Origin of the sequence: Apilactobacillus intestinapis (assembly GCF_049166695.1) — a bacterium.
GTDB classification, from domain to species: domain Bacteria; phylum Bacillota; class Bacilli; order Lactobacillales; family Lactobacillaceae; genus Apilactobacillus; species Apilactobacillus kunkeei_C.
Window position 1 is genome coordinate 1 of sequence record NZ_JBMHFD010000009.1, and the last position, 55,211, is coordinate 55,211.

The following is a 55,211-nucleotide window of genomic DNA, read 5'->3' on the forward strand; positions in this document are numbered from 1 at the left end:
ATATATATCTTATTACAACAATTATCGTATAAAACAAAAACTGGGAGGAATGTCACCGGTTGAATACCGGATCAATTCCTCCCAGAAAATAGCATAACCATCTTCCAATTTTAGGGGTTCAGGTCAGGGTCTTTTTTATTGTTTTAATACTTTTAAGTAAATAAAAAAGCACCCAATTATTGAGTGCTTTTTTCGTATATATAAAGACTAGTTGTTCTTAGTAGTGATATCTGAACCGAAGTACTTCATTGAAAGTTTCTTCATAGTACCATCTTTACGTAGTTCAGCTAGTGCTTGGTTAATCTTCTTAGTTAGAGCTTTTGAGTTCTTGTTTAACATGATTGAAGTTTCAGCTGGAGCTTGTAGCTTAGTTGGAACATCAATTTCTTTTAGACCCTTAGTTGAGTTGTGCTTTGCAAAGTACTTCCATGCAGGAACTGAGTTAACAGTACCATCAGCACGACCTTGTTGAATTAATTGGTAACCAGTTGAGTTGTCAGGAGTTGATGATACGTTAGCACCGAACTTCTTAGCAACAACGGCGTTATCAGTACCAGCACCGTCAACGATGTTCATACCCTTGATGTCTTTGATGCTCATCATCTTGCTGTCACTCTTAGTGATCAATGTGTAGTATGAGTAAGCGTATGGGTCAGAGAATGAGTATAGCTTTTCTCTTTGTGGAGTAACAGTCATGTTGTTCATAACAGCATCGTATCTGTTACTACCTAGACCAGCAATTAAACTGTCCCACTTAGTTTCAACAAAGTTAGCTTTTAGACCTAACTTCTTAGCAACATCCTTAGCTAAATCAACTTCGAAACCTTGTAGCTTACCATCTTTTCTGTATGAGTAAGGTGCGTAAGTACCTTCTAGACCGATGGTTAACTTACCACTATTAGTTAGTTCTGACTTGTAGTTCTTTGAGCTTGAGCTGTTACCACATGAAGCTAAGATAGCACCAGTACCGAATACGGCTAAAGTAACTGCTAGAGACTTGAATAATTTGTTAAATTTCATGATATTGAATCTCCTTAAATGTTTTGTAGGGTCATTGCTGCAAGAAAATCTTTGATTCTTTGATCGTCTGATTCAAAGAAGTCTTTTGTATCACCATCGAAACCAACTTTACCATCTTCAATGAAGACAATCTTGTCGGCAACACGTTGAGCAAAAGTAAGATTATGAGTAACAATAACTAATGATTGTTTTTCTTTGGCTAAATCTAATAACACTTTTAGAACTTCTAGTTCAATTTCAGGATCCAAGGCGCTGGTTGGTTCATCCAATAGGATGTATTCGGGATGCATTGCTAATGATCTAGCAATCGCAACACGTTGAGCTTGTCCACCTGATAGTTGACTTGGGTATGAGTCGGCTTTGTCTAGCATTCCAACCTTATCCAAAAGTTTTTCGGCAACTTCCTTGGCTTCTTCTTTACTCTTGTTTAGAACTTGAACTTGGCCTTCCATAACGTTCTTTAGAACGGTTAGGTGAGGGAATAAGTTAAAACTTTGGAATACCATACTAGTTTTTCTACGAATGTTTAGAATGGTTTTTGAACTTAATTTCTTTGAGAAATCAATCTTTTCATCATTGAATTCGTATTCACCAGCTTCTGGTGTTTCCAAAAGGTTTAAAGATCTAAGTAGAGTTGATTTACCGGAACCAGAAGGTCCGACAATCACTGAGGTCTTGTTCTTAGGAAATTGAAGGGAGATATTATCTAATGCATGTTGTTTGCCAAATGTTTTAGATACGTTTTTTAAATTAATCATTAACGTACTCCTTTCTAGTTGCTTACAGAATAACGAGAAACTCGTTTTTCTAGGTAACTTTGTAAGATTGTAAGAACACTACAGATGACTGCATAGATTGCAGCTACCAGAATGTACATAATTAGTGGTTGATAGTTTTCAGCCGCGATTTGTTGACTGACTTCAAACATTTCAACGATAGTAATTGAAGCAGCTAGTGAAGTATCCTTAACTAAACCAATGAACTCATTGGATAAAGGTGGTAGTGACACACGACTAGCTTGTGGCAAGATAATTCTCCATAGTACCTTGCGTTTGGTCATACCTAATGAGTAGGCAGCTTCCCATTGACCATCTGGAATTGATAGGATGGCACCACGAATGGTTTCTGAAGCGTAAGCACCAGTGTTCAATGAGAAAGTGATAATACCAGCAACAACTGGTGTTAATCTGATCCCATCTGGTAGAATTCCAGCGATTCTTAGGTATGGAAGACCGAAGAATACAATGAATAATTGAACCAATAATGGTGTACTTCTGAATAGCCATACATAGAAGTAAAAGAATGCTTTTACAATATTGAATAGGCCACCACGATGTGAGATTTTAACTAAAGCAGTAATAACGGCGATAGTTAAACCGATGATAAATGATACGATTGCAATTGGAATCGTGTAAGCAATACATGCCGAGACCAATTGAGGAGTCGCATCACGAATGATATCCCATGCGCTCATATCTCTTCTCCTTTATTTTTTAACTATAATTATGGAAATACGTAATTTAATCCAATCACCATTTTACACTATTTACATTTAGTTACAAATAATTAGTACACAAATTAATCTAAAATAGGTATGTTTTATAAAAAATTTAAAAAACATACCTATATAATGACTATTTTTGTGGAATTGGTGTGATTAGTTTGTTGTTTGGAAGGATAATTCCAGCATCTTTAATTGCTTCAAGATATAATTGTAGGAACTTGAATTGAACGTTGAACTTTTCGGTATCGGTACATGGGATCCATTCCTTAACGGCAATTGTTCCATCACCTAAATCGACAGTTCCTAATAGTTGAGGTTCGTCGATAATGCCTTGGGTGTTTGGAATGTTCTTAGCGTTTACGTCCTTAACGATATCGATGATTTGTTGAATTGGACTGTCAGGGTTAACACGAATGTTAATTTCAGCCTTTAGACGATCCTTGGACATGTTACAGATGTTAGTGATGTATCTGTTAGGGACGAAGTTAAGTGAGTCATCGACACCACGAATTTGAGTTGAACGAAGGCCGATTTCAGATACCGTACCTGTGATGGTGTCTAATACGACGAAGTCACCGACATCAATTTGGTGTTCAAATAAAATGAAGAAACCAGTGATGATGTCGTTTGCTAGTCCTTGAGCACCCAAACCTAAGGCAACGGTTACAAGACCAGCACCGGCTAGAAGTGAACCAACTGGAATACCGATGATACTTAGAATTGAGTATAACCAGAAGAAGATTAAGATGTAATTGTATGTGTTGGATGAAATTGATTTCAAAGTACCTTCACGTTTGGGACTAATCTTCTTTTGTTTTTGTAGGTATCGACCAAATAGATGATTGATGATGATTTGACCAATAACCTTAATAATAAGGAAGAAAATAGAAATTAAAAGAATATCAATAACGGCAAAAGTTAGATTATGAAGCATGTCGCTCCATTTAAAACTATCTACATATTGCTTTAGAATACTTGGATTTTTTGCAGCTAAACTAAACATAATAATGACTTCCTTTCGTATTTATATATGATAGTAAAAAACGCCCCAAAACGGGCGTTGAAACTCTATTTTGAAATATCGGCGATTACCTTGTTGTTTGGTAACTTAATACCAGCTGCGGTAATGGCTTCAAGGTATAGTTGTAAGAATTTGAATTGAACATCAAATCTTGCTTCATCCGTAGTTGGGATGAATTCCTTTACGGCAATGGTTCCATCACCCATATCAACAGTACCTAGGATATCTGGATCACCAATGATTCCTTCGGTGCTTGGAATGTTCTTAGCATTAATGTCTTTCATAATGTTAATAACTTCAGTGATAGGGGTATCTGGGTTAACGCGGATGTCGATATCTGCCTTCATGCGTTCCTTAGACATGTTACAGATGTTAGTAATATATCTGTTAGGGATGAAGTTTAAAGCATCGTTGTTACTTCTAATCTTAGTGGTTCTAAGACCGATTTCAGATACTGTACCGGTCACATCACCAATGGTAACGTAGTCTCCAATGCTAATTTGTTTTTCAAATAGAATGAAGAAACCATTGATGATATCACTGGCTAATCCTTGGGCCCCTAAACCAATGGCAACTGAGAATAGACCAGCACCAGCAAGTAGTGTTCCGATTGGTACACCGATAAAAGTTAGCACAGAGTAAATCCAGAAGAATACTAGGATGTACATGTATGAGTTAACTGATAATGAGTGTAGAGTCTTCAATCTGTTTTCAGGAATACCACGTTCTCTTTTAGCGTAGTTCTTAAATAGATGGTTAATGATTTTTTTACCAATTCCCTTTAAGATTAAGAAAAAGATTGAAATCAATACGATATCGATTACAATATTTGTTAAATTATGTAGGATCTCGTCCCAATTAAAACTTTGAAAATATCTGGCTATGAAACTAGGGTTGGTTGCAACCTTTAGCATATAGTTCACTCCTTAAACAATTATCACATATAATATCGTAACATCAGAATTATTAAGATGACAGTTAAACCGTCTAACTTAAGAAAATGTTAACCTATTGCGGCTTACATCGGTGTTAGAATAAAATTAATGAACGATTTATCCATATCGTATGTGGCGATGCTGACCACTAAAGCTAAGATTAAAAATACTATGTTGTTTTTGATTGTTCTGTGCAAATAGACCTTGCGACCGATAACAAATACGAGTGTGATAACAGTCAATACAGCTATCAAGAAGACGATGAGTCCACTCATTAGACCAAATTTATACATATTATGCATCTCTTTTCTATTTAATAAGTTAATCATAACACCAACCATACATATTTAAGTGAACAATAACCTTATGGAGGAATTAAAAGTGAAATACGAACACAAGCGCCAACTTACCAGGGATAAAATTGAGGGCGCGTTAATCAAAGTCGCAAAAAACAAGGGGATTGCTGATGTAACGGTGAGTGATATCATCAAGACCGCAAACATTAATAGAAGTACATTTTATCGTCACTATATTGATAAACCCGATCTGATTGAGAAAATAGAAGATCGCGTTATTAATGATATTAGGGAAGCAAACGTTGATTTAAAGAATAGCAATGTGAAATATATTGATACAGCAGCAGGAAAATTCGTTTATCAATTTTTAACAGTTATCGAGGATAATCAACAAATCTTAGAATTATTACTAAGTGGAAAAGGTGATATTCAATTTACGATGAAATTGATTGTCTTTTTTAACGAATTAGTTGATTCAACTACTGAGGTTTTCACTGATTCAATGGATGAAAAGAAGCGCAAACTATTCGCCGCTTATAATTCATCGACAGCATTAGGGATAGTAGCCTTTTGGGTTCATCATTTTGATGAGTACGATAAGGACTACGTCTATGATTTCTTAATGCATCGACAATACTAAAAAAACACGCTATGAATTTCATAGCGTGTTTTTTTATGGGGAAGGATAATTACTAGCTATTCAGCGCTTAAACTTTCGATTGGATCTAGTTTAGCACCCTTATTTGAAGGAAGAATTGAAGCTAGTAGGTTGATGATAACGGCAACTACGATACCGAAGATGGCATCACCAACTGAGATTTGGATGATTGAGTAGTCAATCAATCCGTGAACAGCTGAGTTAATTCCTAATTGAGTTAGATATGAAATAACGACAGCTGATACTGATGAGAAGATTCCTAGGAATAGTGCTTGGCTGACGAATAGCATTCTGATGTTACCCTTAGTAGCACCTAGGGCACGTAGAATACCAATTTCCTTAGTTCTTTCAGCAACACTAATGTATAGGACAACGATAATCATGATTGCTGATACTAATAGTGAAATACCAGCAATGGCAGCTAATACGTATACAGCAAGGTTAATGTAAGTGTTTAGAGTTGATACAATCGCACCGGCACCTTGAATGCTGTATGCTTTCTTACCATTAACTTCGATGGCCTTGATTCTGTTTTGAACAGGATCAACGTTGTTTACGCCACCTTTGATGTTTACGTTTAAGAAGTTTGGTTCAATCTTGATGCCGTTGTCGGCTAGAGATTCTTTAACAGTAGCGTAGTTAATGATAGTAAGTGGGCTTTGTGAGTCGATAATTCCAGAAATCTTTAATTTCTTAGTTACTGGGTATGGAGTACCGTTCTTCATGGCAGTGAATGAAACTTGAATTTCTTTTCCTACCATTGAGTTAGGGTTCTTCTTGTTTAATGCTTTAGCAGCGGTAGTGTTAATTAGGATTTCGCCATCCTTTGGAGTTGTACCGTGCTTGATGTTGTCCTTGTTGATAGTAGCTAAACTAGTAGTCATGTATGAAGATTGGGCAGTCTTGTTGCCATCCTTCATTTGAATACCAGTTGATGCGTAAGCTTTTTCAACGGATTTAACACCCTTTACGTTTTCTAAACGGTTAACGTCAGCATCCTTAAATGAGGAATGATCGTTAGTGTTTTTATGGGAAACTTGAACACTGTTTGGATTTACTTGAGAGTAAATTTCATGGTTAATGTATCCTCGAACACCGTTTCCAAGTCCTAGCATGAATACAACTGAGAAGATACCAATTAATCCACCAAAGATGATTAGTAAGTTACGTTTTGAGTTGTACTTGATGTTATCCCAAGTCATTTTAACGATTGATTTTAATGATAGAGATTTTGATTCTAGTGCTGGTTCGTCACTTTCTGAGTACTTGTCACGAAGAGTTCTGTCTTCATCGATACGACCGTCAGTCATGTGAACGATACGAGTACCGTAATCAGCAACCTTTTGAGAGTGGGTAACAGTTAGGACTAGTTTTCCTTCCTTAGCAATGTTATCCAAGATTTGTAGGATTTCAGTTGTGTTTTCAGGGTCCAAAGCACCAGTTGGTTCATCGGCGATTAGCATTTCTGGGTCACCAGCTAAAGCACGTGCGATTGAAACACGTTGTTTTTGACCACCAGATAATTGGTTAGGGTACTTGTTGATGTGATCACTTAGACCAACTTTAGCAAGTAATTCTTTGGCGCGGGCTACTTGTTCCTTCTTTGAAAGGGTAGTCATTTCAAGTGGAACTAATACGTTATCTAAAATAGTTAAGTGACTAATTAGATTGAAGCTTTGGAAGATAAAACCGATTGTCTTACGACGGTATTCATCTAGTTGTTTGTCAGTATCATGTTTTAATGAACTGCCGTTTAGTAAAACGTCACCTTCGTATTTACTGTCCAATCCACCAATGATGTTCATTAATGTAGATTTACCACCACCGGATTCCCCAAGGATTGATACCATTTCGCCTTTTTCGAATGATAAATCAATTCCTTTTAAGACTTTGAATTCGTCTTTGCCTAGGTAGTATGATTTTTGAATATTTTTTAATTCTAAGAATGACATTATTTTCACTCCTTGTTGTTATTTAATTTGTAATGACTATTATATGCGGAAATGTATGCAAAACAATCATCAAAATGAAAGGAAGTGTTGCATTTTGAGAGAAAAATTGCAGAAAAATTAAAATTTGTCACATTTTGTAATATTACTATATCATTCCTGCAACATTAGGCGTCTATAATGCAAATCAAAGATTCATTTAGAGAAATAGGAGTGAGTATATTGATTAAGTTCAGTTTTAAATCAATATTGATGACAATGGTCGCTTCTCTTGCTTTAACAACGGGGGTTGGAGCAATTGGAAGCTTTAATACAAATGCAAGTGCAAGTAGTAAAACCGTATATGACTTGTCTGAATGGCAAGGTCGTCTAACTAATAAGAAGGCAAAGAACTTAAGTAAAGAAGTTCCATTCGCAATTCTAAGAGTTCAATACGGATCAAGTTACAGTGATAAAACATTCAAACACAACAAAGCGCTATTAGATAAGTACAAAGTACCATACGGTGTGTATTCATTTAGTAGATATAACTCATCAGCAGCTGCTGCCAGAGAAGCTCGTGACTTATACCACAGAGCACCAAATGCTAAATTTTATGTAAACGATTTTGAAGTTGCTTCAATCAGTCGTCGTCATTCAAACGCTGCGACTGCCAAATGGGTAAACACTTTACGTCCACTTGTTGGATCTAAAAAGATTCTATTCTACTCATACTTAAGTTTCATGAAGACATATGCTTCTCAAGCATTAAGTAAGTATGATGGATACTGGTTAGCTTCATACACTAAGAACGAACCATCAATTGCCCACGTATTATGGCAATACACTGATCGTCACTACTCATCTGCATTACACAAAAAGGTAGATGCAAGTAAGTTACGTGAACAAAAATCTTGGTTCTTAGGAACAGTTGCTAAGAAAGTAGCTAACAATGACGCTAACAAGGGTCAAAAGGTGGAAAACAAGCAAGGTAACACTGAAGTGAAACCTGCCGCCACATCAAATGACAAGACTGCTAAAGTTGTTAACCTAGCTGCTAAGAAAGCAACAGTTAAGAAGACAGACGTCAAGAATGAAACTGCCAAAAAAACAACTGTTAAGAAGGCAGATGCCAAGAAAGAAACTACTAAGAAGGCAAACGCCAAAAAAGCAACTGCTAAGAAGACAACTGCTAAAAAAGCAAAAAAACATGTTAAAAAGGTGACTCATCACAAAAAGAAACATGTAAAAAAGTCAGTTAAGAAACACCACAAGAAAAAGCATGTTAAAAAGGTTCACCACAAGAAGAAACATCATAAGAAACATGTAGCATAAAGAAAAAGGCGATAGTCATTAGACTATCGCCTTTTTTTGATCTGAAAACAAATAAAAAAACCTAGTCAAAGGGCTAAGTCTTTTTATTATGTGGAATTATAGATAATTATGAATAAAAATATGGAAAAGCAATTTGCTTTATTAGTTAACATTGGGATAAAGCTAACTTGGGATTTCTCCCAACTGCTCCGGCTGGACTCGAACCAGCAACCATCGCATTAACAGTGCGCTATTCTACCATTGAACCACGGAGCAAAAATGAGGTGAAAAATTATCTTTTTGATGAGTAGGGTTCCACTCAACTGCTCTAACTGGACTCGAACCAGTAACCTTCGCATTAACAGTGCGCCGTTCTACCATTGAACCATAGAGCAATAATATGTAGTTTGATAAAAGATCTAAGTCTTTTTGATGAGTAGGGATGCTACTCGACTGCTCTAACTGGACTCGAACCAGTAACCTTCGCATTAACAGTGCGCCGTTCTACCATTGAACCATAGAGCAAGAATGAAATATGTGCTTGGAATTTAATCCAACTACTCAAAAGAGTATAAATATGTCTGCATGTGATATTTAAATGAGAGAAAAATGTGAAAGATTTTTCTATTAAATATATCAAATAACAACGATAATTTTTAACCTAAACATCTTACAAACCCAATAAAGACGGTAATCTTATGCTTTGCTTATGTAGTTATCATATCTCTGTCGTTGTTTATAATAATACACCATTATTAAAAGAATGCAACTGTTTTTTCATTAAAAATTAATAAAAAGAAAAAGCCACCAATAAAATGTTGATATAACAACGTTTTTCACCGGTGGCTTTTTTAATTATTCTAACATTTGATCTAATTCTTTGACGAAAATAGGGGTCCAACCGTAACGATATCCGGCACAGGTTGGATGAGTGTCGTCTAGCATAAAACAAGGATTTTCTTCGTTCATTTTCTTCAATGCCTTGTTGTTCCAAATGTCGATGATGGCAAAATGCCATTTTCTTTGTAATTCGAATAGCTTATCACGTAGGAATTCGTACTCAGGTTCTGGCTTTCTTAGACAGGTATAAAAGACCAATGGACAATCCCAAGTATCTTGAACGGTGGCGGCTATGTATTCAATCGCACCGATGGTAGTTTGGGTATCGAAATCTTCAGCATTGTATGACTTACTGATTCTGCCCATTTCGACACCATTTCTTTGATCGTTAGTAGATAGTTGGCAGGCAAACAAATCATAATGAGAATCAAAGTTAAGATTCTTCTTCATTCTACTAATGTAGGATTTTTCATTAATATCTGCCAATGTGGTTCCGCTAATTGCTTCCTTAATGGCGTGGACGCCATGTTCGACTCTTAAGAAGTCGACGAATGAAATCCCCTTAGCAGCAAGACCTGCTGTTACTGAGGAACCAAGGAAGACGATTTTCTTACCGTTTAGGTTGTCATCCACAAAGAAATCTCTAGATGGTTGATATATTTCGCTGTTAGCTCTTCTAATATCAATGCTTTTCTTTGATAACTTCACAAGCGCAGCGCCGGCTGCAGTGAATAGTGCAGTTTTAATCAACCCGTATTTCATTGTAATTAACCCCTCATAGTATTTTTATTATTGTCTTTAATTTTACTAGCATTTAGGGGCCACTACAATTAATAGCGGGAAACTTAATTAATATTTAAACATTTGTACAGATACTTTGTGATGAAAATATCATTTAATTAAAGAAATGATCATCATTTTGCCCATTAATATTAGAGAAAACATTAAAACAAGGGCGTTTTATAGCGATTTTAGTTGCAAATATGACTAATTCTTAATTTTTATCAAAATTATTTCATCTTTTTTTCACTTTTTTGCTAATATTGCTTGCTATATAATCGCACAAAAGGTAAAATAACTCTTGTAAATCAAATGTGATATTTCTCACAAAGTGAAGTTATATAAATATTAATTAAAAATTATTAGGAGGCCACACACTAATGAAAGTTATCGTAGTTGGTTCTTCACACGGTGGATATGAAGCCGTTCGTGGAATGCTTTTAGAAAACCCTGACGCAGAAATTCAATGGTATGAAAGAGGAAACTTCATCTCATTTCTATCATGTGGTATGGAATTATACCTTGAAGGTACTGTTAAGGATGTAAATACAGTTGCTTACGAAACTGTAGACAACGCAGAAAAAGATGGTGTACATGTATTTGTACAACAAGAAATCGCAAGTATTGATGAAAAGAACAAGTCAGTTCATGTTAAGAACTTAGCTGATGGTTCAGAACGTGATGAAAGCTACGATAAGCTAATCTTAGCTATTGGTGCTACTCCTCGTCGTTTAGACGTTCCTGGTAAGGATCTAGAAAACCTATATGCAATGCGTGGCCGTGACTGGGCAATCAAGCTAAAACAAAAAATGGTAGATCCTGACCTAAAACATGTTTTTGTTATCGGTTCAGGTTACATTGGAATCGAAGCTGCTGAAGCATTTGCTAAAGCAGGTAAGGAAGTTACTATCGTAGACCACAACCCTCGTCTATTGGGTAACTACCTAGATTCAGAATTCACTGAAAAACTAACTCAAGAGTTCAAAGAAAACGGCGTTAACTTTGTTGGTAGCGTAAACGTTGCTGAATTCGTTGGAAAAGACGGTAAGGTTTCAGGCGTTAAGACTGACCAAGGTACTTTCGATGCTGAATTAGTTGTTGAAACTGCCGGTGTTATTCCAAACACTTCATTAGTAGATGGTCTATTAGACCTAGACGAACGTGGCCGTATCAAGACTGACGAACACCAAGAAACTAGTGTTAAAGATATTTACGCTGTTGGTGACGCAACAAAGGTTCCATACGCACCAACTGGTGAATTATCATCAATCGCTTTAGCATCAAACGCTCGTCGTCAAGGACGTACTGCTGCTGCTAACGCTGCTGGAAGAGAATTAAAGATGACTGCTGTTTCAGGTTCATCAGCACTTTCAGTATTCAACTACCACTTTGCTTCAACTGGTGTTAAACAAGACACTCAAGAAAAATGTGGTGTTAAGGGTGCTGAATCAGTACTAATCGAAGACTGGGCAGTTCCTCCATTCGTTTCACAAGAAGCTGGAAATGCTAAGGTTTACTTCAAGATTACCTTTGACCCAACTGATGGTCGTATCTTAGGTGGTCAAATCATGTCAACTAGAGATGTTACTGCAAACATCAACACTATCTCATTTGCAATTCAACAACATGCAACTGTATACGACTTAGCTTACGCTGACTTCTTCTTCCAACCAGGATTTGATCGTCCTTGGAACATCATGAACGAAGCTGCACAAGCTGCCGTAAGAAAGATCAACAAGTAAGAACAAAAAAGACGCTGAAATTTTTCAGTGTTTTTTAATACTAATCAGTTGACACGGTGTCACTATAAAAGTAATATATTCAAAAATGACACAATGTCACCATAAAAAAGGAGTAGTTACAAATGCCTACACAAACTTTTTTAAATTTAAATGAAGACAAGCAAAACCAAATTTTCAATGCATTGATTAACGAGTTTTCAAATCATCGTTTAATGGATGCACAAGTAGCGAGAATTATTAAAGATTGTTCAATCGCGCGCGGTTCTTTCTACAAGTACTTCGATGATATTAACGATAGTTATCAATACGCTTTAAAGAGGGTTTTAAGAGAGATTCATTTTGATGTATTCGAACAGTTGAAGGCAGAACCAACTGATTCACTTCATGCTTTTTATGTGGCAACTGAGTCTTTTATCAATGAATTGGAAAATTCTGATTACGAACAGTTTTATCGTCAATACGTCCTATTTAACCAATACGAATTAAAACATGTCGAATATGATTATAATAATCTACCAGATGACAAACTAATTTTGCTGGTTAACGGTCAAAAGATTGCGGATAGAAAAACAATCGTGTTGACCTACAAATGGGCGAGTCGAGCAGCTCATCAAACCATTCGAACTGTATTGAACGGAGGCGACGATAAACAAGCGCTATCAGATTTCTCTGATTTGTTAAAACTAATTAATAAGGGTTTAGTTAACTAGGAGGGACAACCGTGTTTTTATCACTTCGCGAAATTAAGAAGAGCAAATTTAGATACAGTCTAATTTGTTTAGTAATCGTGATGATTGCATACTTGATTTTCATTTTAACCGCATTAGCTAACGGTCTAAGCGAAGCTAATCGTCAAGCAATCGATTCATGGAATGCTGAAAAAATCGTTTTAAATTCTGATGCCAATGGTTCATTGGATCAATCTACCATTACTGCACAACAAGCTAAAAAGGCTAGTAATGACAAACGCGCTGACATCACTCAAATGAGTGCCAGCGTTCAAACTGTTTCTGAAGGCAACAAGGTGGGTTCACAAGTGATTGGTTTGAATAAGAATCAATTCATCTACCGCGACTTAAAAATTGTCAGTGGCCACAAGTTGACCAAGGATAACGAAGTCGTAGTCGACCAAAGCCTATTGGAAACAGACGGCTATCACCTGGGAGAAAAGGTGAAGTTCAGCAGAAACGGTCATGTTTTTAAGATTGTCGGAACCGTAAAGAACAACCAATTAAACGTGGCACCGGTGATTTACGCTACCAACGATGCCGTGCAAACTGAAAAGTTTGGTACTGACGTGAACCATACAATTAGTGCCATGATTTATAGAAACGATGTCAAGAAGGCGGTCGCAGGAACTCAAATCATGAACATTGAAGACTTCATTCAAGACATTCCTGGATACAGTGCGCAAAACAGCACCTTTGAATTCATGATTGCGTTTCTACTATTAATTACCTTAGTGGTAATCTCAATCTTCTTATACGTCTTAACCATGCAAAAGATTCCATACTTTGCCGTGTTAAAGGTACAAGGGGTATCAAACGGATATCTAGCCATGAACGTGGTTTCAAACGCTTTGATCCTAGCAATTGCCGGAGTGGCAATCAGTGGATTATTAACTTTCTTAACTGCCATTTCAATGCCGGCAGCAGTTCCAATGACCTTCGATATGACATTGATGGGTGCGGTTGCTGTGATGGTAATTGTGATGTCAATTATTGGTGGATTAATTCCAATGCGCACCGTCGCAAAGATTGATCCGGCCAAAGCAATGGGAGGTTCATAATGGGAAAAATTGAATTAACTAACGTCAACAAAGTCTTCGGCGACAAGATGGCCGCAACTACTGCTCTTGAAGATATCAATTTCTCCGCCAATTCAGGTGAAGTGATTGCCATTACAGGGCCTTCTGGTTCAGGAAAGAGTACTTTCATGAAGATTTTGGGTGGTATTCTTTCAGCCACATCTGGAGATATTAATATCGATGGTAGTGACTACGGTAATATGAGTAAAAAAGAACAAAGTAAGTTTAGATTGGAACATATCGGTTTCATTCTTCAAGCCTACAATCTATTGCCTTACCTAAAGGTATCTGATCAATTCAGACTAGCCGATAAAGTCAAGAAGAGTGCAAACATTGATCCAGAAACATTCTCAAAGTGGGCGCAAGCGCTAAAAATCGATGATTTAATGAATAACTATCCTGATGAATTATCCGGTGGACAACAACAACGTGTCGCGATTTTGCGAGCACTATACACCAATCCAGATATTATCTTGGCGGACGAACCAACCGCTGCCTTGGATGGAAACATGGCAGTTAAGTCGATGCAAATGCTACAAGACTTAGCACACCGTAAAAACAAGACGGTCATCATCATTACCCATGATGCTAGATTGTTGAAGTATGTTGATAAGAACTATCGCATCGTCGATGGTAATGGTCAATTTATTGATGTAAATAATGCAGAATTAGTATAGAAAAAGCAGCTAAGAATATTTCTTAGCTGCTTTTTTGATTATTTTTGGTGTTTCTTTTCAACGTGGTTGGTGATGTCACTGTAGAAACGTTGTTCTAGTTTGGAAGAACCAGAACTCTTGAATGCTTGCCAACTACCGACTAAGTCGATACTAAACAAGCTAATCTTGTCTTCGATTAAGAATTCTTTTTCAAGGGTTTGCTTTAAGTCTTTTACAATTTCCTTGGTACGATCTAGAACTTCGAATTCCTTTTCGTTAATGAATGATGATTCGAATTCCTTTTGGTACTTGTTCAAGAAGTTACTCATCACTTCTTGTAATTCTTCGTCATATTTGGGAATGAATTTGCGTTTACCATCTTCAAACTTGTGGTAACCGTCATCCACTAGAAATGATAATTTAAACCATTCAGTGTATCCATCTCTGGAATCCTTGTAACTTAAGTCAGGATCGTTAAATTCGTTAAACATTTCATTTACTAGTGCAATTGCCATAATGGTTCAAACTCCTTCGTCCAAATATATTTTCTAACTATATTATATACTAATATTTTCTGTTTTTTACTTCAAATTATTTAGTTTTTTGGATTGCTTGAATTTCTTTGTATTGGTTTTGCATCCATGAAATGTAGTTAGGCTCATTACTTGGCTTAGTTTCAGTCACGTAGACGATTGGTAGGTTGTTTTCCTTAGCTAGTTTTACTAAGTTGTTAACGGTCTTGCTGTTAACTTGTTTGTTAACAACGAAGAATGAAAGCTTGTGGTTCTTGATATCTTCTTGAAGTGAACGAATTGATTTTGGACTTGGATCGTTGTCCTTTTCAGTTGCTTCTTCAAATGAAGTGTCTGATACCTTGTAACCCATGTTTGCTAGTGAGTAATCGAAAACGGGTTCTGAAACTGCGACTGGTTTGCTCATCTTGTTCTTCTTGATGTCATTAAGTTGAGTGTTTAAGACTTTTAGTTTTGCGATGTATGCCTTAGCGTTAGCTTCGAATTGTTTCTTGTGTTTTGGTTGTAGCTTGGCGAACTTGTCAGCTAGGGTGTTAGCTAGTTTTTCCATTGTGGCAACGTTATACCAGATGTGTGGATTGTCACCAGTCTTTTTACCCATTAGACTACCAACGTTGATTGAATCAACATCGTTGTTGCTGCTGGCTAGTTTTTGTGCCCATGAATCGTAACCTAGACCGTTGTAAATCACTAGGTTAGCCTTATAAACGTTCTTGGCATCTGAACTAGAAGGGTTGAAATCATGAGGATCGATGTTTGGGTTGTTGATGATGGATGTTACCTTACCGTATTTACCTAATACATTCTTAGCTACTTCACCGTAGAAGTTCACTGAAGAAGTAACGTTGATGCTTTTCTTGGGGTCGTTTGCCTTGGTAGAAGAACAACCAGCAAGAACAACTAAGAACATGCTGATAAAAGCAATTAGACCGACTACTTTAAATTTTTTCATTGTTTGCCTCCAAATAAAAAATATACCGAATTCTGTTATATAACAAATATAGTTATATATCTAAATTCGGCATATGTCAAGAATGATGTTTCTTAATCATTAATATGGGTTTTTAAAGTTCCTAATAGTTGAGAAACGTGGTTATCACTTAATTGATAGATTCTTTCCTGGCCATCCTTTTCGCTGTAGACTAGGTTAGCATCCGCTAATATCTTCAAATGGCGAGAGATGTTTGGTTGGGAAGTTTCAAAGTAATTCATTAAGTTGGACACATTACTTTGATTGTTGGCTTCTAGATAATACAAAATCTTAATTCGAAGTGAATTATCTAAAGCTTTGGTAATCATATGTAGTTTTTTGTCGTTTATGATCATAATTTCCTCCGCGAGTTGTGATATTTAGATTATAACGTTAAATGGCATAAAAACAAAACGACATCGCGCAATTATTGCTTTTTTAGTCGATTAATTTTGGCCCCGATTTTTTCTTTCCGATCATCGGATACGCGATACATGACCTGAGCATATCCTACGATGATGATAAGTAGTGATAAAAGGATGAAGACTGGAATTGATAGGTGCCATCTAAAGGCGTCGAATAGTGTTTTAATCGAAACAATTGAGTCTAGCATGCAGGCAAATGAGATGTAGGCCCATGCAGTCGATTGGTTGGAAACGTTGTAAAAAGCCCTGAATTTTTTGATATCTGTATCGGATTTAGCGTTTAACAAAATCTTTTTTAAACGATTACGTTCCAGCATGATTTTTAGCGGTGGAATCATCCATAGTCCGGCTCTCATTGGATGGTATTTTTTTGCAGAGTGTTCTGCTTTATGTAGTTCGTTGATTTGACCGGACATGTCTAAAACGCCTTGAAATAGGCAAAAGACAAACATTATGTAACTTGCTGAAAAACTGATAATTGCGTAAATCATGGCACACCTCTTATCTTTGGATAAGTTTATTGTAACATTTAAATAAACTTTGGTTGCAAAATAAAAAAATAGCATTATTATTGATTAGGGAAAAGAAAAATGAGGGGGGCTTTCAAATGAAAACTATAATTTATGGTCATCGTGGTGTACCAGATTTATATCCAGAAAATTCGCTTCAAGGATTTCGTTATGCACTGCATAACCATATTGAAGGGTTAGAATTTGATGTTCATTTAACCAAGGACAACGTCCCCGTCGTGATTCATGATGAACGAATTGATCGCACAACTGATGGTAGAGGATATGTAAAGGATTATACATATGAAGAATTATCACGTTTTTCATTGTCTAATTACGAACCAATTCCAAAGCTACAGGAGGTCTTAGAATTAGTCGAGGGCAGGGATGTCTACGTTAATTTAGAATTCAAGACCAATAAGATTCACTATAAAAACATTGAAGAAATCGTTATTAAAATGGTGGATGAATACGAATTACTTCACCCAATCATTTACTCTTCTTTTAACATGTCCTCGATTAAGATTGCCCAAACCATTACCCATGATGCTCAGTTTGCATTCTTGACTGGTAATCGTATCGACAATCCCAAGGAATTCATGGCTGCTAATCACTTAGATGCATTGCACCTTCGTTTTTACCAACCAGATATTGAAGACGTGGAACGCATCTGGACCGTTAACGGCAATCTTCGATTACGCTTCATTATGAAACGTAATGTCGCTGGTGTGTTCACCAATAATTTTGAACGAGCGATTAAGATTAGAAACGAAGTCGAAAGAAAAAAAGGTAACAAAAAAGACAAATAAGTGTTAGAATACTTTTATTCTACTCATGGAGGCTATATTATGGCACTTACAACTGCTGAAATGTATTTTTTAATTACTAGTAAGTCCAAAGATAGCCGCGTAATGCTAAAAAATGTTCGTCTACGTGCTTATTTAGTAGACAGCTGTTTGTTAGACTTAGCGGCTGCAGGTGTAATTAAATTAGGTGAAGATAACCGAATCGAGATAATCGACAATTTACCACACAAGTTATACTTCTTGAACTCTTTTATGGATTTAATCATCCGTAACAAGAACGAAGACGTGGATACAATCATGGCAAAACTTTTGCAAAACATTGATGTAATGAAACACACTTACATGGCGTTAGGCGAACAGTTCTATGAAGGTGGCCATGTCTTGGAAAAGAAGAAGGGACTAGTGCACAAGGTAAGAACCTTTGTACCAAAGAACCAAACTAACCAAGAAATCATCGATGCTATTTATGATCAAATGATGGGTTCAGCGCCAATGACAGTTAACGTATACTGCTTAGCCAAGATGCTAACAGTTAGCCGTCAACTAAAGCTATGCTTTAAGAGTCGTGAACGTCGCGTGATTTGCACAAGATTAAAACGACTATCTGAACATCCTGAATACAATCATATTCAAGAATTAATAGATACTTTTGGTGAACATATGAGAAACGTTGCTGCTTTGGTAGCCAAAGAACAACCAGCCTCATACATGACTAAAACAAAGACAAGCACAATCTAAAAAAAGACCCAGCAATAATTGCTGAGTCTTTTTTGTTATCCTTTGAAGTCTAAAATGAATTCTTTATCGTTAGTTTGTTTGATTTTGATGTTCCAAAGCGGTGTAAACACGATACCGTCATCGTATTCAACCACTAGTTGGGCATCATCATAGGCCTTGCCACCATCGTTTTCAGCCAAATATTTTACAAATAAGATGGCGTCTCTTTTTTGATCAAAGAAGGGTAGCATATGGTCTTGGTAGAAAATGGTGTAATTGTGAAAAGTTATTTGAGGCATTGTAGTCTCCTATTTTAAAAGTCAGATTTTAGTTCATAGTGGGTAGCATCGATTTCTTCGATTGAAACGTAGTCGCCACCATTGGGATGAAACGTTAATTGGTCGTTATCGACATCAACAACTAGCAATAAGTCGCTTCCAGCATTGAATGCCAGTCTTTCGTTATTTTCGTCGAAATAACCGTCGATTTGATCGTCGTCGTATCTCAAATGATACTGTCTGATTTGAACTTCTCTCATTTAAATCTCCTTGCCCTATACGGGTTGGTATTCGTTGGCGATGATGCGGTAGGTCTTATCATCGACTTTTTTAATGGTAACGCCTGATTGTGGTAGTAATACTAGGCGTTCATTTTTGAATCTGATTTTGATTCTGACTTCACCATCTAAATTAAAAAAGGTTAACCCTTCTTCGTTGTTGGTGTAAGTAGAATGGTCAGGATTAAACATGAAAGTGTAATCCATAAATTGCAATTTATCCATTGTAATTTCCTTTCTATGTATTAGACAGAATGTTAACATTTTATGTCTAATTACTCAACAGCGACTAGGTTAACCTTGTTGGTGCCATCAATTGCACTGATATCTGCGATTAATTCATCGATTGTGCCATCCATTTGACTCAAGTCCAGTGAAATCACTACACTGGCTGAATCATTGATGGGGATGTTTTGGTTGATTGTTAAGATGTTGGCATCACGGTTTGAAATGGAATTTAAAACCTTGGATAAGATACCACTTTTATGACTTAATAAAAATGAAATAACGGCCTTTCGTTGCCATGATGATTGTTGGGCTTCGTAAACGTAGTCCTTGTACTTGTAGTAGCTAGCACGACTGATGCCGACTTTTTTCACGGCTTCACTGACGTTTTTAACTTCCCCGTTATCAATCATTTTTCTTGCTTCAATGACCTTCCCGAATGCTTCTGGTAGAAGCGAGTCATCGACAATATAATACTTACTGATTTTTCTCACCACCGTTAGTTCATAATTTCAACATTTTTGATGCTAAATTTTTCGAATCGTTTTTGCAACGCTTCTATTATTTTATCACGTCTATCTGCTGAATTACTAATGATTATTAGCGTTGATCCACTTCCGCTGATATATACGACAGAATCGTTTTCTTTGACGATTTTTTTGACCTCATCAAAGCCGTTGATTAGTTTTTTACGGTAGGGTTCATGCAAACGGTCATCGATGGCGTCGTTTAGTTGTTTGATATCACCATTTGATAGGGCATTTAACATGGCTAAACAATGAGAGAGCTGATGAGCTACCGTTGTTGTTTTGACTTCCTTTGGAACAATCTTTCTGGCTTCGTTGGTTGAAACCTTAAAGTCGGGGATGACGGCAGTGAAGTAGTAAGAATCATTTACTGGGTAATTGATGACGTCGTAGTGACCGTTGCTATCTTCAAAGGCCATACATAATCCACCGTAGATGGCGGGAGCGACGTTGTCGGGATGTCCTTCCATGGCAGTGGCAATTTGGAGGATGACATCCTTATCGACGTCTTCTTTGAAGTATTCAAACGCACCGATGATTCCAGCGACGATACAAGCGGATGAACTACCGAGACCGCGGGATTCAGGGATTTCACTTTGAACATCGATTGAGATGGTAGGAACTTCTCGTTTTAAATGGTTACATCCTTGGATGAAACCTTGATAGACCAGATTGTCTTCATTTTGGAATGCTTCATCACAACCGGTAATGTTAAATTTATCAGCTTCGTCAATTTTGACCGCTGTAAACAGGTTGACGGCCATACCGAGACAGTCGTACCCCATCGCGATGTTGGCGCTAGTTGCGGGAACTATTACTTTTATCATTTTTAAACACATCCTTTATTGTGTCGACTACCAAGTCTTCCATTTCGTTAGGGTTGATTTTGGCAGGGACAACAGCTTCATCATGCCAGATTTGTCTTAGTTGTTCGGGCATTTCAATACCAGTCTTTTCAACTAATAAATCACTAGTTTCAATTGGGCTTTGACGATGTTCGCCGATGATGGCATCGGCAACCGCATCGACAAACTTGTATGGACTAGCGGTACTTAGCATTACGACAGGAGTATCTGGGTACTTAGCTTGTGTTTCACGTGTAACACGGTATCCGGAAGCGGTATGTGGATCCATTAGGTAATGATATTTTTCAAAGACATCCTTGATGGATGCCTTGATTTCATCGTCATCGCTGTAGCCACAAATGAAGTCTTCTTTGATTGATTCTAGAATTTCAGGAAGGACTTCGTATTTACCATCGTGTTCCAAATCATCCATTAATGATTTGACGTAGTCGACTTTTTCGCCGCTCTTGTAGTACAAAAGACGTTCGAAGTTACTAGAGATTTGGATGTCCATACTTGGTGCGATTGTCTTAAAGAATGGACGGTTTCTGTCATAGACACCATTTTCGAAGAAGTCGGCAAGAACTTTGTTGGAGTTACATGCAATCACTAGCTTCTTTACTGGTAGGCCTAATAGTTTGGCGTAGTAACCGGCTAAAACGTCACCGAAGTTTCCGGTAGGGACAGTGAAGATGATTTCGTCACCGACGTTAATTTTGCCGTTTTTAACCATTTGTTTGTAAGCGTCAAAGTAGTAAACGATTTGTGGAACTAAACGACCGATGTTAATTGAGTTGGCACTAGATAGTGAGTTGTCGTCACCTAGTTTTTCCTTTAGCGCTTGGTTGTTAAAGATTTTTTTGACGTTAGTTTGCGCGTCATCGAAATTACCATTGATAGCAGCAACTTTAGTGTTGTAACCCTTAGTAGTTAGCATTTGTTGTTGTTGGACCATGCTGACTCCGTTTTGAGGGTAGAAGACCATTGCTCCCATCTTGTCGACATCTTTGAAACCAGCAAGGGCAGCAGTACCGGTGTCACCACTGGTAGCGGCTAATACCATCACGTGCTTGTTTTCAGGGAGACATTGTTGCATTAGCTTTGGTAATAATTGAAGACCGACGTCTTTGAATGCACAGGTAGGGCCATGGAATAATTCTAGAACTGAGAAATTATCGACATCTTTGATGGGTGTAACTTCGTAATCGTCAAAGCCATCATCGTATGCTTCATGGATGCTGTTAGCGATTTGGAAATCTGAAAAATCAGGTAGCAATGTTTTAACAACATCGAAAGCAATTTCTTGGTAACTTTGGTCGATAACTTTATCGATATTAATATTATGATTGGCTAAATCTGGTAAAACGAATAATCCGCCGTCGTCTGAAAATCCTTTGATAATCGCATCAAACGAACTAATTTCGACGTTTTTATCTCTTGTGCTAGTATATTTTTCCATAATTTATATCCTCCTGTGTGGTTGAAAAAGATTTGATTACATGATAATCTGTTTATTAATAAAAAACAAGTGTTTATTATACACATACAAAAAGAAAAGATGTGATCGGATTGGATATCGCAATTTTAGGACTTGGAACAGTCGGTGGTGGGGTCAAAGAAATCATTGATGAAAGCCCACGCCTAAAGGAAAAGTTAAACGTAGCAGCCATTTGGGTTAGAAAAGAAAAGGTGGACGCAACACAGAATAAGACCAATGATTATCAATCAATTTTGGATAATGATGACATTAAAGTGATTGTCGAAACTCTGGGTGGCATTCATCCAGCTTATGAGATGATTATGGATGCTTTTAAAGCGGGCAAGAATGTGGTTACTGCCAACAAGGCGGTTGTGGCCAAATATATGGAAGAATTTATCAATGAAGCCAAACAAAATCATGTGTCATTTCGTTTTGAACCCAGCGTTGCCGGTGGAATCCCATGGATTCAAAACCTTAAACGTGTTCTTAGAATTGATGATGTTCAATCAATCGGAGGAATCTTAAACGGTACCAGTAACTTCATTATCGATGCGATTGTGAATCAACACGTCAGTTTTAAGGAGGCACTGAAACAGGCGCAAGACTTGGGCTACGCTGAAGCTGATCCGACAGCCGACATCGATGGTTATGATGTTGAAAATAAGTTATGTATTTCGACTGATTTAGCGTTTAATACACTTGTTAAACCGGGGGATGCGATTAAGAAGGTCGGTATCAGAAACTTATTAAAGGAAGATGTCGATTTCTTCTTGGGTCGTAACATGAATATCAAATTAATTGGACAGGCTAGATTGTACAATCAAGACAAATTAGCAATTTCAATTGAACCAACATTATTACCGGTTGATAACACCATTGCGACCGTCAACGGTAACTTAAACTATGTCCAACTAACTGGAGATACCATCGGACCACTTGGTTTTCTAGGTCAGGGGGCCGGAAGAAAGCCAACTGCCAACGCCTTGTTACAAGATGTCGTCGATATTTTAGAAAATAATCCGTACTACGACATTGATGGTAGTCATCATTTAGCAATTGATAACCATAACTTTTCGGCGGAATACATCCTAAGAACTGACATTGATCTTAGCGATTTAAAAGATGTTAGTAACTTAGAAGGTAAGTATTGGCACCTAGCTAACCAAACAATCGAATCCGCTCACATGCTATACCAAGAAATTCTTCAAAAAGATAATAAAGCAATCATGTTTAGACAATAAAAAAAGCAGCTTAGCGATTAGCTAGGCTGCTTTTTATTTTAGTACCAGTGGTGTCTTTGCCAGAATTTCTTGGCGTTAATCCATGAACCGTAACGACTAGCAACATATCTGTTGGCAGTTAATTCTTGGTTCTTCTTTGATTTGTCACCGTGTAGGTAGCTGATATCTAATTGGAACTTACCGTAACAAACACCGTTTCTTGCGTAGTATCTGTTAGTTGATTCGTGGAATGAAATCCAACGTCTTGCGGCAATGTTCTTCTTGCTTAGGTTCTTTTCAGCAACATGTTGCCAGTTAACTGAAGCATCAGCGTGAACGTCGTTTTTAGCGAAGTTGATTGCAAATAAAATTAATAGTGATGTAAATGCGATTACTGTGAATTTGATAAAAGATTTTGTAACGTTATTCAAGAAACATAACTCCTTTATATAAACCTTAAAAATTTTTTCTTCGATTTCTTATGATGTTTAATACTATATCGGAGTTATATATCAGTAACGTTATTACATGGTTACAGTTATATTATTAATTGTTACAAAATGAAACAAAACTACTAAAAACACCGCTATGACAATAATCATAGCGGTGTTATTTTTATCAATTATTCAGTAATTTCATCCATATTTAGGCCTAAAGCATCAGCAACTCGCTTACCATAGTCATGATCTGCACGGTAGAATAACTTAGTTTGACGTACTTTTGTGTCATGGCTCTTAACGCTACCTAAGTGCTTCTTGATAGCTTGGATTAAGCGGTCCTTTTCATCGTCTGAGTAGACGTGGTATAAGGCACCTGCTTGTGAGTATGGGTCTTCGTCATAGGTCTTGTAGCTGTTGGCTTCGCCTTCAACTGCAAATGGCTTAATCTTTGCATGAGGATCTTCGCGTGGAGAATCTTCATATTGGTTTGGTTCGTAGTTAACGTCACCATTTTGACCTTGTGACATGTAACCGTCACGAGCATAGTTGTGAACTTCAGTCTTTGGACTATTAACAGGAAGGTGTTCGTAGTTGGCACCTAAACGGTATCTAGCGGCATCCTTGTATGCGAACAAACGACCTTGTAATAGTTTATCCATTGAAGGTTCGATTCCTGGAACTAGGTTTGCAGGAGAGAATGATGCTTCTTCAACATCATTGAAGTAGTTTTCAGGATTTTCGTTTAATACGAATTCACCGATTTCTTGTAGTGGGTAGTCCTTGTGAGAAACGGTCTTGGTAACATCAAAGATGTCGTACTTGTAGTTTAATCCTTCTTCGTAAGGAATTAATTGAACGCATACCTTCCACTTTGGATAGTCACCATTCTTAATGCGATCGTATAAATCTTGAATTAAGTAGTCGGTGTTTACAGAAGCAACCTTGGCAGCTTGGTCTTCGGTCATGTTCTTAACACCTTGTTCTGAGATGAAGTGGTACTTAACCCAGTATGCTTCACCCTTGGCATTAACCCACTTGAACGTGTGTGAACCATAACCGTTCATATTAGCGTAACTAGCTGGGTTACCACGGTCACCCATTAAATAGGTAACTTGGTGAAGTGATTCAGGTGAGTGTGACCAGAAGTCCCATTGCATATCTTCTGAACGAAGATGAGTAGCAGGGTCACGTTTTTGTGAGTGAATGAAGTCTGGGAACTTCAAAGGATCGTTAACAAAGAAGATAGGTGTGTTGTTACCAACGATGTCATAGTTTCCTTCATTAGTGTAGAACTTCATTGCGAAACCACGCACATCTCTGATGGTATCAGGGTAACCTAGTTCACCAGCAACTTCTGAGAAACGAATAGTAAGTGGTGTTTGCTTACCCTTACCATTGAATAAGTCGGCTTTGGTGTAGTCGCTCATATCACGGGTAAGAGTGAAGACACCCTTAGCGCCGGCACCCTTAGCGTGAACAACTCTTTCTGGGATACGTTCACGGTTAAAGTGAGCTAATTTTTCAATTAATTGGTAGTCTTGTAATAAAACAGGGCCACGATTTCCAGCAGTTAATGAATGATTATTATCTGCCCATGGTTGACCTTCGTCAGTAGTTAGTTTGGTCATGAATAATTCCCCCTTTACGTTTATACACGAACATTGTAATGCTAAATAAAAACTTATGATAATATATGCTCACGATTTTAACAATTTTTTAAAAATTTTATCGTTCATGGTGGGGTAAAATGGGTTATAATAAGATTGATTATTAGTTTATAATCATTATAAATAACGAAAGAAGGTACTACCATGCCATTCGATCCTACTGACGCACAAGATGTATATAAAGATGCGGGAAAAAATGTACTATTTACAACCCTAACTATTAATAGAAGTAACGCTGACGATGACCGTGAGAAAGTCGCAGAGTTAGTATCTAGAGAACAAGCCATTTTACGCTCAATGAATATCAGATATCCAGAAGAACATTTAAAGGTCGCTTTTGGTTTTTCAAACTCCATTTGGGACTACTTATTCGCTGATGCTAAGAAACCACAAGAATTAGAAGACTTTAAACCAGTGAAGGGACCTAAATACACTTCACCAGCAACCCCAGCCGATTTATTTATCCACATTCGTGCTGATTCAGAAGCTGTTGTGTACGAAGTAGCCAGTCAAATCAGAAACTACTACCGAGACTTTGCTACCGTGGAAGATGAAACTAAGGGATTCAGATACTTCGAAGGACGTGCCATTATCGGTTTCGTTGATGGTACCGAAAACCCTGAAATTCAAAAGGCTTCAGGATACGCCATTATTGGGGATGAAGACCCTGACTTTGAAAATGGTTCATACGCATTCGCACAAAAATATATCCATAATATGGATGCTTGGAATGCACTAAAGACCGAAGACCAAGAAAAGGCAATCGGTAGAAAGAAATACTCCGACTTGGAACTAGAAGATGACGAAAAACTAGAAAACTCACACAACGTCGCATCTCAAGATAACGATGACGGTGTGGAACACAAGATTGTCAGAATGAATGTCCCATTCTCAGACCCTAGTTCAGGCAAGACAGGAACATACTTCATTGGCTATGCTAGACATTGGACAGTTACTAAACGCATGCTTGAAAACATGTTTGGCCAATCCGACCGCTTGCTAGATTTCTCTGATCCAGTGACCGGTAACATGTTCTTTATCCCTTCTATGACAACGTTAGATCAAATCGTGGAAGGCGAACTACCAACTAAATAACTACCAGCTATTTATGAGAGCGTTGATTAAATTCAACGCTTTTTTTATATAAAATTTTACGAACGATTACTTAATTTTGTATAATAATCTTTGTGAAATTTTAATCCAAAACTTTTCACAAAGAAAAAAACATACATTCGGTGTATAACTAGAAAAAAGAAAATTTTTTAGATCTATATATATGCCCGAAAAATCAACAATTATCGCTATTTTTTAGTTTTCCACCTCATGTGGATAACTATGTGGATAACATTGTGGAAAAGAAAGTTACACGGAAAATGCACTATTGTGAAACGCCTGTGTGACAGTATTTCTTGAGTGTTACACGGGTCAAAATGACATATGCACAGATGTGGATAACTCGTGAAAAACCTTGACAATCTGTGGACAATATTAGTAGTAGTTAACAACATTTCCACATACTAAATATAGTGGTTCAAAATTTCAAAAAGGAGATTTCACAAATGAATATTAAGCTAGTTGTGGTCGGAAAATTAAAAGAAAAATATTTTAAGGCCGGAATTGATGAGTATAGCAAGCGTTTATCACGTTTTTGTAAGTTTCGGATTATCGAAGTTCCAGATGAGAAAGCGCCTGAAACCCTTAGTGAATCAGAGATGCAAGACGTTATGGATAAGGAAGGAACTAGAATCTTAGACAAAATTGCCGACAAGGAATATGTATATGCATTAGCCATTCTTGGTAAAGAACGTGCATCCGAAGAATTCGCCAAAGAAATCGATAAGTTGGCCACATATGGTCATTCAGATATCACTTTTGTGATTGGTGGATCTCTTGGTTTATCACCAAAGGTATTGAAACGTGCTGACACCCAAATTTCCTTTGGTCGCTTTACCTTGCCGCATCAATTGATGCGCTTGGTACTAACTGAACAAATTTATCGTGCTTTCATGATTAATGAAGGTAGTCCATATCATAAATAAGATACGCAAAAAGACGCCAGAAATTGGCGTCTTTTTTATTTGAAATAATTACTTGTTTTTTAATCCTATGTAATATATAGTTTACATATGGAATATATATATTACCTAAATTAATATAAAAATCACATGATAATCAGAGGAGCAACATTTTGGAAAATCGTGTTAGAGAAATACGCACAAAGGAAAATGTGCAGCAAAAGGATCTGGCGAAGTCTGTTGGTATCTCCCGTCAAACGTTAAGTTTGATTGAAAAGGGAGAATACAATCCGAGCTTGAAGCTATGTTTTAACATTGCCAAAGCACTAAAAACAGATTTAAATACTTTATTTTGGAATGAAGGAGTGGAATAGCCGATGAAAGAATCATTGTTTATAAAACTAGTTAAATATTTTTATGGAATTGGCAAACCGTTTGATGAGTTTGCCAGGGACGTCATTAACGACGCTGGAAATAAAATCGCGATTTGGTTAATGATATACCTAGTAGTTTCTCCATATGCGTTGATGCTACTAACAAACTGGTACAGTCCTATGGATGTAATAAGTGGTGTGATTTTTGCTGATCTCATTGTTTTTATGATCGCAAACGCATATATGGGTAGAATAGTTAGCAAAAATAAATTGGAACGTTATGAATTTGATAGTGAAGAAGAACGAAAATTTTATGGTAAGAGATTTATTATCAGCAGATTTTTCACGTGGGAAATTGAAGTGGCAATTCTTTTTTATCCAATTTCGATTTGGCTTAGACATATGGGAATGGCCGAAAGTATTTTGCCAGCCTTTATTGGCTGTTTTATTGGTGCGTTGGTGTCAATTTATATGCAGTATTGTAATTGTTTTAAAAGATGAGGTGAATGAATATGAAGGAATCTTTATTTATAAAACTAGTTAAATATTTATATGGAATTAATAAGCCATTTGATGAATTCACCAAGAAGGTAATATATGAAGCAGCAAATAAGGTGGCATTTGGTCTTATTATTTTTCTTTTTGTTTCGTCTGGGGCATCTATTGGAATATTCAATTTCTATGCTACTCCCCTTGTTGCAATTGGTATGTTTTTTGCAGATGTAATAGCTGTTTTAATTGCATTAACATATATGGATATCGTCGTGAAACGATATGGCTTAGATGAATATGATTATGGTAACGAAAGTGAACGAAAAAAAGCTATCAGAAGTTACATCGTTAGAAATATAATTACATTACTACTTATAGTTATTTTAATTATTTATATAGACATATGTTTACACGGAAACAGCGGTATTATTGTTTTTATTGTATATGCAATATTATTTGTTATTTCAAGATATTTAGATTATCGTCGTAAATTTAAATAATAAAAAGGCTTAGAGCAATCGCTCTAAGCTTTTTTAGTCTTATCCACAATGTAATTAAATAGGTTAATCAATTGACCAACGAAAAGAACCGCTAAAACAGTTCCAATCCCAATTGAAGTAATGTGATGTAGGAATACTAATCCTAAAATGATTGTGATGACGATCATTGATGCATCGAAACAAAACTTCATTTGGCCAAAAGGTTTATGTAGTTTTTCACTGATGACGTTAACGAATCCATCTGCGGGAATTAAAACGAATGAGGCCTTTACCATCATAAAGATACCAAGTGCGGTACATAAAATGGCTAATAAGGTGACCGGAATTCTTTCTGCGTATCCGTTTAATGGGATGCGTTTCAAACCAACAGTTAAACCGTAGAAATCAACCAGCCAACCGAACACAAATGCTAGGACCAATTGTAGGACGATTTTTAATTCAAATCTTCTAACAATAATCAGTTGGATTAATACCAAGACGATGAAGAACATGGTCGTGGCATGACCCAGTGTGGTGTGAATAATAAATGACAATGTTTGTGGAACAGAGACTAATGAACTGACCCCAAGTTTTCCGCAAGCAAATAGTGTTGTACCAAGGGCTAAAACGTTTAGTCCAATTATGTACAAGATGATTCTAAACAACATTTTTGCTTTCAATATAAACATCTCCTAAAATAAAACAATATTAACTAATATTTCATGAATAAGATGAAGAGGCAAGAAAAAAGCTCTTTTGTGGTAAAATTAACATCATAATATGAAACTGGGAGTGCTTATAATGAAAAAAGGACAGCTGAGTTTCTTACGTAAAAAATTACTACTGTCGATTGCGACATGCGCGGTTGTAGTAGCGACTTTATTTGGAATTGGATTGATTCTATCTATTTCTAATTCCAGGGCGGAAACTTCAGGGATTGTAAAACCGGCGTATAATCCTAACAACGATTATGCTGCTAAAAATGCGTTTTACAAGATTGATAAACAAAACATCTCCACTGTAGATGGATATTTAACGTTTAACACCTGGTATCGACCAAAGATGATTCTAAGAAACGGTCAAAAGTGGGAAAAATCCACAGAACATGATCGTCGACCAATCTTGATGGCATGGTGGCCAAGCAAACGTTTAGAAACCCAATACATCAATTTTATGAACGAATATTTTGATTATGGTGATGATACATACGATATCACTAGTTCACAAAGTGATTTAAATGACGCGACTCAGGTTATTCAAAAAGAAATCGAAATGCGCATTACCCAAACTAAGAGTACTAAATGGTTAAAAGCAATTATTCAAGAATTTATTCAAGATCAATCTCAATATAGTTTGGTAAAACGTGACGAAAAGAGTAATAAGCTAGTCGACAGTCAACATAATCACTTTAAGATTGACGATGTTAAACGTCTAAATAAAATATTCTAAACAAAAAGACCTCGAAATGATTTCGAGGTCTTTTTTTATTATTGCTTATTTATTTTTACGACGTAGTACGAATGCAATCATGGTTGCGCTAATAGCTACTAGTACTGATCCTAATGCTACAAGAGCATTTTGATTTGTACTATCACCAGTTTGAGGTAATGACTTAGCGTTTTTATGTTCTGAAGAACTTGGAGTTTCAACCTTTTTAGCAGTTACCTGCTTAGATTGAACATTATCCGTCTTTGGAGTCCCATTGTTGTTTGAATGCTTTGGAGTTCTGCTCTTTGAGTGCTTTGGCGCAACTACAGCGGATTTTGATGGTGTAGTTGGAGTAGCTGAACTTTCATTAGTGCTTGATGATGAAGAAGATACAGATGAACTTGATGAAGCAGTTGATTGATTTGAGGCAGGGATGCTTTGAGCTGAACTGCTTGCTTCTTTAGTAGCACTTGAGCTTTGAGATTCACTAGAAGAGCTGCTTACTTCCTTAGCAACGCTTGAACTTTGAGGTTCACTAGAAGAACTGTTTGTTTCTTTAGCGGCGCTTGATCTTTGAGATTGACTAGAAGAACTGTTTGCTTCTTTAGCGGCGCTTGAGCTTTGAGTTTCACTAGAAGCTTTAGCAGCGCTTGAGGTTTGAGGTTCACTAGAAGAATTGTTTGCTTCTTTAGCAGCACTTGAACTTTGAGGTTCACTAGAAGAGCTGTTTGCTTCTTTAGCGGCACTTGATGAACTAGCTTGTTGGCTTGAAGCACTTGAACTTTGAGCAGCACTTGAAGTGCTTGAGCTAGCTGAACTTTGTGATTGGCTATCTGCGCTTGAAGCACTTTGTGAGTCACTTGAACTAGATGAAGCAGAACTTGAAACAGGAATAGTCTTGTATGTCACTGTTTTGACGATGTCTGTTGAATCATGATCAACAGTTCCGCTTACTTGAACTTCTGATGGATCTTCATATCCATTAATATTTGGACTGGTGAATGAGTAAGAAGTACCATCGACGTCCTTCCAATCATTGTTCCAAGTGATTTGTTGAGCAGTGTCATCTGGTTTGAAACCAGTTTCAGTGAAGCTGATTTTCTTAGTTTGTGGTGTGCTTATTTCCTTACCGTTTTGGTCAACGTATTTAACTGTTACATTAACATCTTTGCTTTGGGTAGTGTTTTCGCCCCAGTTAACTGTTAGGTTGTAAGCACCATAGAAGTATCCAGTGTAACCTTGACCCAAGGTTGATGTGAAACCGAATGTGTATTTAGTTGAGCCGGTACCGCTATTCAAATTAATGCCAGCCAAACCATTTGATGTTTGTTTACCATTATCGTTGTTGATGGTATATGCTTTACCATCATTACCAACAAGCTGATCTGTATTAACAAGTGTTCCATTTTCATTGTAGTTCACACCATTGTTTACATAATTGTTATCTACAATGATATTTTGCCCATTTGAATCAGGTGAGGCTAGAAGGCTATTATCTAATGAAATGTCGTTAATTGAGATTGGAAGCTTAATGGTTACTGGTTTGCCATCAGTTGTCTTCACGACATTAGCGGTTGCATTAATAATTTCTTGTTTCGCGTTTGAACTAGAGTCGAAGTTATATCCGCTCATCCATGAAATATCATTGATGTTGTTGTTGCTTACATAGAATTTAGTTAAATTAGGGAACTGAGCTTTTTTGTCTTTTAGTGAAGCAACATTGCTAATATGGTTTCCGTTTGCTGAGATGGTACTTAATTTGTGCCAGTTGGTATTAGCGAATGAGTTAATATCAGAAATGTTATTGTTGTCAGCATATAATTGATCTAGGTTTGGCCAGTTTGCGGATGAAATAGGTGAAATATCAGAAATTTGATTATTTTTTACGCTTAAAACCGTTAGATTAGGCCAATTAACATCTGCAATTGGAGAAATATCTGAAATATTATTAAAGTCAGCTTTTAATGTTGCTAATTGAAGCCATTTTTGACTTTTAACTGGTGTAAAATCACTAACTTTGTTGTGACTAATATTAATGTTTTCAACATTTGGAATAGAGATGTCTTTTAGGAAGTCTAGGCTACTAATATTGTTATTTGATAGGTCTAGGTTATTTAGTGATGAGTCAGACCATTGACCTAAAGTGCTAAGTTGATCACTGGTGATGTTAGCACCAGTTAAATTAATTGTATTTAGGTTCGTTAATTGAGCTAATGGTGAGAGATCCTTAACTGAACTCATATCTACATTACTAATACTGATGGAAGTTAGTGATGGAAAAATATCAGGGTTAATGTTATCTAATGTTTTAATGCTTTCTGAACCAGAAGCAGTGTAGTTAATTGATTGTAGGTTTGCTAAGTCACCATTTGTAATTTGATCTGCACTACCGTAATTTTTAAATTCGTTTTGATTTACGTTTTGCAACAAAATTTGTTGAATTTCTGGATCAAGCTTTTTAATATTTGATGTACTGCTGTTATCAACAGTACTGTCGGCATGGGCCACAAATTGAGCTGAACCAGAAGTTTGGTTAATGACGTTTGGAGTTTCAACGGCTCCAATAATCAGCGTAGAAAATAAAAGCGCTGTTTTAATAGATTTTTTCATGGGCAATCCCTCCGTTGCTTTGATTTCTTCTTTATATATAAAATGTTATATCTAGGTTTCTAATCTGTCTATAATCAAAATCTTAAAATTATGTAAAGAAAAAAGGCTTCGAATGAAATCGAAGTCTTTTTTTGATTGTATTAATTATTTGTTTTTACGACGTAGTGAGTACGCAGCAAGTCCTAATGCAGTAACAATTGCTACGGCACCAAGAGAAATTAATACATTTTGTTCAGTTTCGTCACCGGTTTGAGGTAACTTATTTTTATTTTCAGTATCAGGATGAGAAGTGTTGTTCTTGTGACCAGGAACAGCAGGATCTACATGCTTGATAGTAACTTCCTTGTTTGGCTTACCAGCATTGTTATGAGTTACTGGTTTAGTGGTTGTTGTAGTTGTAGTAGAAGAGCTCTTGTCTGAAGTAGGGGTACCGGCATTGTTACCGTTCTTGCTTACTGCAGAAGATTGAGCACTTGAACTTTCAACGCTAGAACTTTGTGTTGGAGTGCTTGCATTGTTGCTGTGTTCATCTGTTACAGAGGATTGAGCACTAGAGCTTTGAGCTTCAGAGCTTTGAGCAGAAGATTGAGCGCTAGAACTTTGAGCTTCAGAACTTGAAGCGGAGGATTGAGCGCTAGAGCTTTGAGCTTCAGAACTTTGAGCAGAAGATTGGGCACTAGAACTTTGAGCTTCAGAGCTTTGAGCAGAAGATTGGGCGCTAGAACTTTGAGCTTCAGAACTTGAAGCAGAAGATTGGGCACTAGAACTTTGAGCTTCAGAGCTTTGAGCAGAAGATTGGGCGCTAGAACTTTGAGCTTCAGAACTTGAAGCAGAAGATTGGGCACTAGAACTTTGAGCTTCAGAACTTGAAGCAGAAGATTGGGCACTAGAGCTTTGAGCTTCAGAGCTTTGAGCAGAAGATTGGGCACTAGAACTTTGAGCTTCAGAGCTTTGAGCAGAAGATTGGGCACTAGAACTTTGAGCTTCAGAACTTGAAGCAGAGGATTGAGCACTAGAACTGTTAGCTTGTGAACTTGCAGAAGATTGAGCGCTTGATGCACTAGATGATGCATTGCTTGTTGTATCGTCTGACTTGTAGTTTAAGGCAACATTGTAAATACCAGTGTAGTAAGGTTGTTCTGAATTTTGTCCTAGTGTACTTCTGAAGGCAAGGGTAGCCATGGTAGGAAGATCTCCGCCGTTGTATTTGTAAGCTAGGTAACTGATACCGTTAGATGAGTAACCATCTGGAGAGCTGTATACATTTCCATCTGTACCGTACGCAGTGAATCCAACAGATTGTAAAGTAATCACAAGTTGATTTCTGTTAGTATCTGCAGTTGCGTATTCAGGAGAGGTATTAATGTCATCAAGGTTAATTGGGATCTTAATAACGTCACCAACTTTTGGCTTGTTAAGGGTATAAGTTTCGTTAACGGCTTGATTTAAAGCAGAGCCTCCACCAATTTGGTATCCAGCCATGAATGAAAGATCTGATAGCTGGTTATTATCCACCATGAATGTTTGCAAGTTAGGGTAAAGTGTTGATAGTCCCTTCATTGCAGAGATATCTTTAATGTGGTTTCCGTTAACGGAAATTTGATTTAATTGTTTCCAGTTGGTGTGAGCAAAACTATTGATGTCAGAAATTTCGTTATTATCGGCTGTGATTTGTATGATGTTTGGGAAGTCAGCGCTTGAGATAACGTTGATATCCTTGATGTGGTTGTTTGAAACGTTAATTTCTTGAATGTTATCCCATTTAACCTTTGCAATTGAGCTGATATCAGAGATGTTGTTGAAAGAAGCATCAAGGCTTTGTAAGTTAGGCCAAGTGATGCTTGCAATTGGTGAAATATCGGAGATTTGGTTATGAGAAGCACTTAGAGTTTTTAGTTGTTCCCAATCTTTACCCGCAAGTGGGCTAAAGTCACTGATTTTGTTGGAATCAACAATAATACTTTGGATGTTTGGAATGTCAATGTGTTTCATAAAATCAATGCTATCGATTTGGTTGTTTGACAAATTGATACTAGTTAATTTGGTATTGTTCCATCCATCCAAATTGTTAATCATTTGACTGTTAATATTTGAAGATTGAACAGAAAGAGATGTCAAATTAGGTAGATTTTTTAATGGTGAAAAGTTAATTTGAGGATCGAACTTAACATTGTTTAACTTAACGGTTGTTAGGTTAGTAAGGTTTTCGATACCTGTTAATGATGCAATTGGAGTTTGCTCATTACTTCCATCTAATGTTGTTAGTTTATTGATATCACTTTGGGTTACATCATTGATGCTTTTTACAGCACCATATGAATTTCTTACGTATCTATTGACAGATTGTACAATAATGTCCTGTAATGTCTTATCAGGAAACATAGTAGAAGCATCAAAATGATCTTGAGTTTCCGCAGCATAAGCGATTACATTATCATTTGGATTAAAGTTTTTGTTAGCGATGCTTGTTACTTCTAAAGCACCGAAAGTCAATGTAGAAAGAATAATAGCTTTTTTTGCTAATTTTTTCATTGAATTCACTTCCTAATAATTAGTATAGACAAACTATATATTTATTCTATGCAATTTTTTATAAATATAAGTTTAAATTTTTTCAAAATATATAAAGCTTTTATAAAGAAGATTACATAAATATTAAAGTGTGCATAAAAGCGTTTTAACTACTACAATATATATGTGGCATTTTATTTTTAGATAGCGTACAATTAAAAAATAATGAGAAAATGATGATAAAGAAGGAGTGTTATTGATGGCTGAATTAGTTAGATTATTTAATCGATTTCAACCTGACCACTACGACATCTATTTAGATGTTAGCCGTAGTGAAAAGAAATTTAGTGGAAAGACCACAATTTACGGTAATGCAAGTGAACCAGAAATCGGTATTCACGAAAAAGACTTTGATGTTACTAGCGTTTCAGTAGATGGAACCCCCGTTGGATTTAACGTTGATAATGACAACGAAGTAATTAACGTATCTTTAGGTAAGACCGGTGAAGTGGCTGTAACTATTGAATACTCCGCCAAGTTAACTGATACTATGATGGGAATTTATCCATCTTATTACCAAGTTAATGGTGAACAAAAACAATTAGTAGGAACTCAATTTGAAACCAACTTTGCTAGACAAGCATTCCCATGTATTGATGAACCAGAAGCAAAAGCTAAATTTAAACTAGCACTTAAGTTTGACGAACAACCTGGTGAAACTGCTTTAGCAAACATGCCAGAAGTAAAAGTTGAAAATGGTGTTCATTATTTCGACGAAACTGTTAAAATGTCTACTTACTTAGTTGCATTTGCCTTTGGTGACATGCAAAGTAAGATGACTGAAACTAAGAGTGGTGTAAAAGTCGGTGTCTTCGGTACTAAAGCCCACGACGCCAAAGAACTAGATTTTGCCTTAGATATTGCTAAGCGCTCAATCGAATTTTTCGAAGACTTCTACCAAACTCCATACCCACTTCCACATTCATGGCAATTAGCGCTACCTGACTTCTCAGCAGGTGCGATGGAAAACTGGGGACTAGTAACTTATCGTGAAGCATACCTATTACTAGATCCTGACAACACTTCATTTGAAGTAAAACAACGTGTTGCAACAGTTATTGCCCATGAATTAGCTCACCAATGGTTCGGTGACTTAGTAACCATGAGATGGTGGGATGACCTATGGTTGAACGAAAGTTTTGCCAACATGATGGAATACGTTGCAATCGATGCAATCGAACCTTCATGGAACATTTGGGAAGTATTCCAAACTACTGATGTTCCAGCAGCACTAAAACGTGATGCCGTTGACGGTGTTCAATCAGTTCACGTTGAAGTTCATCACCCAGCTGAAATTGATGCTTTATTTGATGGAGCTATCGTTTACGCCAAGGGTGCCAGAATGTTAGTAATGGTTCGTGCCTTAATCGGTGACGACGCACTTCGTGAAGGACTAAAGAACTACTTTGCTGCTCACAAGTACGGTAACGCCGCTGGGGCTGACTTATGGGATGCACTTGGTAAGGCTGCCGGTATGGATCTAGGCAAGATTATGGAATCATGGCTAGAACAACCTGGTTACCCAGTTGTGAACGCATATGTTGAAGACAACCGCTTGAAGTTAGCTCAAAAGCAATTCTTCACCGGTGAAGGTAAGGATGAGGGCCGCCGTTGGCAAATTCCTTTAAACGCAAACTATGACCAAGCACCTGACATCTTCAGTGAAGAAACTGTTGATTTAGGTGACTACCAAGAATTACGCAAACTAAATGGCAAACCATTTAGAGTAAATGTTGGTAACAACTCACACTTTATCGTTAAATACGATGACACATTACAAGAAGATATCTTAAACGATGCAGATAACCTATCTCCAATCGATAAGATGCAACTACTACAAGACCTTCGTTTACTAGCTGAAGCAAAACAAGTGTCATACGCTGACGTTGTTCCGGTATTAAAACAATTTGCTGATAGTGAATCTAATGTGATTAACGACTCCGTTTACACACTAGCCAACAACTTGAAGAAGTTCGTGGAACCAGGAACTGAAGACGAAGACAACTTGAAGAGCCTATTCAGACAACTAAGCGACAAGCAACTAGAACGTCTAGGACTAGTAAGTGTCGATGGCGAAAGCAACAACGATAAGTTGACTCGTCCATACATCTTAGGTGCTGCACTATACGATGATAACAAGGATTTCGCCGAAGCTGCTCACGCAATCTTCCAAGATCACCAATCAAACTTGTTATCATTACCTGCTGATACCCGTGTATACATCTTAGCTAATGAAATGAAGAACTATTCAAACGCTGAAGAATTCGATTCATTGGTTGAAGAATACAAACAATCAACTGACCCAAGTTACAAGCAAGATATCTGCGCTGCGGTAACTTTAACAAAGGATGCTAAGTTACTAGGTAAGTTAGTTGCTAACTTTGAAGACAGTAGCGTTGTAAAACCTCAAGACTTACGTGCTTGGTTCTCAGGTGTATTGAGAAACCCAGCCGGTCAACAATTCGCATGGGACTGGATCAGAAACGAATGGCAATGGCTAGAAGATACTGTTGGTGGTGACATGGAATTCGCCACATTTATCACAGTTATCGCAAACATCTTCCATACCAGAACTCGTCTAGATGAATTCAAAGCATTTTTTGAACCAAAACTAGACACTCCAGGTTTAACCCGTGAAATCAAGATGGATACTAGAGCAATCACAAGTACCGTTGAATTGGTTGAATCAGAAAAAGACGCTGTTAGATCAGCAATTAAATAACAATAAAGAAAAGAGACCTAATTATTAGGCCTCTTTTTTAATATTCATAATATAAATGTAATAATTTGTAAACTAAAATCCCGCCAAAACGTTGTAATATATAGCTATTGATTTCGTTAAGGGGGATAAAATTTAAATGAGCAAAATTAAAAACATGATGGTAGCTTTTCTAGCTATCTTTATGCTTGGATCATCATTTGTTGCTGTGAGTGTAAGTGCCGATGCCAACAGTAATTACACCAAATCCATGGATAAGTACAACAAGACAAGCAGTGCTACTTATGTCATGAACATGGATACTAACCAGGTTTATTACCAAAAAAATGCCACATCCAAACGTGCCGTTGCTTCGACTGCTAAGATTATGACATTATACTTAGCGATTCAAAAGGCGCAAACTACCAAAAATGGATGGAACCAAAAGGTTAAAATCTCACCTAGTTTAGCAAGAATGAGTAGACATCATTCTCTAGGTAGTTACGTATTAAAGGCTAACAAGAAATACACCGTAAGAAACCTATACAAAGCTTCGTTGATTGCATCATCTAACAGTGCAACCATCGCGCTTGGTCAATGGGTATCTGGAACTAACAACAAGTTCATCAAGAAGATGAACAGCCAAGTGAAGGCATGGGGCATTGCTTCTCAAGCACGTTTCGTTTCTTCATCTGGTTTGGAAAATGCCGACTTATATCCATACTACATTCGTTATGGTTCACGTTACGACTATAACCGCGTCTCCGCAAAGGCCTTAGCCGTAATTGCATCACATCTATTGAAACTATATCCATCGATTGTAAATGACGCCAAAATCTATCGTTACCACCAAAATGGTCAAACATTAAAGAACGCCAATGAATTATTGGCTGGTGGGTTAAGATATGATGCAGCGTTACACGTTGATGGTCTAAAGACTGGATACACTCCATTGGCAGGTAACTGTCTGGTAAGTACTAGTCAATTACCGAACAAGAACCGTGTGATTATCGTGTCATTGAACGACAGATTTAACGCCTACGATCAATATCGTATGTACAAAATGATTTACAAGACATTTCCTGAATTTAAATAGTTAAAAATGGCCAACTTTTGCTAAGTTGGTCTTTTTTTGTGCAAATATTCGTGTTTTTCACGAACTATAATATATTATTTTTAAATATTGTTCGCTTTTTAGTTGACGAATGTTAAATCGATTGTTATGATGAATTTAACCATTTAGAGGGGAGACTTTAAAAAATGGATGTAGCAGTTGTAATGGGTTCTATCTCTGACTTCCCTAAAATACAGGGAACTATTGATACTTTAGATAGTTTAGGAATTAGTTATAACACTAAAATAATCTCAGCTCATCGGATGCCAAACGAATTACAGGCTTTTGGCAGTTCAGCAAAATACGAACAATATAAGGTGATTATTGCTGCGGCGGGTGGTGCAGCACATTTGCCAGGGATGTTAGCGGCAAATACAACCTTACCGGTCATCGGAATTCCGGTTAAGACCAGCACCTTAAATGGAGTCGATTCACTACTATCAATCGTTCAAATGCCTTCAGGAGTACCAGTTGCGACCGTCGCGATTGGTGATGCTGGAGCAAAGAACGCTGCATTGTTAGCAGCTCAGATTCTAGCAATCAGCGATGAAAAAATCGCCCAAAACCTAGATGACTTCCGTGAAAGACAAACAAAGGAGGCAATTGATAGTAATGAACAATTACACTAAGCCAATTTTGCCACCAGCTACCATCGGCATCTTAGGTGGTGGTCAACTAGGTCAGATGATGGCGTTAGTTGCTAAAGAAATGGGCTACAAGGTTGGGGTCTTAGATCCAACCCCTGATGCTCCAGCAGCACAAGTTACTGATTTTCAAATTATCGCTGACTACGATGACGAATTAGCCATGAAACGGTTAGCTGAAAAATCAGATGTTTTAACTTACGAGTTTGAAAACGTCGACCAAAAAGCAATTAAAAAGGTTTCGGATACTACATATATCCCGCAGCCAATTAGTGAACTAGAAATCACTAGCAACCGAAACAAGGAAAAGGGCTTTTTACAAAGCATTGGAGCACCTGTTACTGACTACTCGCCAGTAAATAACGCCGATGATTTATTAAAGGCGTACCAAAAATTTTCTACTCCTGCGATTTTAAAAACCGCTGAGGGTGGCTATGATGGCCACGGTCAATTCGATATAAATAACGAAGACGACCTAAAGGAAGCCATTAAACACTTGGACGGCATTGAGTGGATCTACGAAAGAAAGCAACCTTTTGTACAGGAAGTTTCCATAATGGTAGACCGAGATGTTTCCGGCAAGGTGATTGTCTTCCCACTTAGCGAAAATATTCATAAGGATCACATCTTACACACTAGTATCGTGCCAGCAAGAACTGTCGACAGCGTTCATAAGGATGCTGAAAAGATTGCTGAAAACATCGCTTCAGAAATGAAACTAGTCGGTGTCTTAGGAATCGAATTCTTCCTAATGGAAGATGGCAGATTACTTGTTAACGAGCTAGCACCAAGACCACATAATTCGGGCCACTACACCATTGAGGCCTGCAACGTTTCTCAATTTAAAGCACATATTTTAAGTATTTGTAATCTATCCTTACCAGATATCAAGTTAATTGATAACGCCGTTATGGTGAACCTATTGGGTGACAATTTAACACTCGGTCGAAACGAGTTGTTTAATCATCCAAACTGGAATTTACATGATTATGGTAAGGCTGAAATTAAGCATCAAAGAAAAATGGGTCACATCACCGTGACCGGTTCATCAATCGATCAATTATTGCAAGACGTTAAATTATTTAGATGAGGAGAATTAAAATGACTACATTAGTTGCATCAGGTAAGACTAAGGAACTATACACCACCGATGACTCAAGTGTATTGCGTGTGCACTACACAGACCACACCACTGCGGGGGATGGTTTGCGTAATGAATTAATCGAAAACAAGGGTGCGGTTAACAACGAAATTTCAAGTATGATTTTCACATACCTAAACGAAAATGGCGTTGCTACGCACTTTATTGAACGTGTTAACGAAACAGATCAATTAAATAAAAAAGTTGAAATGATTCCGCTGGAAGTTGTAATTAGAAACTTTGCGGCCGGACATTTCCAAAAAAGATTCGGCACTGATTATCTTCAAACATTGAAAGAACCAGTTGTCGAATTTTTTTATAAAGACAATGATTTACACGATCCTATCGTTACTAAGTCTGATGCAATTGGTTTGGATTTAATCCAAGCAGACAAGTTAGCTCAATTAGAAGAAGACGGTCTAAAGGTGAACCAAATCCTAAAGAAATTATTCGACAAGATGAACGTTACATTAGTTGATTTCAAACTTGAATTTGGGATTAACGAAGACGGTGAAATCATCCTAGCTGATGAAATCTCACCTGATTCATGTCGTTTATTAGATAAAGACACTAATGAATCACTAGACAAGGATGTCTTTAGAAAAGAAGCCGGAGACATGATGCCAGGTTACCTAGAAATTCTAAATCGTTTACGAGCAGCCATTTAGGGAGGAAGAAAACATGTATTTAGCACAAATTTATGTCCATCACAAAGCATCAATTTTAGATCCTCAAGGTGATGCAGTATTGAACGCCTTACAACGTTTGGGTTACGACAAGGTCGACTCAATCAAACAAGGTAAGTACTTTGAAGTCAACATCAAAGCCAACAGCGAAGATGAAGCATCAAAGGTAGTTAACGACATTGCCAAAGATTTATTAGTGAACCACAACATGGAATCATACGAATTTGAACTAAAGGAAGTGGCGAAATGAAATTTGCAGTAATTAGTTTTCCCGGCTCCAACTGTGATATGGATATGTATTATGCAGTACGCGATTCACTAAATGAAGACGTTGACCTAGTTACTTCAGATGCTACTAACTTAGATGGATACGATGGTGTCCTAATCCCCGGTGGTTTCTCATACGGTGATTACCTAAGAAGTGGTGCTGTTGCCCGTTTTGCACCGGTTATGGAATCAGTTAAGGAAATGGCCGCTGAAGGCAAACCAGTATTGGGTGTATGCAATGGTTTCCAAATCCTAACGGAAGCTAACCTGCTACCGGGTTCACTTCAACACAACACCAGCATGGAATTCATTTCAGATTGGTCCAAGCTACGCGTGCAAAATAACGACACAATGTTTACCGACCAATACGAAGAATCAGAAGTCATAGATATTCCAATCGCTCACGGTGAAGGTAACTACTACTGTGACGACGAAACTTTAGCCCAATTAAAGGATAACAATCAAATCGTCTTCACTTACGAAGATAATCCCAACGGTAGTTGCGACAACATCGCCGGTGTCGTGAACGAGCAAGGGAATGTTTTAGGGATGATGCCTCATCCAGAACGTGCCGTTGAAAGCATTTTAGGTGGAACCGACGGCTTGAAGCTATTCAAGTCATTATTAAATCACGTTAGGAGCTAACAAGATGGAAAAGCCAAAGACAATTACACCCCAAGATATTAAAGATCAAAAGATTTACCAAGACTGGGGTCTAACTGATTTTGAATATAACTTAATCTCAAATGACATTTTGCACCGCTTACCTAACTACACCGAAACCGGTTTGTACTCAGGAATGTGGAGCGAACACTGTTCATACAAGAACTCAAAGCCAGTGCTTAGAAAGTTCTGGTCAGATGGTTCTCGTGTCCTACAAGGACCTGGTGAAGGTGCCGGGGTTCTAGACATCGGTGATGGCCAAGCGGTCGTATTTAAAGCCGAAAGTCATAACCATCCAAGTTACGTTGAACCATACGAAGGTGCAGCTACCGGTGTCGGTGGAATCATCAGAGACATCTTCTCAATGGGAGCCAAACCAGTGGCTTCACTTGATAGCCTTCGTTTTGGTGAACTAACTAATGACAAGAATCGTTTCCTATTAGACAAGGTCGTTGCCGGAATCGCTGGTTACGGTAACTGTATCGGGGTTCCAACAGTCGGTGGTGAAATTAGTTTTGACCCATGCTACGACGGGAACCCATTGGTCAACGTTATGTGTGTCGGTTTGATGGATCAAGCAGACATCGAAGCCGGACGTGCTTCAGGTGCCGGTAACTCAATCATCTACGTCGGTGCCAAGACCGGACGTGATGGAATAAACGGTGCTACTTTCGCATCAAGTCAATTCAGTACCGAAGAAGAATCAGACCGTTCAGCCGTTCAAGTTGGTGATCCGTTCATGGAAAAACTACTTGTTGACGCCTGTCTAGAAGTGACTCATAACCACAAGGACATCCTAGTCGGAATTCAAGACATGGGTGCCGCTGGATTAGTATCATCATCAGCTGAAATGGCCGACAAGGCTAACAGTGGGGTCGACTTAGACTTAGACCTAGTTCCACAAAGAGAAATTGGCATGACTCCATATGAAATCATGCTTTCAGAATCTCAAGAAAGAATGTTGCTATGTGTTAAGGCTGGCCACGAAGACGAAGTCCTAGAAGTATTTGAAAAACACCATCTAGACGCTGTCGTAATTGGTCACGTTAACGACGACAAACAATACCGTTTATACCAACACGGTGAACTTGTTTGTAACATTCCAACTTCAAGTTTGGTTAACGATGTTCCTGAATACCAACACGATGTTGTTGAACCTGACCGTTTGAAAAACGTCGACGAAGCTAAAACACCCGTTATCAGCGATGTTAACGACATGGTAAAGACAATTATCGGACAACCTACCATTGCTTCTAAAGAATCTGTTTATCGCCAATACGACTGCCGTGTTCAAGCTAACACCGTTGTTCAACCTGGTAGTGACTCAGGAGTAATTCGTGTGCGTGGTACTAACAAATCACTTGCCATGACTACTGATGCCAACGGTCGATACATTTACCTAGATCCAAAACTAGGTGGCCAAATTGCCGTATCAGAAGCTGCAAGAAACATCGTCGCAAGCGGTGCGGTGCCAATCGGAATTACCGACTGTTTGAACTTCGGTAACCCTGACGATTCAGAAAGTTACTTCGAAATGGATCAATCAGTTGAAGGGATTTCAAAGGCCTGCGAAAAATTCGATACACCGGTAATCGCCGGAAACGTTTCGCTATACAACGAAACAGACAACAAGGCGATTTATCCAACTCCAATGATTGGGATGGTTGGTCTAATCGAAGATAACCAATACATTACCCGATCAGATATCAAGGAAGTTGGCGAATTGGTTTACGTTATCGGAGACACTAATGATGACTTTGCCGGTTCAGAAATTCAAAAACACCTAGAAGGACAAATCTCAGGAAAAATCCACTTTGACCTAGAAGAAGAATTTAGCAACCAACGCTTAATCCTAGATTTAATTCACAACCACCTAATCGAATCAGCTCATGATGTTAGTGAAGGTGGAATTGTCGTTTCCATCCTTGAATCACTATTCGAACATAATCTTGGTTTGAAGGGTGAAATCGATATTACTAAAGCACAACTATTCTCAGAAACTCAATCAAGATACGTTGTATCAGTTAGCCAAGAAGATCAAGCAGCCTTCGAAAAACTAGCTGGTAAGAAAGCACACTTGATTGGTGTTACTGACGACAGCCAACAAATCAACTTACAACTACAAGATGGTCAATACGTTGATGACGTGACTGCTCTAAAAACCATCTGGAAGGAAAGTTTATCATGCCAAATGAAGTCAAAAGCTTAAACGATGAATGTGGTGTCTTTGGTGTCTGGGGCGTTGAAGGTCCAGCTGCTAAGGTCGCTTACAGTGGTCTCCACGCTTTACAACATCGTGGTCAAGAAGGTGCTGGAATTCTTGCCATTGATGCCAACAAACGACTAAACCGATATCGCGGACAAGGTTTACTTGGAGCCATTTTTGATGACCCGCATGCCTTTGATCGACTACATGGGAATGCAGCACTAGGTCACATTCGTTACGCAACAGCTGGAAGCCACACCATCAACAATGTGCAACCATTTATGTTTGAAAACACCGAAACTCATTTCGCACTATCACACAACGGAAACCTAACTAATGCCGACACTCTAAAAGAAATGCTTAGAAAGACTGGAACCATCTTCCAATCCGATTCTGATAGTGAAATTTTCGGTGACTTAATCGAAATCAGTAACCAAGACACCTTCCTAGGTCGTATCAAGGAAGCCGCCAACCAAATGCACGGTGGTTTTGCCTACGTATTACTTAGTCCTGACGCAATGTATGCGGTATGTGATCCCAACGGATTACGTCCATTGGTAATCGGTAGAAGAAAAGACGGTGCCGTGGTTATTTGTAGTGAAACCTGTGCCTTGGATCAAGTCCAAGCTGAATATGTTAGGGATGTTCAACCAGGAGAAGTTGTCATTGTCGATGACTCCGGTATCAAGATTGACCACTTCACCGAAGATACTGAACTAACCATCTGTTCAATGGAATACGTCTACTTCGCTCGTCCCGACTCAGTCATTCATGGGGTTTCAGTCCATGAAGCTAGAAAACGCATGGGTGCTTTGGTCGCTCGTGAAAATCCAACTAAGGCGGACGTCGTAATCGGGGTGCCTAACTCATCACTATCTGCAGCAATGGGATATGCGATTGAAAGTGGCATTCCTTATGAAATGGGCTTGATCAAGAATCAATACGTTGCCAGAACATTTATCGAACCAACTCAAGAACGACGTGAACGTGGGGTTTCAATGAAACTTTCCGTGGTTAAATCAGTCATTAAGGACAAGGATGTCATCCTAGTTGATGACTCAATCGTCCGTGGAACCACCAGTCGTTTTATCGTCAAAATGCTAAAGGATGCTGGTGCTAAATCAGTCCACGTTAGAATTGCTTCACCTGATTTGAAGTACCCATGTTTTTACGGAATTGATATTCAAAAACCAAGTGAACTAATTGGTGCTAACCACAGTGTTGAAGAAATCAAGGACATCATCGAAGCGGACTCATTGAAGTACCTAAGTGTTGAAGGTTTAATCGAAGCAATTGACTTAGATTGTGACAACCAATACCACGGTCTATGTACAGCATACTTCGATGGTAAGTATCCAACACCTTTGTATGACTACCAAGAAACATACGATGCAGAAGCAAAGAGATTACACATATACGAGGAGGATGAAGTGAATGGCTAACCAATATAAAGAAGCTGGTGTCGATGTTGAAAGCGGCGAAAAAGCGGTAAATTCAATCAAAGATATGGTCGCTTCTACTTATGACCAAAGCGTAGTCGACGGTCTGGGTGGATTCGGCGCAATGTATTCACTTCAATCTCATTTTGCAAAATACGATGATCCGGTTCTAATTTCTGGAACCGATGGTGTCGGAACTAAATTGATGTTGGCCATTCAGGCTAAACGTCATACCACAATCGGAATCGACTTAGTTGCAATGTGTGCCAATGACATCCTAGCGCAAGGAGCTAAACCGTTATTCTTTTTAGACTACATCGGAATCGGTAAGTTGCTTCCAGAAGAAGTAAAAGAAATCGTTTCAGGTGTTGTGATGGGATGTAAGCAAGCTGGTCTTTCATTAATTGGTGGTGAAATGGCTGAAATGCCTGGCATCTACAAGCAAGACGACTACGACTTAAGTGGTTTTGCGGTTGGAATTGCCGACAAAAAACGTTTACTAGGGGCACAAAACGTTAAGGAGGGTGACAAACTAATTGGTTTGAAATCATCCGGAATTCATTCCAACGGGTACTCACTAGTTCGTAAGATTATCAAGGATGCTGAACTTGATTTAAACGCCACATACCAAGGATTATCACAACCATTGATTGACGAACTACTAACCCCAACACGTTTGTATTACCACTACGTTAAGGGCATCGTCGAATCTGGTGCGATTCATGCGATTGCCAACATCACCGGTGGTGGAATTGCCGATAACCTATCAAGGGTAATTCCAAACGACTTAACCGCTAAGATTGACCGTTCATCATGGACGGTACCAAACATTTTCAAGTGCCTACAAGACTGGGGTAACTTGGATCAAAGCGACATGGATCTTGTGTTTAACCAGGGAATCGGCATGGTGTTAGTCGCTCCAGAAGAATACGTTCAAGCAGTGACAAATTACCTTTCCGATAATGGCCTAGAATATTTTGAGATTGGTAAGGTGGTAAAACGTGAGCAAGAAGCAGTTGAAATCAGATAAACTCCCCGTTGCAATTTTTGCATCTGGAAATGGAACTAACTTCGACGCGATTGCTGAAGCTGACCTACCAATTGATATCAAATTGTTGGTATGTGATCACCATGATGCGTTTGTGGTGCAACGAGCCGAAAAAAAGAACGTTGAAGTCTTGATTGCGGAACTGCATAAGGGTGAAAAAAGAGCGATTCGTGAGGGTCGCATTCTAGAAGAACTCAAGAAAAAAGGCGTCCAAGTCATTATCTTGGCCGGCTACATGAGAATTGTTGGGGAAACGTTACTGAACGCCTACCCCAACAAGATTATCAACATTCATCCAGCGCTCTTGCCGAGTTTTCCCGGCAAACAGGGCATCTTAGATGCCTACAACGCTGGAGTTGATAAGACGGGAGTCACAATTCACTTTGTAGATTCGGGAATCGACTCCGGTCAGATTATTGCTCAAGAGGTAGTTTATAGAAAAGAAGGTGATTCGTTAGCGGATTTGGAAAATCGAATTCATGATGTTGAACATCAGTTGTACCCACGCACGATTTTACAATTAATTGAAAAGGGAGTTATTTAAATTGAAAAAGTTAGCATTGTTAAGTGTCTCAGATAAGAATGGAATTGTTGAATTTGCCAAGCAACTAGAACAACGTGATTACGATATTGTCTCAACCGGTGGAACATTGAAGACTTTATTAGACAACGGTGTAGACGCGATTGCCGTTGAAGAAATTACTAATTTCTCTGAAATGTTAGACGGTCGTGTGAAGACACTACATCCACGCATTCATGCTGGAATTCTTGCTCGTCGCGACAATGAAGAACACATGCAACAACTAAAGGAACAAAACATTGGTCTAATCGATCTAGTTTGTGTCAACCTATACCCATTTAAAGAAACCATTGAAAAGCCGGACGTTACATATGCCGATGCGATTGAAAACATTGATATCGGTGGTCCTTCAATGCTAAGAGCCGCTGCTAAAAACAGCCAAGACGTTATCGTAATTACCGACGTAGCAGACTACGACGACTACATCGCTAGATACGACGCTAACGAAATCGACGCTGAATACAGAAGCGGTTTGGCAGCGAAGGTCTTTAGACATACTGCAGCTTACGACGCATTAATCGCCAACTACCTAACCAAAGAAGAATTCCCAGAAAAGCTAACTTACACATATGAAAAGGTAGAAGCAATGCGTTACGGTGAAAACAGTCACCAAAAGGCTGCATACTACAAGGAACCAATTCCTGAAACATACTCACTAGCTAATGCCAAACAACTACATGGTAAGAAGCTATCGTACAACAACGTAAGGGATGCCGACGCCGCACTTCGTATCGTCGCAGAATTCCCAGACCAAGCTACTGTCGTGGCATTAAAACACATGAACCCATGTGGTATCGGTACTGCCGACGACCTACTAACCGCTTGGAACCTAGCTTACGAATCAGATTCAACTTCAATCTTTGGTGGAATCATTGCTCTAAACCGTGAAGTTGATTTAGCCACTGCCGAAAAGATGCATGCCATCTTCTTGGAAATCGTAATCGCTCCATCATTCACCGACGAAGCTTACGACGTATTGGCTAAGAAGAAAAACATCCGTTTACTAACTGTTGATTTCGACAAGATTAACCCAGATAAGAAGGATCTAGTTTCTGTTCTAGGTGGGATGCTAGTTCAAGAACGTGACTTACTTCATGAAGAACCAACTGAATACAAGGTTGTATCAAAGAAGCAACCAACTGAAAAGCAAATGAAGGCTTTAGCATTTGCCCAAAACGCCGTTAAACACGTTAAGAGTAATGCGATTGTTGTTACCACAGACCATCAAACTTTAGGTGTTGGTTCTGGTCAACCAAACCGTATTGACTCAACTAAGATTGCTATCAAGAAGGCTGAAACTAAGTCAGATTACGCAAACGCAGTATTAGGTTCAGATGCTTACTTCCCAATGGATGACTGTGTGGAATTCGCTGCTAAACACGGTATTACAGCAATTGTTGAACCTGGTGGAAGTATCCGTGATCAAGATTCAATTGATAAAGCAGATGAATTAGGCATTGCCCTTGTATTTAGTGGCAACCGTCATTTCAAACACTAGAGTGAGGTTATGAAGAAGATGGAAAAATGGTTATTGATTGGTTCAGGCGGTCGCGAATATGCGATGGCACAAAGTCTAGCTAAAAACGACAATCGAGAAGTTTTTGTAGCACCCGGTAATCCAATGATGAACTTCATCGACAGGGTTCAAACTGTTGATATCGAAGAATTAGATTTCGATGGTCTAATCGAATTTGCCTTGGATAATCAGATTGATTGGACAGTGGTTGGTCCCGAAAAACCACTTAGTGACGGCATTGTTGACCGTTTTACTGATGCTGGCTTGAAAGTCTTTGGACCTAATAAAGAAGCTGCTCAATTGGAAAGCTCCAAAGAGTTTGCTAAAGAGGTCATGCAATCAGCAGATGTTCCAACCGCTGCTTATGCGACCTTTAGTAATCATGATGACGCTCTTTCGTACATGGAAGAACACGATTTCCCAATCGTTGTGAAACTAAACGGTTTGGCTGCCGGAAAAGGGGTTTTCATAATTAAAGATTTAGATGAAGCTAAGGAAACTTTGGCTAAAATCTTTGATAATGATGCCAACCAGGAAATTCTGATTGAAGAATACTTAGATGGTCAAGAATTCTCGATGATTGTGATGGTAAACGGATTGGATGTCATAACCATGCCATTAGCGCAAGATCACAAACGTATCTATGACGGTGATAAGGGGCCCAATACCGGTGGGATGGGCGCTTACAGTCCACTTCCTCAATTCGGTGACGACGTCTTAAACGAGGGGTTAGTGAAGGTGATTAGACCCGTGTTGGCTGAAATGCACAAGCGAGGCATTTTGTTCCAAGGTTTTCTATACGCTGGATTAATCCTGACTAAAGACGGTGTCAAAGTCATCGAATTCAACGTTCGAATGGGTGATCCGGAAACTCAAGTTATCTTGCCACAGTTGCAAGGTGATTTGGGGGATGTGATTGTCAAACTAATGAACCATCAAGAACAAACCGTTGATTGGCAAACCGACCGATACTTCCTTGGCAACGTCCTAGCTGCTAAGGGCTATCCTGGTAACCATAAAAACGGGCTTACACTTCCTCAATTTAGCGATGAAAAACTTTCATTGGCTTACGCGGGAGTCGAAGAACAAGACGAAAAATTAGTCAGCTCTGGCGGACGCATCATGATGGTAATTTCCTCAGACAAAGATTTAAAGGCTGCTCAAGCAAACGTTAATCAAGCAATTAAGGATAACGTTGATTCAAACAACTACGCTTATCGAACCGACATCGGTGATAAGGCGTTTAGATAAAACAAAAAAGCTATGGTTGATGCCATAGCTTTTTTTGCTGCAAGTTTTTATCTTTGTATATTAGGTTAATAAAGTATAGACTTTTGGTTATACATATTTTAGGGAGTTGAAACAATGGAAAATTACGCACAACAATACGCTGATATTAAAAAAGCGATGCGAAAAGACGAGGCGGCTTTCAACAAGATTGACCGTCGTTTAACCCAAAAAATTAACAACGAAGATTTTAAAGTAATCGATGCCGATAAGGCCCTACAAGAAAACTACACATTTGGTAAACGCTTAGCTGACAAGGTTGCTAAGGTCGGTGGATCATGGGGATTTGTTATCTCATTTGTTGTCTTTTTAGTTGGCTGGATGTTCATTAACGTCATGCAACTATTCGGCTGGCATTTTGATCCATACCCATTCATTCTTTTGAACTTGGCACTTTCGTGTATTTCCGCCATTCAAGCACCCATCATCATGATGAGTCAAAACCGTGCTGGTGAAAAAGACGATTTAGACCGTCGAAATGACTACCACGTTAACCTACGTTCTGAAGAAGAATTGAAGCTATTGCACGCCAAGGTTGATTTACAAACCAAGTATAACAAACACCAAAGCCAATTGAACCAACTACAAATGGAAATGCTAATTCGTATCGAAGCTTCCCAACGTGAGAAAAATATCGAAGATAATTTACAAAACAAAAAGGATGATTAATTATTTAATCATCCTTTTTTATTCACCTTTTTATGTAAAAAGGGGTTGTTTTAATCGTAAATAGTGGTAATATACGTATAATATATTAAATATAGATAATATAGTTCGTATTTTGAAAGGATGAATAAAATGGATATTGTCAAAGAGTCAAAGGGATTTAGTACTAACCAAAAAAGGACGTTAGCATCTACATCCACCGGGTTTGCTTTGGAGAACATGGATAGCATGTTTTTATCGTTTGCGTTATCTTCAATGATTTTAACTTTACATATTAGCCCCGCAGCAGCCGGATTAACCTCATCAATTACAAACATTGGGAAGTTTGTTGGAGCTTTATTATTCGGGATTTTAGCTGATAAGTTTGGTCGTGTTAAGGTTTTCTCATACACCATCTTCTTGTTCGCGATTGCGACTGGATTATTATTCTTTGTACATAACATTTACGAAATCTACGCACTTCGTTTCATCGCCGGAATTGGTGCCGGTGGGGAATTCGGTGCCGGAGTTGCCTTGATTGCTGAAAACTTCAGGGGTCACAAAATTGGTAAACTTGTTTCATGGTCAGCGACCGGTGGTCAATTGGGGGCCATCGTTGCCGCCGTCATTGCCTCAATCGTCTTACCACTATACGGTTGGAACACATTATTCTTATTTGGTTTAATTCCAGTAATCTTGGCATTCTTTATTCGTCGTCACTTAAAGGAAAGCCCAGCCTTTGAAGAAGAAAAGGCTAAACACGATGACAAAACGCCTAAAGTGTCTGTATTAGAGTTATTCAAGACTCCCGCAATTGCGTGGCAAACATTTGGTTTGATGGTCATGATCATCGTTGAAAAGGCCGGATACTACGGTATCATGAGCTGGCTACCAACCATTATGCAAAAACAATTACACACATCAATTTCAAAGTCATCACTATGGATGGTGGTTACCATCATCGGTATCTGCGTTGGAATGGCTACCTTTGGTTACATTCTAGACTGGTTAGGACCTCGTCTAGCATTTGGTCTATACATGATTGTCGCTGCGGTTTCAATCTATGGAATCGCGATTGCTCATAGCCCAATCACATTGTTACTATCTAGTGCATTCGCTGGTTTCTTTGCTTCCGGATTCTATGGTGGATTCGGTGCTGTGATCAGTCGCCTATACCCAACTAGAATCAGAAGTACTGCCAACAACACAATCATGGCCTGTGGTCAGTTAATTGGTGGTTTATCACCATTTGTGATGGGATTCTTGATGGTTAAGTACTCACTATTTGAAATCATGATGATGTTATCTTCAATGTACATCGTCGCAGTTCTAGTGATGCTATCAATTAGAAATATCGGTAAGTTTAATAAAGAATACGCTAAATAAGAAGTTGGCAGAAGACTGCCGGCTTTTTTATTTTCCGAACATTACTAAGGAGAAATGGTGATTTTTATCGCAAATATCGATTAGAAATAGAAAAATGTTGCCATTTTCATAACAAAGTAGCATAATATACGTATATTATAAAAACAAATCAGATTAATGTTCGTGATTAGACAGAAAGAGGAATTTATAGATGGATGTCATTAACGAATCAAAGCACTTTAGTTTTGATCAAAAAAAGACGCTTGCCTCCACTACGGTTGGTTTTGCACTAGAAAATATGGATAGCATGTTCTTATCGTTTGCGCTATCATCAATGATTTTGAGTTTACATATCAGTCCCGCAGCTGCAGGACTTACTTCAACAATTACCAATTTAGGAAAACTATTTGGTGGATTGTTATTCGGAATTTTGGCTGACCGATTCGGTCGTGTCAAAATCTTCTCACATACAATTTTCTTGTTCGCGATTGCGACAGGATTACTATTCTTTGCTCATAACATTTATGAAATCTACCTACTAAGATTTTTAGCGGGGGTCGGTTCCGGTGGTGAATTCGGAGCAGGGGTGTCACTTATTTCTGAACACTTCCAAGGATTTAAGGTCGGCAAGATTATCTCCTTCTCAGCCGCAGGTGGTCAAATGGGTGGAATCATGGCTGCGATTATCGCTTCCATCGTGCTTCCAATGTTTGGTTGGAACACACTATTCCTATTCGGTTTAATTCCGGTTGCCTTGGCTTACTTCATTCGTCGTCATCTAAAGGAAAGTCCGGTTTACGAAGCGGAAGTAAAGAAGAACAACAAGCTTCCACACGTTTCATTCTCCGAACTATTTAAGACTCCACAATTGGCATGGCAAACCATTGTCATCACCATCATGGTGATTGTTGAAAACGCCGGTTACTACGGCCTAATGATCTGGTTACCAACCATCATGCAAAAACAACTTCATGTCTCAATTTCAAAGTCATCACTATGGATGATTGCCACAATCGTTGGTATCAGTTTGGGAATGATTAGTTTTGGTTACATCATGGACAAGATTGGTCCTAGGGTGGCGTTTGCATTCTTCATGTTATCAGCTGCCGTTGCCATCTATGGAATTGCGATTGCGCACAGTGCAATGATGCTATTGGTATTTAGTGCACTAGCCGGATTCTTTGCCGCTGGTTTCTACGGTGGCTTTGGTGCCATCATCAGTCGCCTATATCCTACCAATATTAGAACCACTGCCAATAACATGATCATGGCAATTGGTAAGTCAGTAGGTGGTTTCTCACCCGTAATGATGGGATTATTGATGGCGAAGTTCTCATTGATACAAATAATGGTCTTCATGTCACTAATGTATCTAGTTGCTGTTATCGCAATGTTGACACTAAAGAAGCTTAGAAACTTTAACCACGGCTACATGTAAAATAAATAAAAAGTGAATTTGATATAAGCAAAAATTGACCTGGTGTCTATTTTTAGTTATTATTAGGTTAAGAAATAATTATAAAATGATTAGATATAATTATTTTCATTCATATTCAGGAGGATTTTCATAATGGATAACGGTTCAAACAACCAACAACCAGATTTTCAACAACAAAATGGTCAACCAAATGGTGGTAACCAATCAATCTACATCAACCAAGCTAAGGCTAATGGTATCGGTACTGCCGGTTTCGTTCTATCATTAATCGCTTTATTGGTTACTTCATGGATTCCATTTGTTGACTTCGTAGTATGGCTATTAGGTGCCATCTTCTCAATTATTGGTTTATTCAAGCAACCTAAGGGTCTTGCTATTGCAGGTACTATCATTTCATTTATTGGTATTATCTTCATCTTATTCGTTGTAACTGTTCTATTTGGTGCAGCATTAGCTTAATACTAGTAAGATAAAGGTGCTTGATTTGATTGATGATTAAAACAAGTACATAAATAAAAAAACACTATCCATTAGGATAGTTGAACTGAACCCCTTGAGTTGGAGAAATCTAACCTAAGGGGTTCTTTTATGTTTTCTAAAGAATTAAAATTAGCTGCCATTAAAGATTATTATAATGGTTTAGGATTTACAAAAATTATTAATAAGTACGGTATCAAAGGGTCTGCGACCCTTTATGAATGGATTAGGAAAGTTGAACAATTTGGAATTGAATATTTCTCAAAAAATACAAAGACATATTATGAATATTCATTTAAAATAAAGGTCATAAATTGGCGACTTAAAAATCATGAATCGTTAACAAATGCCGCACGGCATTTCGCAATAAGTGCTCCTTTTGTGATATATCAATGGGAACGCTTAGCAGCTGAAGGTCGCCTAAATAAACCTAAAGGAAGACCGCCTAAAATGAAAAATAATAAAGATATGTCAGTGTACGAAAAGAATAAGCAACTTGAACAACAAGTAACATACTTACAAGCTAAGGTTGCATACTTGGAAAAATTGGACGCCTTGATTCAAAGCAAAAAATCACCAACAAAGAAAAAGCGCAAATAATAAATGA

56 protein-coding genes and 3 tRNA genes are annotated in these 55,211 nt (G+C 38.0%); 34 read left to right on the forward strand and 25 right to left on the reverse strand.

Annotated elements, in window-relative coordinates; all coding sequences use genetic code 11:
- Positions 1 to 4: 4 nt before the first annotated feature.
- Entirely contained in the window at positions 5 to 97 is a 93-nt protein-coding gene (locus ACOMA7_RS05865; protein ID WP_080719905.1) for an IS3 family transposase, read from the forward strand.
- Between the two features lie 110 nt (positions 98 to 207).
- Here the strand turns inward: ACOMA7_RS05865 and ACOMA7_RS05870 are convergent, their stop codons facing one another.
- The 5 genes from ACOMA7_RS05870 to ACOMA7_RS05890 form a co-directional block, all read right to left on the reverse strand.
- Positions 208 to 1,020, reverse strand: a complete 813-nt coding sequence (locus ACOMA7_RS05870; RefSeq protein WP_421392593.1) for a transporter substrate-binding domain-containing protein — start codon at positions 1,018 to 1,020, stop codon at positions 208 to 210.
- A gap of 14 nt (positions 1,021 to 1,034) precedes the next feature.
- Positions 1,035 to 1,778 carry an amino acid ABC transporter ATP-binding protein gene (locus ACOMA7_RS05875; RefSeq protein ID WP_034531332.1) on the reverse strand — a complete coding sequence of 248 codons (744 nt, stop codon included), beginning with the start codon at positions 1,776 to 1,778 and terminating at the stop codon, positions 1,035 to 1,037.
- A 14-nt stretch (positions 1,779 to 1,792) separates the two neighbouring features.
- Positions 1,793 to 2,494 (reverse strand): amino acid ABC transporter permease, encoded by a 702-nt coding sequence (locus ACOMA7_RS05880; RefSeq protein ID WP_034531334.1) that lies wholly within the window; start codon positions 2,492 to 2,494, stop codon positions 1,793 to 1,795.
- A gap of 160 nt (positions 2,495 to 2,654) precedes the next feature.
- The gene (locus ACOMA7_RS05885) at positions 2,655 to 3,527 is read right to left on the reverse strand and encodes a mechanosensitive ion channel family protein (protein ID WP_054608556.1); all 873 of its coding nucleotides are present in this window, start codon (positions 3,525 to 3,527) and stop codon (positions 2,655 to 2,657) included.
- Positions 3,528 to 3,592: 65 nt separating this feature from the next.
- Entirely contained in the window at positions 3,593 to 4,459 is an 867-nt protein-coding gene (locus ACOMA7_RS05890) for a mechanosensitive ion channel family protein (protein ID WP_054608555.1), read from the reverse strand.
- A gap of 402 nt (positions 4,460 to 4,861) precedes the next feature.
- On the opposite strand from ACOMA7_RS05890, the gene ACOMA7_RS05895 reads away from it, so the two are divergent.
- Positions 4,862 to 5,416, forward strand: a complete 555-nt coding sequence (locus ACOMA7_RS05895) for a TetR/AcrR family transcriptional regulator (protein WP_301945829.1) — start codon at positions 4,862 to 4,864, stop codon at positions 5,414 to 5,416.
- Between the two features lie 56 nt (positions 5,417 to 5,472).
- Here ACOMA7_RS05895 and ACOMA7_RS05900 read toward each other — a convergent pair whose 3' ends face one another.
- Complete coding sequence (locus tag ACOMA7_RS05900) at positions 5,473 to 7,386, reverse strand: ABC transporter ATP-binding protein/permease (protein WP_421392599.1); 1,914 nt, start codon at positions 7,384 to 7,386, stop codon at positions 5,473 to 5,475.
- 219 nt (positions 7,387 to 7,605) lie between these two features.
- On the opposite strand from ACOMA7_RS05900, the gene ACOMA7_RS05905 reads away from it, so the two are divergent.
- Positions 7,606 to 8,697: a GH25 family lysozyme gene (locus ACOMA7_RS05905; protein WP_421392602.1), complete on the forward strand. Its 1,092-nt coding sequence runs from the start codon at positions 7,606 to 7,608 to the stop codon at positions 8,695 to 8,697.
- Between the two features lie 183 nt (positions 8,698 to 8,880).
- Here ACOMA7_RS05905 and ACOMA7_RS05910 read toward each other — a convergent pair.
- The 4 genes from ACOMA7_RS05910 to ACOMA7_RS05925 all read right to left on the reverse strand — a co-directional run bounded on the left by ACOMA7_RS05910 (position 8,881) and on the right by ACOMA7_RS05925 (position 10,278).
- Positions 8,881 to 8,952: transfer RNA gene (locus ACOMA7_RS05910), tRNA-Asn, on the reverse strand.
- Between the two features lie 47 nt (positions 8,953 to 8,999).
- Positions 9,000 to 9,071, reverse strand: a tRNA-Asn gene (locus tag ACOMA7_RS05915).
- A 58-nt stretch (positions 9,072 to 9,129) separates the two neighbouring features.
- Positions 9,130 to 9,201 (reverse strand) — tRNA-Asn (locus tag ACOMA7_RS05920).
- Positions 9,202 to 9,531: 330 nt separating this feature from the next.
- Positions 9,532 to 10,278 (reverse strand): SGNH/GDSL hydrolase family protein, encoded by a 747-nt coding sequence (locus tag ACOMA7_RS05925; RefSeq protein WP_421392605.1) that lies wholly within the window; start codon positions 10,276 to 10,278, stop codon positions 9,532 to 9,534.
- 398 nt (positions 10,279 to 10,676) lie between these two features.
- Here ACOMA7_RS05925 and ACOMA7_RS05930 point away from each other — a divergent pair, with 398 nt between their 5' ends.
- From ACOMA7_RS05930 to ACOMA7_RS05945, 4 genes are all read left to right on the forward strand, one after another.
- Positions 10,677 to 12,038, forward strand: a complete 1,362-nt coding sequence (locus ACOMA7_RS05930; RefSeq protein WP_054608549.1) for an FAD-dependent oxidoreductase — start codon at positions 10,677 to 10,679, stop codon at positions 12,036 to 12,038.
- 122 nt (positions 12,039 to 12,160) lie between these two features.
- On the forward strand, positions 12,161 to 12,748 hold the full coding sequence (locus tag ACOMA7_RS05935) for a TetR/AcrR family transcriptional regulator (RefSeq protein WP_301945833.1): 588 nt from the start codon (positions 12,161 to 12,163) through the stop codon (positions 12,746 to 12,748).
- 11 nt (positions 12,749 to 12,759) lie between these two features.
- The gene (locus ACOMA7_RS05940) at positions 12,760 to 13,827 is read left to right on the forward strand and encodes an ABC transporter permease (RefSeq protein ID WP_421392609.1); all 1,068 of its coding nucleotides are present in this window, start codon (positions 12,760 to 12,762) and stop codon (positions 13,825 to 13,827) included.
- A complete protein-coding gene (locus ACOMA7_RS05945; RefSeq protein WP_421392612.1) occupies positions 13,827 to 14,522 on the forward strand; it encodes an ABC transporter ATP-binding protein in 696 nt (231 codons plus the stop codon). Before ACOMA7_RS05940 ends, ACOMA7_RS05945 begins: the two co-directional genes overlap by 1 nt.
- Before the next feature lie 38 nt (positions 14,523 to 14,560).
- On the opposite strand, the gene ACOMA7_RS05950 is transcribed toward ACOMA7_RS05945, so the two are convergent.
- The 4 genes from ACOMA7_RS05950 to ACOMA7_RS05965 all read right to left on the reverse strand — a co-directional run bounded on the left by ACOMA7_RS05950 (position 14,561) and on the right by ACOMA7_RS05965 (position 16,920).
- A complete protein-coding gene (locus ACOMA7_RS05950; protein ID WP_034534941.1) occupies positions 14,561 to 15,016 on the reverse strand; it encodes a hypothetical protein in 456 nt (151 codons plus the stop codon).
- 76 nt (positions 15,017 to 15,092) lie between these two features.
- The gene (locus tag ACOMA7_RS05955; RefSeq protein WP_414827122.1) at positions 15,093 to 15,986 is read right to left on the reverse strand and encodes a metal ABC transporter solute-binding protein, Zn/Mn family; all 894 of its coding nucleotides are present in this window, start codon (positions 15,984 to 15,986) and stop codon (positions 15,093 to 15,095) included.
- Between the two features lie 92 nt (positions 15,987 to 16,078).
- Positions 16,079 to 16,360, reverse strand: coding sequence for an ArsR/SmtB family transcription factor (locus ACOMA7_RS05960; protein ID WP_176589783.1), 282 nt, complete (start codon positions 16,358 to 16,360; stop codon positions 16,079 to 16,081).
- A gap of 71 nt (positions 16,361 to 16,431) precedes the next feature.
- Positions 16,432 to 16,920, reverse strand: a complete 489-nt coding sequence (locus ACOMA7_RS05965; protein ID WP_041153170.1) for a hypothetical protein — start codon at positions 16,918 to 16,920, stop codon at positions 16,432 to 16,434.
- Between the two features lie 116 nt (positions 16,921 to 17,036).
- Here ACOMA7_RS05965 and ACOMA7_RS05970 point away from each other — a divergent pair, with 116 nt between their 5' ends.
- A complete protein-coding gene (locus ACOMA7_RS05970; RefSeq protein WP_054605076.1) occupies positions 17,037 to 17,747 on the forward strand; it encodes a glycerophosphodiester phosphodiesterase family protein in 711 nt (236 codons plus the stop codon).
- 39 nt (positions 17,748 to 17,786) lie between these two features.
- Positions 17,787 to 18,482 carry a GPP34 family phosphoprotein gene (locus ACOMA7_RS05975; RefSeq protein WP_041153168.1) on the forward strand — a complete coding sequence of 232 codons (696 nt, stop codon included), beginning with the start codon at positions 17,787 to 17,789 and terminating at the stop codon, positions 18,480 to 18,482.
- 35 nt (positions 18,483 to 18,517) lie between these two features.
- On the opposite strand, the gene ACOMA7_RS05980 is transcribed toward ACOMA7_RS05975, so the two are convergent.
- From ACOMA7_RS05980 to thrC, 6 genes are read right to left on the reverse strand one after another with little or no spacing between them, the layout of a single operon-like run.
- Positions 18,518 to 18,760 (reverse strand): hypothetical protein, encoded by a 243-nt coding sequence (locus ACOMA7_RS05980; protein ID WP_301945837.1) that lies wholly within the window; start codon positions 18,758 to 18,760, stop codon positions 18,518 to 18,520.
- A 14-nt stretch (positions 18,761 to 18,774) separates the two neighbouring features.
- Complete coding sequence (locus tag ACOMA7_RS05985; protein WP_301945838.1) at positions 18,775 to 18,999, reverse strand: hypothetical protein; 225 nt, start codon at positions 18,997 to 18,999, stop codon at positions 18,775 to 18,777.
- A gap of 15 nt (positions 19,000 to 19,014) precedes the next feature.
- Complete coding sequence (locus ACOMA7_RS05990) at positions 19,015 to 19,242, reverse strand: hypothetical protein (protein WP_414827119.1); 228 nt, start codon at positions 19,240 to 19,242, stop codon at positions 19,015 to 19,017.
- A 50-nt stretch (positions 19,243 to 19,292) separates the two neighbouring features.
- Positions 19,293 to 19,727, reverse strand: a complete 435-nt coding sequence (locus tag ACOMA7_RS05995) for an ACT domain-containing protein (RefSeq protein WP_034530904.1) — start codon at positions 19,725 to 19,727, stop codon at positions 19,293 to 19,295.
- Between the two features lie 14 nt (positions 19,728 to 19,741).
- Complete coding sequence (thrB, locus tag ACOMA7_RS06000) at positions 19,742 to 20,596, reverse strand: homoserine kinase (RefSeq protein WP_421392620.1); 855 nt, start codon at positions 20,594 to 20,596, stop codon at positions 19,742 to 19,744.
- Positions 20,568 to 22,073, reverse strand: coding sequence for a threonine synthase (gene thrC, locus ACOMA7_RS06005; protein WP_421392623.1), 1,506 nt, complete (start codon positions 22,071 to 22,073; stop codon positions 20,568 to 20,570). The genes thrB and thrC overlap by 29 nt, the downstream gene beginning before the upstream one ends.
- A 110-nt stretch (positions 22,074 to 22,183) precedes the next feature.
- On the opposite strand from thrC, the gene ACOMA7_RS06010 reads away from it, so the two are divergent.
- Complete coding sequence (locus ACOMA7_RS06010) at positions 22,184 to 23,335, forward strand: homoserine dehydrogenase (protein WP_421392625.1); 1,152 nt, start codon at positions 22,184 to 22,186, stop codon at positions 23,333 to 23,335.
- A 38-nt stretch (positions 23,336 to 23,373) separates the two neighbouring features.
- On the opposite strand, the gene ACOMA7_RS06015 is transcribed toward ACOMA7_RS06010, so the two are convergent.
- Both ACOMA7_RS06015 and ACOMA7_RS06020 read right to left on the reverse strand, forming a co-directional pair.
- A complete protein-coding gene (locus ACOMA7_RS06015; RefSeq protein WP_476855495.1) occupies positions 23,374 to 23,685 on the reverse strand; it encodes an aggregation-promoting factor C-terminal-like domain-containing protein in 312 nt (103 codons plus the stop codon).
- Between the two features lie 251 nt (positions 23,686 to 23,936).
- Positions 23,937 to 25,382 carry a catalase gene (locus ACOMA7_RS06020; protein WP_421392629.1) on the reverse strand — a complete coding sequence of 482 codons (1,446 nt, stop codon included), beginning with the start codon at positions 25,380 to 25,382 and terminating at the stop codon, positions 23,937 to 23,939.
- Between the two features lie 183 nt (positions 25,383 to 25,565).
- Here ACOMA7_RS06020 and ACOMA7_RS06025 point away from each other — a divergent pair, with 183 nt between their 5' ends.
- The 5 genes from ACOMA7_RS06025 to ACOMA7_RS06045 all read left to right on the forward strand — a co-directional run bounded on the left by ACOMA7_RS06025 (position 25,566) and on the right by ACOMA7_RS06045 (position 28,802).
- Positions 25,566 to 26,516, forward strand: coding sequence for a Dyp-type peroxidase (locus ACOMA7_RS06025; protein ID WP_054605904.1), 951 nt, complete (start codon positions 25,566 to 25,568; stop codon positions 26,514 to 26,516).
- A 464-nt stretch (positions 26,517 to 26,980) separates the two neighbouring features.
- Positions 26,981 to 27,460 carry a 23S rRNA (pseudouridine(1915)-N(3))-methyltransferase RlmH gene (rlmH, locus tag ACOMA7_RS06030; protein ID WP_421392632.1) on the forward strand — a complete coding sequence of 160 codons (480 nt, stop codon included), beginning with the start codon at positions 26,981 to 26,983 and terminating at the stop codon, positions 27,458 to 27,460.
- Positions 27,461 to 27,606: 146 nt separating this feature from the next.
- Positions 27,607 to 27,810: a helix-turn-helix transcriptional regulator gene (locus ACOMA7_RS06035; RefSeq protein ID WP_080719854.1), complete on the forward strand. Its 204-nt coding sequence runs from the start codon at positions 27,607 to 27,609 to the stop codon at positions 27,808 to 27,810.
- Positions 27,811 to 27,813: 3 nt separating this feature from the next.
- Complete coding sequence (locus ACOMA7_RS06040) at positions 27,814 to 28,311, forward strand: DUF3278 domain-containing protein (protein WP_421392634.1); 498 nt, start codon at positions 27,814 to 27,816, stop codon at positions 28,309 to 28,311.
- Positions 28,312 to 28,322: 11 nt separating this feature from the next.
- Positions 28,323 to 28,802 (forward strand): DUF3278 domain-containing protein, encoded by a 480-nt coding sequence (locus ACOMA7_RS06045; RefSeq protein ID WP_421392636.1) that lies wholly within the window; start codon positions 28,323 to 28,325, stop codon positions 28,800 to 28,802.
- Between the two features lie 23 nt (positions 28,803 to 28,825).
- Here the strand turns inward: ACOMA7_RS06045 and ACOMA7_RS06050 are convergent, their stop codons facing one another.
- A complete protein-coding gene (locus ACOMA7_RS06050) occupies positions 28,826 to 29,461 on the reverse strand; it encodes a YczE/YyaS/YitT family protein (RefSeq protein WP_301945849.1) in 636 nt (211 codons plus the stop codon).
- Positions 29,462 to 29,582: 121 nt separating this feature from the next.
- On the opposite strand from ACOMA7_RS06050, the gene ACOMA7_RS06055 reads away from it, so the two are divergent.
- Positions 29,583 to 30,230: a glycoside hydrolase family 70 protein gene (locus tag ACOMA7_RS06055; protein WP_421392639.1), complete on the forward strand. Its 648-nt coding sequence runs from the start codon at positions 29,583 to 29,585 to the stop codon at positions 30,228 to 30,230.
- Between the two features lie 45 nt (positions 30,231 to 30,275).
- Here the strand turns inward: ACOMA7_RS06055 and ACOMA7_RS06060 are convergent, their stop codons facing one another.
- Both ACOMA7_RS06060 and ACOMA7_RS06065 read right to left on the reverse strand, forming a co-directional pair.
- Positions 30,276 to 32,819, reverse strand: coding sequence for a leucine-rich repeat domain-containing protein (locus tag ACOMA7_RS06060; protein WP_421392641.1), 2,544 nt, complete (start codon positions 32,817 to 32,819; stop codon positions 30,276 to 30,278).
- A 144-nt stretch (positions 32,820 to 32,963) separates the two neighbouring features.
- Complete coding sequence (locus ACOMA7_RS06065) at positions 32,964 to 35,351, reverse strand: leucine-rich repeat domain-containing protein (RefSeq protein ID WP_421392644.1); 2,388 nt, start codon at positions 35,349 to 35,351, stop codon at positions 32,964 to 32,966.
- Positions 35,352 to 35,589: 238 nt separating this feature from the next.
- Between ACOMA7_RS06065 and ACOMA7_RS06070 the strand changes: the two genes are divergently transcribed.
- The 18 genes from ACOMA7_RS06070 (at position 35,590) to ACOMA7_RS06155 (ending at position 55,204) form a co-directional block, all read left to right on the forward strand.
- Positions 35,590 to 38,112 carry a M1 family metallopeptidase gene (locus tag ACOMA7_RS06070; RefSeq protein ID WP_421392646.1) on the forward strand — a complete coding sequence of 841 codons (2,523 nt, stop codon included), beginning with the start codon at positions 35,590 to 35,592 and terminating at the stop codon, positions 38,110 to 38,112.
- A gap of 136 nt (positions 38,113 to 38,248) precedes the next feature.
- A complete protein-coding gene (locus ACOMA7_RS06075; RefSeq protein ID WP_421392649.1) occupies positions 38,249 to 39,184 on the forward strand; it encodes a D-alanyl-D-alanine carboxypeptidase family protein in 936 nt (311 codons plus the stop codon).
- Positions 39,185 to 39,348: 164 nt separating this feature from the next.
- Positions 39,349 to 39,831 (forward strand): 5-(carboxyamino)imidazole ribonucleotide mutase, encoded by a 483-nt coding sequence (gene purE, locus ACOMA7_RS06080; protein ID WP_421392652.1) that lies wholly within the window; start codon positions 39,349 to 39,351, stop codon positions 39,829 to 39,831.
- Complete coding sequence (gene purK / locus ACOMA7_RS06085; protein WP_421392655.1) at positions 39,815 to 40,936, forward strand: 5-(carboxyamino)imidazole ribonucleotide synthase; 1,122 nt, start codon at positions 39,815 to 39,817, stop codon at positions 40,934 to 40,936. Before purE ends, purK begins: the two co-directional genes overlap by 17 nt.
- An 11-nt stretch (positions 40,937 to 40,947) precedes the next feature.
- Positions 40,948 to 41,655 (forward strand): phosphoribosylaminoimidazolesuccinocarboxamide synthase, encoded by a 708-nt coding sequence (gene purC / locus ACOMA7_RS06090; protein WP_263505333.1) that lies wholly within the window; start codon positions 40,948 to 40,950, stop codon positions 41,653 to 41,655.
- A gap of 13 nt (positions 41,656 to 41,668) precedes the next feature.
- Positions 41,669 to 41,923 carry a phosphoribosylformylglycinamidine synthase subunit PurS gene (purS, locus tag ACOMA7_RS06095; protein ID WP_263505332.1) on the forward strand — a complete coding sequence of 85 codons (255 nt, stop codon included), beginning with the start codon at positions 41,669 to 41,671 and terminating at the stop codon, positions 41,921 to 41,923.
- Positions 41,920 to 42,585: a phosphoribosylformylglycinamidine synthase subunit PurQ gene (gene purQ, locus ACOMA7_RS06100; protein WP_421392659.1), complete on the forward strand. Its 666-nt coding sequence runs from the start codon at positions 41,920 to 41,922 to the stop codon at positions 42,583 to 42,585. The genes purS and purQ overlap by 4 nt, the downstream gene beginning before the upstream one ends.
- Before the next feature lie 4 nt (positions 42,586 to 42,589).
- Positions 42,590 to 44,812: a phosphoribosylformylglycinamidine synthase subunit PurL gene (purL, locus tag ACOMA7_RS06105; RefSeq protein WP_421392662.1), complete on the forward strand. Its 2,223-nt coding sequence runs from the start codon at positions 42,590 to 42,592 to the stop codon at positions 44,810 to 44,812.
- Positions 44,788 to 46,251, forward strand: coding sequence for an amidophosphoribosyltransferase (gene purF, locus ACOMA7_RS06110; protein WP_421392665.1), 1,464 nt, complete (start codon positions 44,788 to 44,790; stop codon positions 46,249 to 46,251). Before purL ends, purF begins: the two co-directional genes overlap by 25 nt.
- Complete coding sequence (gene purM / locus ACOMA7_RS06115) at positions 46,244 to 47,278, forward strand: phosphoribosylformylglycinamidine cyclo-ligase (protein WP_421392668.1); 1,035 nt, start codon at positions 46,244 to 46,246, stop codon at positions 47,276 to 47,278. The genes purF and purM overlap by 8 nt, the downstream gene beginning before the upstream one ends.
- Entirely contained in the window at positions 47,250 to 47,840 is a 591-nt protein-coding gene (gene purN / locus ACOMA7_RS06120) for a phosphoribosylglycinamide formyltransferase (protein ID WP_301945287.1), read from the forward strand. Before purM ends, purN begins: the two co-directional genes overlap by 29 nt.
- Position 47,841: 1 nt before the next feature.
- On the forward strand, positions 47,842 to 49,374 hold the full coding sequence (purH, locus tag ACOMA7_RS06125; RefSeq protein WP_421392671.1) for a bifunctional phosphoribosylaminoimidazolecarboxamide formyltransferase/IMP cyclohydrolase: 1,533 nt from the start codon (positions 47,842 to 47,844) through the stop codon (positions 49,372 to 49,374).
- Positions 49,375 to 49,383: 9 nt separating this feature from the next.
- Positions 49,384 to 50,643, forward strand: a complete 1,260-nt coding sequence (gene purD, locus ACOMA7_RS06130) for a phosphoribosylamine--glycine ligase (protein ID WP_421392673.1) — start codon at positions 49,384 to 49,386, stop codon at positions 50,641 to 50,643.
- Positions 50,644 to 50,757: 114 nt separating this feature from the next.
- Positions 50,758 to 51,348, forward strand: coding sequence for a DUF1003 domain-containing protein (locus ACOMA7_RS06135; RefSeq protein WP_054608520.1), 591 nt, complete (start codon positions 50,758 to 50,760; stop codon positions 51,346 to 51,348).
- Between the two features lie 129 nt (positions 51,349 to 51,477).
- On the forward strand, positions 51,478 to 52,710 hold the full coding sequence (locus ACOMA7_RS06140) for an MFS transporter (RefSeq protein WP_421392676.1): 1,233 nt from the start codon (positions 51,478 to 51,480) through the stop codon (positions 52,708 to 52,710).
- Between the two features lie 190 nt (positions 52,711 to 52,900).
- The gene (locus tag ACOMA7_RS06145) at positions 52,901 to 54,127 is read left to right on the forward strand and encodes an MFS transporter (protein WP_034534784.1); all 1,227 of its coding nucleotides are present in this window, start codon (positions 52,901 to 52,903) and stop codon (positions 54,125 to 54,127) included.
- A gap of 132 nt (positions 54,128 to 54,259) precedes the next feature.
- Complete coding sequence (locus tag ACOMA7_RS06150; protein WP_034534785.1) at positions 54,260 to 54,586, forward strand: hypothetical protein; 327 nt, start codon at positions 54,260 to 54,262, stop codon at positions 54,584 to 54,586.
- Positions 54,587 to 54,715: 129 nt separating this feature from the next.
- A complete protein-coding gene (locus ACOMA7_RS06155; protein ID WP_034530918.1) occupies positions 54,716 to 55,204 on the forward strand; it encodes a helix-turn-helix domain-containing protein in 489 nt (162 codons plus the stop codon).
- Positions 55,205 to 55,211 lie beyond the last annotated feature (7 nt).

Excerpts from the sequence above, each read along its gene's own strand:
- ACOMA7_RS06070 (WP_421392646.1), top strand. The coding sequence starts at position 35,590 with ATGGCTGAATTAGTTAGATTATTTAATCGATTTCAACCTGACCACTAC.
- ACOMA7_RS05930 (WP_054608549.1), top strand. The coding sequence starts at position 10,677 with ATGAAAGTTATCGTAGTTGGTTCTTCACACGGTGGATATGAAGCCGTT.
- purD (WP_421392673.1), top strand. The coding sequence starts at position 49,384 with ATGAAGAAGATGGAAAAATGGTTATTGATTGGTTCAGGCGGTCGCGAA.
- ACOMA7_RS06075 (WP_421392649.1), top strand. The coding sequence starts at position 38,249 with ATGAGCAAAATTAAAAACATGATGGTAGCTTTTCTAGCTATCTTTATG.
- purC (WP_263505333.1), top strand. The coding sequence starts at position 40,948 with ATGACTACATTAGTTGCATCAGGTAAGACTAAGGAACTATACACCACC.
- ACOMA7_RS05955 (WP_414827122.1), bottom strand. The coding sequence starts at position 15,986 with ATGAAAAAATTTAAAGTAGTCGGTCTAATTGCTTTTATCAGCATGTTC.
- ACOMA7_RS06055 (WP_421392639.1), top strand. The coding sequence starts at position 29,583 with ATGAAAAAAGGACAGCTGAGTTTCTTACGTAAAAAATTACTACTGTCG.
- ACOMA7_RS05975 (WP_041153168.1), top strand. The coding sequence starts at position 17,787 with ATGGCACTTACAACTGCTGAAATGTATTTTTTAATTACTAGTAAGTCC.
- ACOMA7_RS06145 (WP_034534784.1), top strand. The coding sequence starts at position 52,901 with ATGGATGTCATTAACGAATCAAAGCACTTTAGTTTTGATCAAAAAAAG.
- ACOMA7_RS05880 (WP_034531334.1), bottom strand. The coding sequence starts at position 2,494 with ATGAGCGCATGGGATATCATTCGTGATGCGACTCCTCAATTGGTCTCG.
- ACOMA7_RS06065 (WP_421392644.1), bottom strand. The coding sequence starts at position 35,351 with ATGAAAAAATTAGCAAAAAAAGCTATTATTCTTTCTACATTGACTTTC.
- rlmH (WP_421392632.1), top strand. The coding sequence starts at position 26,981 with ATGAATATTAAGCTAGTTGTGGTCGGAAAATTAAAAGAAAAATATTTT.
- ACOMA7_RS06040 (WP_421392634.1), top strand. The coding sequence starts at position 27,814 with ATGAAAGAATCATTGTTTATAAAACTAGTTAAATATTTTTATGGAATT.
- ACOMA7_RS06150 (WP_034534785.1), top strand. The coding sequence starts at position 54,260 with ATGGATAACGGTTCAAACAACCAACAACCAGATTTTCAACAACAAAAT.
- ACOMA7_RS05870 (WP_421392593.1), bottom strand. The coding sequence starts at position 1,020 with ATGAAATTTAACAAATTATTCAAGTCTCTAGCAGTTACTTTAGCCGTA.
- ACOMA7_RS05890 (WP_054608555.1), bottom strand. The coding sequence starts at position 4,459 with ATGCTAAAGGTTGCAACCAACCCTAGTTTCATAGCCAGATATTTTCAA.
- purK (WP_421392655.1), top strand. The coding sequence starts at position 39,815 with ATGAACAATTACACTAAGCCAATTTTGCCACCAGCTACCATCGGCATC.
- purL (WP_421392662.1), top strand. The coding sequence starts at position 42,590 with ATGGAAAAGCCAAAGACAATTACACCCCAAGATATTAAAGATCAAAAG.
- ACOMA7_RS06135 (WP_054608520.1), top strand. The coding sequence starts at position 50,758 with ATGGAAAATTACGCACAACAATACGCTGATATTAAAAAAGCGATGCGA.
- ACOMA7_RS05990 (WP_414827119.1), bottom strand. The coding sequence starts at position 19,242 with ATGGATAAATTGCAATTTATGGATTACACTTTCATGTTTAATCCTGAC.
- ACOMA7_RS05935 (WP_301945833.1), top strand. The coding sequence starts at position 12,161 with ATGCCTACACAAACTTTTTTAAATTTAAATGAAGACAAGCAAAACCAA.
- purS (WP_263505332.1), top strand. The coding sequence starts at position 41,669 with ATGTATTTAGCACAAATTTATGTCCATCACAAAGCATCAATTTTAGAT.
- ACOMA7_RS05965 (WP_041153170.1), bottom strand. The coding sequence starts at position 16,920 with ATGATTTACGCAATTATCAGTTTTTCAGCAAGTTACATAATGTTTGTC.
- purM (WP_421392668.1), top strand. The coding sequence starts at position 46,244 with ATGGCTAACCAATATAAAGAAGCTGGTGTCGATGTTGAAAGCGGCGAA.
- purE (WP_421392652.1), top strand. The coding sequence starts at position 39,349 with ATGGATGTAGCAGTTGTAATGGGTTCTATCTCTGACTTCCCTAAAATA.
- ACOMA7_RS05885 (WP_054608556.1), bottom strand. The coding sequence starts at position 3,527 with ATGTTTAGTTTAGCTGCAAAAAATCCAAGTATTCTAAAGCAATATGTA.
- ACOMA7_RS06045 (WP_421392636.1), top strand. The coding sequence starts at position 28,323 with ATGAAGGAATCTTTATTTATAAAACTAGTTAAATATTTATATGGAATT.
- ACOMA7_RS05970 (WP_054605076.1), top strand. The coding sequence starts at position 17,037 with ATGAAAACTATAATTTATGGTCATCGTGGTGTACCAGATTTATATCCA.
- thrC (WP_421392623.1), bottom strand. The coding sequence starts at position 22,073 with ATGGAAAAATATACTAGCACAAGAGATAAAAACGTCGAAATTAGTTCG.
- ACOMA7_RS05925 (WP_421392605.1), bottom strand. The coding sequence starts at position 10,278 with ATGAAATACGGGTTGATTAAAACTGCACTATTCACTGCAGCCGGCGCT.
- ACOMA7_RS06140 (WP_421392676.1), top strand. The coding sequence starts at position 51,478 with ATGGATATTGTCAAAGAGTCAAAGGGATTTAGTACTAACCAAAAAAGG.
- ACOMA7_RS05875 (WP_034531332.1), bottom strand. The coding sequence starts at position 1,778 with ATGATTAATTTAAAAAACGTATCTAAAACATTTGGCAAACAACATGCA.
- ACOMA7_RS05945 (WP_421392612.1), top strand. The coding sequence starts at position 13,827 with ATGGGAAAAATTGAATTAACTAACGTCAACAAAGTCTTCGGCGACAAG.
- ACOMA7_RS06155 (WP_034530918.1), top strand. The coding sequence starts at position 54,716 with ATGTTTTCTAAAGAATTAAAATTAGCTGCCATTAAAGATTATTATAAT.
- ACOMA7_RS05985 (WP_301945838.1), bottom strand. The coding sequence starts at position 18,999 with ATGAGAGAAGTTCAAATCAGACAGTATCATTTGAGATACGACGACGAT.
- thrB (WP_421392620.1), bottom strand. The coding sequence starts at position 20,596 with ATGATAAAAGTAATAGTTCCCGCAACTAGCGCCAACATCGCGATGGGG.
- ACOMA7_RS06060 (WP_421392641.1), bottom strand. The coding sequence starts at position 32,819 with ATGAAAAAATCTATTAAAACAGCGCTTTTATTTTCTACGCTGATTATT.
- ACOMA7_RS05950 (WP_034534941.1), bottom strand. The coding sequence starts at position 15,016 with ATGGCAATTGCACTAGTAAATGAAATGTTTAACGAATTTAACGATCCT.
- ACOMA7_RS06025 (WP_054605904.1), top strand. The coding sequence starts at position 25,566 with ATGCCATTCGATCCTACTGACGCACAAGATGTATATAAAGATGCGGGA.
- purF (WP_421392665.1), top strand. The coding sequence starts at position 44,788 with ATGCCAAATGAAGTCAAAAGCTTAAACGATGAATGTGGTGTCTTTGGT.
- ACOMA7_RS06020 (WP_421392629.1), bottom strand. The coding sequence starts at position 25,382 with ATGACCAAACTAACTACTGACGAAGGTCAACCATGGGCAGATAATAAT.
- purQ (WP_421392659.1), top strand. The coding sequence starts at position 41,920 with ATGAAATTTGCAGTAATTAGTTTTCCCGGCTCCAACTGTGATATGGAT.
- ACOMA7_RS05960 (WP_176589783.1), bottom strand. The coding sequence starts at position 16,360 with ATGATCATAAACGACAAAAAACTACATATGATTACCAAAGCTTTAGAT.
- ACOMA7_RS05980 (WP_301945837.1), bottom strand. The coding sequence starts at position 18,760 with ATGCCTCAAATAACTTTTCACAATTACACCATTTTCTACCAAGACCAT.
- ACOMA7_RS05900 (WP_421392599.1), bottom strand. The coding sequence starts at position 7,386 with ATGTCATTCTTAGAATTAAAAAATATTCAAAAATCATACTACCTAGGC.